Source organism: Aeromonas sp. R7-2, from assembly GCF_040908105.1.
GTDB lineage: Bacteria > Pseudomonadota > Gammaproteobacteria > Enterobacterales > Aeromonadaceae > Aeromonas > Aeromonas caviae.
The window spans coordinates 57,540-112,879 of the sequence record NZ_JBFODC010000015.1; the positions used below are offsets into that span (position 1 = coordinate 57,540).

The 55,340-nt window shown below is 61.5% G+C and carries 56 protein-coding genes (2 of these 56 cut by a window edge); 32 read left to right on the top strand and 24 right to left on the bottom strand.

Annotated features, from left to right (window positions below; translation table 11 throughout):
• From AB5Y47_RS03345 to hdfR, 5 genes are all read left to right on the top strand, one after another.
• On the top strand, positions 1–1,061 hold the 3' portion of the coding sequence (locus AB5Y47_RS03345) for a DUF1566 domain-containing protein (RefSeq protein ID WP_368219828.1). The gene continues 307 nt to the left of window position 1, outside the view; 1,061 of the gene's 1,368 nt are visible here — the last part of the coding sequence; its start codon lies off the left edge, out of view; the stop codon is at positions 1,059–1,061.
• Positions 1,058–1,615, top strand: coding sequence for a DUF1566 domain-containing protein (locus AB5Y47_RS03350; protein ID WP_010674241.1), 558 nt, complete (start codon positions 1,058–1,060; stop codon positions 1,613–1,615). Before AB5Y47_RS03345 ends, AB5Y47_RS03350 begins: the two co-directional genes overlap by 4 nt.
• A gap of 194 nt (positions 1,616–1,809) precedes the next feature.
• Positions 1,810–2,292 carry a serine protease inhibitor ecotin gene (eco, locus tag AB5Y47_RS03355; protein ID WP_010674240.1) on the top strand — a complete coding sequence of 161 codons (483 nt, stop codon included), beginning with the start codon at positions 1,810–1,812 and terminating at the stop codon, positions 2,290–2,292.
• A 291-nt stretch (positions 2,293–2,583) separates the two neighbouring features.
• Positions 2,584–2,940, top strand: coding sequence for a DUF413 domain-containing protein (locus tag AB5Y47_RS03360; protein ID WP_319891742.1), 357 nt, complete (start codon positions 2,584–2,586; stop codon positions 2,938–2,940).
• On the top strand, positions 2,940–3,815 hold the full coding sequence (hdfR, locus tag AB5Y47_RS03365) for an HTH-type transcriptional regulator HdfR (protein WP_039038620.1): 876 nt from the start codon (positions 2,940–2,942) through the stop codon (positions 3,813–3,815). The genes AB5Y47_RS03360 and hdfR overlap by 1 nt, the downstream gene beginning before the upstream one ends.
• A 114-nt stretch (positions 3,816–3,929) precedes the next feature.
• Here the strand turns inward: hdfR and tyrA are convergent, their stop codons facing one another.
• From tyrA to glpT, 6 genes are all read right to left on the bottom strand, one after another.
• Positions 3,930–5,069 carry a bifunctional chorismate mutase/prephenate dehydrogenase gene (tyrA, locus tag AB5Y47_RS03370; RefSeq protein ID WP_201894853.1) on the bottom strand — a complete coding sequence of 380 codons (1,140 nt, stop codon included), beginning with the start codon at positions 5,067–5,069 and terminating at the stop codon, positions 3,930–3,932.
• A gap of 118 nt (positions 5,070–5,187) precedes the next feature.
• Complete coding sequence (locus tag AB5Y47_RS03375) at positions 5,188–6,261, bottom strand: 3-deoxy-7-phosphoheptulonate synthase (RefSeq protein ID WP_010674236.1); 1,074 nt, start codon at positions 6,259–6,261, stop codon at positions 5,188–5,190.
• Between the two features lie 371 nt (positions 6,262–6,632).
• Complete coding sequence (gene glpQ, locus AB5Y47_RS03380; protein ID WP_041215472.1) at positions 6,633–7,712, bottom strand: glycerophosphodiester phosphodiesterase; 1,080 nt, start codon at positions 7,710–7,712, stop codon at positions 6,633–6,635.
• A gap of 102 nt (positions 7,713–7,814) precedes the next feature.
• Positions 7,815–9,302 carry a glycerol-3-phosphate dehydrogenase gene (gene glpD, locus AB5Y47_RS03385; protein ID WP_368219829.1) on the bottom strand — a complete coding sequence of 496 codons (1,488 nt, stop codon included), beginning with the start codon at positions 9,300–9,302 and terminating at the stop codon, positions 7,815–7,817.
• Between the two features lie 450 nt (positions 9,303–9,752).
• Positions 9,753–10,511 carry a DeoR/GlpR family transcriptional regulator gene (locus tag AB5Y47_RS03390; RefSeq protein ID WP_010674233.1) on the bottom strand — a complete coding sequence of 253 codons (759 nt, stop codon included), beginning with the start codon at positions 10,509–10,511 and terminating at the stop codon, positions 9,753–9,755.
• 101 nt (positions 10,512–10,612) lie between these two features.
• A complete protein-coding gene (gene glpT, locus AB5Y47_RS03395; protein WP_041212777.1) occupies positions 10,613–11,968 on the bottom strand; it encodes a glycerol-3-phosphate transporter in 1,356 nt (451 codons plus the stop codon).
• Positions 11,969–12,457: 489 nt separating this feature from the next.
• On the opposite strand from glpT, the gene AB5Y47_RS03400 reads away from it, so the two are divergent.
• Positions 12,458–13,306, top strand: a complete 849-nt coding sequence (locus AB5Y47_RS03400; protein WP_042880435.1) for an MIP/aquaporin family protein — start codon at positions 12,458–12,460, stop codon at positions 13,304–13,306.
• A gap of 54 nt (positions 13,307–13,360) precedes the next feature.
• Positions 13,361–14,863 carry a glycerol kinase GlpK gene (gene glpK, locus AB5Y47_RS03405; protein ID WP_010674229.1) on the top strand — a complete coding sequence of 501 codons (1,503 nt, stop codon included), beginning with the start codon at positions 13,361–13,363 and terminating at the stop codon, positions 14,861–14,863.
• Between the two features lie 195 nt (positions 14,864–15,058).
• Here glpK and AB5Y47_RS03410 read toward each other — a convergent pair whose 3' ends face one another.
• Entirely contained in the window at positions 15,059–15,961 is a 903-nt protein-coding gene (locus AB5Y47_RS03410; protein WP_041212776.1) for a LysR family transcriptional regulator, read from the bottom strand.
• A gap of 168 nt (positions 15,962–16,129) precedes the next feature.
• Here AB5Y47_RS03410 and AB5Y47_RS03415 point away from each other — a divergent pair, with 168 nt between their 5' ends.
• The 5 genes from AB5Y47_RS03415 (at position 16,130) to AB5Y47_RS03435 (ending at position 19,810) form a co-directional block, all read left to right on the top strand.
• The gene (locus AB5Y47_RS03415) at positions 16,130–16,516 is read left to right on the top strand and encodes a DUF6404 family protein (protein ID WP_010674227.1); all 387 of its coding nucleotides are present in this window, start codon (positions 16,130–16,132) and stop codon (positions 16,514–16,516) included.
• A gap of 26 nt (positions 16,517–16,542) precedes the next feature.
• On the top strand, positions 16,543–16,908 hold the full coding sequence (locus tag AB5Y47_RS03420; RefSeq protein WP_151028589.1) for a VOC family protein: 366 nt from the start codon (positions 16,543–16,545) through the stop codon (positions 16,906–16,908).
• A gap of 153 nt (positions 16,909–17,061) precedes the next feature.
• Entirely contained in the window at positions 17,062–17,352 is a 291-nt protein-coding gene (locus AB5Y47_RS03425; protein ID WP_342040813.1) for a putative quinol monooxygenase, read from the top strand.
• Between the two features lie 90 nt (positions 17,353–17,442).
• Positions 17,443–18,246 (top strand): 2,5-didehydrogluconate reductase DkgB, encoded by an 804-nt coding sequence (dkgB, locus tag AB5Y47_RS03430; protein ID WP_268451978.1) that lies wholly within the window; start codon positions 17,443–17,445, stop codon positions 18,244–18,246.
• 394 nt (positions 18,247–18,640) lie between these two features.
• Positions 18,641–19,810, top strand: a complete 1,170-nt coding sequence (locus tag AB5Y47_RS03435) for an MFS transporter (protein WP_139737150.1) — start codon at positions 18,641–18,643, stop codon at positions 19,808–19,810.
• 64 nt (positions 19,811–19,874) lie between these two features.
• Here AB5Y47_RS03435 and AB5Y47_RS03440 read toward each other — a convergent pair whose 3' ends face one another.
• Genes AB5Y47_RS03440 through AB5Y47_RS03450 form a run of 3 tightly spaced genes read right to left on the bottom strand, consistent with a single transcriptional unit; the run spans position 19,875 to position 22,715 of the window.
• A complete protein-coding gene (locus tag AB5Y47_RS03440) occupies positions 19,875–19,988 on the bottom strand; it encodes a CydX/CbdX family cytochrome bd oxidase small subunit (RefSeq protein WP_010674207.1) in 114 nt (37 codons plus the stop codon).
• A gap of 28 nt (positions 19,989–20,016) precedes the next feature.
• Positions 20,017–21,144 (bottom strand): cytochrome d ubiquinol oxidase subunit II, encoded by a 1,128-nt coding sequence (cydB, locus tag AB5Y47_RS03445; protein ID WP_368219832.1) that lies wholly within the window; start codon positions 21,142–21,144, stop codon positions 20,017–20,019.
• Positions 21,144–22,715 (bottom strand): cytochrome ubiquinol oxidase subunit I, encoded by a 1,572-nt coding sequence (locus AB5Y47_RS03450; protein WP_368219833.1) that lies wholly within the window; start codon positions 22,713–22,715, stop codon positions 21,144–21,146. The genes cydB and AB5Y47_RS03450 overlap by 1 nt, the downstream gene beginning before the upstream one ends.
• Positions 22,716–22,835: 120 nt before the next feature.
• On the opposite strand from AB5Y47_RS03450, the gene AB5Y47_RS03455 reads away from it, so the two are divergent.
• Positions 22,836–24,284 carry a PLP-dependent aminotransferase family protein gene (locus AB5Y47_RS03455; protein ID WP_268451969.1) on the top strand — a complete coding sequence of 483 codons (1,449 nt, stop codon included), beginning with the start codon at positions 22,836–22,838 and terminating at the stop codon, positions 24,282–24,284.
• A gap of 26 nt (positions 24,285–24,310) precedes the next feature.
• Here the strand turns inward: AB5Y47_RS03455 and AB5Y47_RS03460 are convergent, their stop codons facing one another.
• Positions 24,311–24,769, bottom strand: coding sequence for a GNAT family N-acetyltransferase (locus AB5Y47_RS03460; RefSeq protein WP_323908723.1), 459 nt, complete (start codon positions 24,767–24,769; stop codon positions 24,311–24,313).
• A 154-nt stretch (positions 24,770–24,923) separates the two neighbouring features.
• A complete protein-coding gene (locus AB5Y47_RS03465) occupies positions 24,924–25,574 on the bottom strand; it encodes a tellurite resistance TerB family protein (RefSeq protein ID WP_323908724.1) in 651 nt (216 codons plus the stop codon).
• A 173-nt stretch (positions 25,575–25,747) separates the two neighbouring features.
• Between AB5Y47_RS03465 and AB5Y47_RS03470 the strand changes: the two genes are divergently transcribed.
• The 3 genes from AB5Y47_RS03470 to AB5Y47_RS03480 all read left to right on the top strand — a co-directional run bounded on the left by AB5Y47_RS03470 (position 25,748) and on the right by AB5Y47_RS03480 (position 26,943).
• Complete coding sequence (locus AB5Y47_RS03470; RefSeq protein ID WP_010674201.1) at positions 25,748–26,215, top strand: acyl-CoA thioesterase; 468 nt, start codon at positions 25,748–25,750, stop codon at positions 26,213–26,215.
• Between the two features lie 84 nt (positions 26,216–26,299).
• On the top strand, positions 26,300–26,455 hold the full coding sequence (gene rsmS, locus AB5Y47_RS03475) for a pleiotropic regulatory protein RsmS (RefSeq protein ID WP_010674200.1): 156 nt from the start codon (positions 26,300–26,302) through the stop codon (positions 26,453–26,455).
• A 20-nt stretch (positions 26,456–26,475) separates the two neighbouring features.
• Positions 26,476–26,943: a GyrI-like domain-containing protein gene (locus AB5Y47_RS03480; protein WP_368219836.1), complete on the top strand. Its 468-nt coding sequence runs from the start codon at positions 26,476–26,478 to the stop codon at positions 26,941–26,943.
• 16 nt (positions 26,944–26,959) lie between these two features.
• Here AB5Y47_RS03480 and AB5Y47_RS03485 read toward each other — a convergent pair whose 3' ends face one another.
• Positions 26,960–27,802, bottom strand: coding sequence for a LysR family transcriptional regulator (locus AB5Y47_RS03485; protein ID WP_124245432.1), 843 nt, complete (start codon positions 27,800–27,802; stop codon positions 26,960–26,962).
• 116 nt (positions 27,803–27,918) lie between these two features.
• On the opposite strand from AB5Y47_RS03485, the gene AB5Y47_RS03490 reads away from it, so the two are divergent.
• From AB5Y47_RS03490 to AB5Y47_RS03500, 3 genes are all read left to right on the top strand, one after another.
• A complete protein-coding gene (locus AB5Y47_RS03490) occupies positions 27,919–28,428 on the top strand; it encodes a nucleoside deaminase (RefSeq protein ID WP_171865588.1) in 510 nt (169 codons plus the stop codon).
• Positions 28,421–29,503: a CynX/NimT family MFS transporter gene (locus AB5Y47_RS03495; RefSeq protein ID WP_368219837.1), complete on the top strand. Its 1,083-nt coding sequence runs from the start codon at positions 28,421–28,423 to the stop codon at positions 29,501–29,503. Before AB5Y47_RS03490 ends, AB5Y47_RS03495 begins: the two co-directional genes overlap by 8 nt.
• The gene (locus AB5Y47_RS03500; protein ID WP_368219839.1) at positions 29,448–29,654 is read left to right on the top strand and encodes a hypothetical protein; all 207 of its coding nucleotides are present in this window, start codon (positions 29,448–29,450) and stop codon (positions 29,652–29,654) included. The genes AB5Y47_RS03495 and AB5Y47_RS03500 overlap by 56 nt, the downstream gene beginning before the upstream one ends.
• Before the next feature lie 87 nt (positions 29,655–29,741).
• Here the strand turns inward: AB5Y47_RS03500 and rluF are convergent, their stop codons facing one another.
• Positions 29,742–30,755, bottom strand: coding sequence for a 23S rRNA pseudouridine(2604) synthase RluF (rluF, locus tag AB5Y47_RS03505; RefSeq protein WP_111896514.1), 1,014 nt, complete (start codon positions 30,753–30,755; stop codon positions 29,742–29,744).
• 571 nt (positions 30,756–31,326) lie between these two features.
• Here rluF and gdhA point away from each other — a divergent pair.
• The 3 genes from gdhA (at position 31,327) to AB5Y47_RS03520 (ending at position 33,689) form a co-directional block, all read left to right on the top strand.
• Positions 31,327–32,670, top strand: coding sequence for an NADP-specific glutamate dehydrogenase (gene gdhA / locus AB5Y47_RS03510; protein WP_043156589.1), 1,344 nt, complete (start codon positions 31,327–31,329; stop codon positions 32,668–32,670).
• Between the two features lie 274 nt (positions 32,671–32,944).
• Positions 32,945–33,352, top strand: a complete 408-nt coding sequence (locus tag AB5Y47_RS03515; protein ID WP_225315808.1) for a hypothetical protein — start codon at positions 32,945–32,947, stop codon at positions 33,350–33,352.
• A 133-nt stretch (positions 33,353–33,485) separates the two neighbouring features.
• Positions 33,486–33,689, top strand: a complete 204-nt coding sequence (locus tag AB5Y47_RS03520) for a DUF3955 domain-containing protein (RefSeq protein ID WP_043156523.1) — start codon at positions 33,486–33,488, stop codon at positions 33,687–33,689.
• A gap of 24 nt (positions 33,690–33,713) precedes the next feature.
• Here AB5Y47_RS03520 and AB5Y47_RS03525 read toward each other — a convergent pair whose 3' ends face one another.
• Entirely contained in the window at positions 33,714–34,082 is a 369-nt protein-coding gene (locus tag AB5Y47_RS03525) for a VOC family protein (RefSeq protein WP_043156525.1), read from the bottom strand.
• Positions 34,083–34,772: 690 nt separating this feature from the next.
• On the opposite strand from AB5Y47_RS03525, the gene AB5Y47_RS03530 reads away from it, so the two are divergent.
• From AB5Y47_RS03530 to AB5Y47_RS03540, 3 genes are read left to right on the top strand one after another with little or no spacing between them, the layout of a single operon-like run.
• The gene (locus AB5Y47_RS03530) at positions 34,773–36,674 is read left to right on the top strand and encodes a hypothetical protein (protein ID WP_368219840.1); all 1,902 of its coding nucleotides are present in this window, start codon (positions 34,773–34,775) and stop codon (positions 36,672–36,674) included.
• Positions 36,671–37,498 (top strand): hypothetical protein, encoded by an 828-nt coding sequence (locus tag AB5Y47_RS03535; protein WP_125117161.1) that lies wholly within the window; start codon positions 36,671–36,673, stop codon positions 37,496–37,498. Before AB5Y47_RS03530 ends, AB5Y47_RS03535 begins: the two co-directional genes overlap by 4 nt.
• A gap of 4 nt (positions 37,499–37,502) precedes the next feature.
• Positions 37,503–38,261, top strand: a complete 759-nt coding sequence (locus AB5Y47_RS03540; protein ID WP_081844146.1) for a DUF6339 family protein — start codon at positions 37,503–37,505, stop codon at positions 38,259–38,261.
• 116 nt (positions 38,262–38,377) lie between these two features.
• Here AB5Y47_RS03540 and AB5Y47_RS03545 read toward each other — a convergent pair whose 3' ends face one another.
• A complete protein-coding gene (locus AB5Y47_RS03545; protein WP_368219841.1) occupies positions 38,378–39,958 on the bottom strand; it encodes a DNA cytosine methyltransferase in 1,581 nt (526 codons plus the stop codon).
• A gap of 68 nt (positions 39,959–40,026) precedes the next feature.
• Between AB5Y47_RS03545 and AB5Y47_RS03550 the strand changes: the two genes are divergently transcribed.
• Positions 40,027–40,485, top strand: a complete 459-nt coding sequence (locus AB5Y47_RS03550; RefSeq protein WP_125117160.1) for a very short patch repair endonuclease — start codon at positions 40,027–40,029, stop codon at positions 40,483–40,485.
• A gap of 84 nt (positions 40,486–40,569) precedes the next feature.
• Here the strand turns inward: AB5Y47_RS03550 and AB5Y47_RS03555 are convergent, their stop codons facing one another.
• Positions 40,570–41,157, bottom strand: coding sequence for a histidine phosphatase family protein (locus tag AB5Y47_RS03555; RefSeq protein WP_069784867.1), 588 nt, complete (start codon positions 41,155–41,157; stop codon positions 40,570–40,572).
• Positions 41,158–41,607: 450 nt separating this feature from the next.
• Here AB5Y47_RS03555 and AB5Y47_RS03560 point away from each other — a divergent pair, with 450 nt between their 5' ends.
• Positions 41,608–43,716, top strand: a complete 2,109-nt coding sequence (locus tag AB5Y47_RS03560; RefSeq protein WP_368219843.1) for a putative bifunctional diguanylate cyclase/phosphodiesterase — start codon at positions 41,608–41,610, stop codon at positions 43,714–43,716.
• Positions 43,717–43,880: 164 nt separating this feature from the next.
• Positions 43,881–44,168, top strand: a complete 288-nt coding sequence (locus tag AB5Y47_RS03565) for a hypothetical protein (RefSeq protein WP_368219845.1) — start codon at positions 43,881–43,883, stop codon at positions 44,166–44,168.
• 45 nt (positions 44,169–44,213) lie between these two features.
• On the opposite strand, the gene AB5Y47_RS03570 is transcribed toward AB5Y47_RS03565, so the two are convergent.
• Together AB5Y47_RS03570 and speA are read right to left on the bottom strand one after the other, a co-directional pair.
• Positions 44,214–44,402 (bottom strand): hypothetical protein, encoded by a 189-nt coding sequence (locus AB5Y47_RS03570; protein WP_043154249.1) that lies wholly within the window; start codon positions 44,400–44,402, stop codon positions 44,214–44,216.
• 256 nt (positions 44,403–44,658) lie between these two features.
• Positions 44,659–46,560 (bottom strand): biosynthetic arginine decarboxylase, encoded by a 1,902-nt coding sequence (gene speA / locus AB5Y47_RS03575; RefSeq protein WP_041212753.1) that lies wholly within the window; start codon positions 46,558–46,560, stop codon positions 44,659–44,661.
• 1,025 nt (positions 46,561–47,585) lie between these two features.
• Here speA and pepT point away from each other — a divergent pair.
• Positions 47,586–48,812, top strand: coding sequence for a peptidase T (gene pepT / locus AB5Y47_RS03580; protein WP_253584630.1), 1,227 nt, complete (start codon positions 47,586–47,588; stop codon positions 48,810–48,812).
• A 105-nt stretch (positions 48,813–48,917) separates the two neighbouring features.
• Positions 48,918–50,642: a lysophospholipid acyltransferase family protein gene (locus tag AB5Y47_RS03585; RefSeq protein WP_043154245.1), complete on the top strand. Its 1,725-nt coding sequence runs from the start codon at positions 48,918–48,920 to the stop codon at positions 50,640–50,642.
• A 63-nt stretch (positions 50,643–50,705) separates the two neighbouring features.
• Here AB5Y47_RS03585 and AB5Y47_RS03590 read toward each other — a convergent pair whose 3' ends face one another.
• From AB5Y47_RS03590 to AB5Y47_RS03605, 4 genes are all read right to left on the bottom strand, one after another.
• Positions 50,706–51,017: a SelT/SelW/SelH family protein gene (locus AB5Y47_RS03590; protein ID WP_010674179.1), complete on the bottom strand. Its 312-nt coding sequence runs from the start codon at positions 51,015–51,017 to the stop codon at positions 50,706–50,708.
• Entirely contained in the window at positions 51,014–52,135 is a 1,122-nt protein-coding gene (locus AB5Y47_RS03595; RefSeq protein ID WP_042882543.1) for an adenosylhomocysteinase, read from the bottom strand. The genes AB5Y47_RS03590 and AB5Y47_RS03595 overlap by 4 nt, the downstream gene beginning before the upstream one ends.
• Before the next feature lie 185 nt (positions 52,136–52,320).
• Entirely contained in the window at positions 52,321–53,055 is a 735-nt protein-coding gene (locus tag AB5Y47_RS03600; RefSeq protein WP_043154244.1) for a hypothetical protein, read from the bottom strand.
• Positions 53,055–53,615: a YceI family protein gene (locus tag AB5Y47_RS03605; protein ID WP_010674176.1), complete on the bottom strand. Its 561-nt coding sequence runs from the start codon at positions 53,613–53,615 to the stop codon at positions 53,055–53,057. Before AB5Y47_RS03605 ends, AB5Y47_RS03600 begins: the two co-directional genes overlap by 1 nt.
• A gap of 109 nt (positions 53,616–53,724) precedes the next feature.
• Here AB5Y47_RS03605 and AB5Y47_RS03610 point away from each other — a divergent pair, with 109 nt between their 5' ends.
• Positions 53,725–54,627: a LysR family transcriptional regulator gene (locus AB5Y47_RS03610; RefSeq protein WP_039038856.1), complete on the top strand. Its 903-nt coding sequence runs from the start codon at positions 53,725–53,727 to the stop codon at positions 54,625–54,627.
• An 8-nt stretch (positions 54,628–54,635) separates the two neighbouring features.
• Here AB5Y47_RS03610 and AB5Y47_RS03615 read toward each other — a convergent pair whose 3' ends face one another.
• Positions 54,636–55,037 (bottom strand): hypothetical protein, encoded by a 402-nt coding sequence (locus tag AB5Y47_RS03615; protein WP_010674174.1) that lies wholly within the window; start codon positions 55,035–55,037, stop codon positions 54,636–54,638.
• 66 nt (positions 55,038–55,103) lie between these two features.
• Here AB5Y47_RS03615 and AB5Y47_RS03620 point away from each other — a divergent pair, with 66 nt between their 5' ends.
• Positions 55,104–55,340 carry the 5' end (the start) of a formate--tetrahydrofolate ligase gene (locus AB5Y47_RS03620; protein ID WP_368219847.1) on the top strand. The gene runs 1,497 nt beyond the window's last position, so 237 of the gene's 1,734 nt are visible here — the first part of the coding sequence; its start codon is at positions 55,104–55,106; the stop codon falls past the right edge of the window.

Below are 55,340 nucleotides of genomic sequence, written 5' to 3' on the forward strand. Positions count from 1 at the left end.
ACAACCAGCACCTCACCCCCAGCCCCCTCAGCACCCTGCTGCAGACGCGTATCTCGGACGGGCTGCCACCGGCTCAGGCCCTGACGGACGTCCTGCTCGCCCTGGCGCCCCTTCACCCCGGCCCAGATCTGGCGGCACTGGCGCAGCTGGGCGACTTCAACCGCGCCCTCGCCGAGCTGGCCCTCGCCGCCTTAGATGACAAGGCCACCCTGCCCGCCTTTGCCACCAGCGAGCGCCGCCTGCAGATCTGGCAGGGGCTGGTCACCCTGCTGCCCGAGCTCGCCCAGCACTTTGCCGCCAGCCCCGAGCTACTGAGCCAGCAGGCCAGACTCGCCGCCGTGCTGATGCAGCAGCAACCCCGGGCGTTGGTGACCGCAGGTGGCGTCACCACCTACACGGACGGGGTGGATTACCTGCTGACCCAGGAGCCTGCGGATCACCCGGGCCAGGAGGCGAGCCTGGGCCTGGCGCCCCTGCGCTATCGCAAGCTGGACGGCAAGGGGCAGCCCCTGGCGGACAATGCAGTCGAGTGGGAGTGCGTGGAGGATCTCAACACCGGCCTCGTCTGGGAGAAGAAGCTGGCGGATCCGGACAGTCCGAGGGATCTGCACCGCACCTTCGCCTGGGAGTTCGACGACTATCACCCGACCCAGGAGGAGCGGGATTACGCCTGCCCCGAGGGGGAGGCCATCTGCACTACGGAGCAGTACCGTCAGTGGCTCAATGCACAGCAACTGTGCGGCATCACCCACTGGCGCCTGCCCCACGCCCGTGAGCTGATGAGTTTGCAGCACTACGGCTCCCTTGCCCGCCAGGATGGCCAGCTCGTCACCCTGGATGTGCGCTACTTCCCCGATGTCGGCACCGGACTCAATGGCTTCGATGGCTATTACTGGAGCCAGACCCTGACCCCGTCCCGTCGGCTGGAGAGCGCGCCTCTGAGCGCCATCGCCCACATCTTCCTCGGCGAGGACGCCGGTGCCGACTATCCCACCCCAGTTCAAAACAGCAATGACGCCAACGGTCTGCAACTGCGCCTGGTGGCCGAGGTAACCCGATGAACAAGTATCTTCTGACCCTGCTGCTCACCCTGTGCAGCCCCCTGGCACTGGCCATCGCCATCTGCGACGACGCCCTGCCCCGTACCAGCCCCACCGCCCGTTTCCAGGATCACGGCAACGGCACCGTCACCGACAGGGGCACCGGTCTGACCTGGATGCGCTGCCAGCTCGGCCAGACCTGGCGCAACCAGAGCTGCGAGGGGGAACCCACCCGCCTCTACTGGCAACAGGCACTGCAGACGGCGGAACGGATCCGCACCGAACCGAGCCATGCCCTGTATGGCTTTGGTGGTCATCACGACTGGCGCCTGCCCACCATCAAGGAGCTCGCCAGCATTCTGGAGTCCGCCTGTTACAAACCGGCATTGAACGAAACCATCTTCCCCCGCGCCATGGCCGGGGATGGCAAGGAGGTGAACGACGGCTATGTCTATCTCTGGTCTTCCACCCCGGTGCCGGCCCTTCAGGGCGTCGCCTACCTGGACATCACCAGCGGCTCCGTCGCCCAGCGCGCCCCCCGCTCTTGGGCGAAACAGGTTCTGCTGGTGAGGTGACAGCCTGGCCATGGGGGTCACCCGGCCCCCTGTTTGACACGAGGCAAGAAGCGGCAGGGTGACCCTGGCCGTCAAAAAAGCATCAAATTGCGTCATGTGATGCCTGTTCAGGGCGGTTTTGCACGCCGCAGCGCTGGCGTGAAACCGGCAGAGCGGTTAGTCTAGCGGCGTTGAACCAATCCCAAGAGGTACAGATGAAAACCGTGTTGCGTTTTAGCCTGCTGGGCGCCTTGTTATTGGGTGGCCATGCCTTCGCCGCCGAACCGAAAAAATTTGATATCAGCATGTTCCCCGCCGCCGAAGTGAACCAGGAACGTGTCGTGATCCGTCTGCCGGAAGTCGAGAACGAAGCCGACATGATGGTCGAGCTGCAAGTCGGCAAGAAGATGCTGGTCGACTGCAACCTGCCCCGCTTCGCGGGCAATCTGGAACAGCACAGCGTCAAGGGCTGGGGTTACAACTACCTGACTCTGGGCCAGGTCACCGGCCCCGTCAGCACCCTGATGGCCTGCCCGGACGGCCAGAAGAAGGAGAGTTTCGTCCAGATCTACGGTCAGGGCTTCTTCGTGAACTACAACTCCAAGCTGCCCTTCGTCATCTATGTGCCCCAGGAGTACGAGGTGCGCTATCGTCTGTGGCGTGCCGACAACCTGGCACAGCCAGCCATGATTGAGTGAGTGCCGCGCACTCGGGTTCAGCTCAGTCATGATGACAAAAAGGCGCCATACGGCGCCTTGCTTTTAGCTTCCGAGCCCGTTTTTGAGCGGTTTTTCCTGTACAAAATCTGACATAACTCCACTATTTTTCAGGCTTTTTTGTGCAGCGCACCGCAAAATGCCCCCTCGGGATGCGACAAACTCTGTTCGATAAAAGATATTTATTAACATAGTAAGAAAATTGATTTTGCACTCTGCGACGGCCTGATGATACTTGCCCGCAAAGGTCAAACTAACCAGAACAAGAGCACTATGAGCTTCGAATCAGACAAGCGTTTCAACGACTTCAAACATTTTCCCCGTGGCCTGCGTCGCAGTGGCGAATTCACCGTGGCCGAAGCGGACAGTCTGGAAAAATATGGCACCGTGATGCTGGCGCTCTATCAGGGCAACCTGGCCCCGCGCGATGACGTAGAAAGTGCCTTTATCGAACAGGTCAAATCCGGCGCAGCCGGCAACAATCCCCACGCCAAGGTGTGGTTCAAATACCTGAAGGTGATTGGTCCCAAGCGCGTGCACCGTCTGTGCACCGTCGCAGGCGGCGCCAATGAAGATACTGGTGGCAGCTTTGAAGGCGGCGGTGGCGGCAGCGACGAGTCCCTCGATTAATGGATACCGAGCTGCTTCGGACCTTCATCGAGGTCAGCAAGACCAGGCACTTTGGCCGGGCGGCTGAAAATCTCTACCTGACCCAGTCGGCGGTGAGCTTCCGGATCCGCCAGCTCGAGCAGCAACTCGGGGTCAGCCTGTTTGCCCGTCATCGCAACAACATCCGCCTGACTGCCTCCGGTGAGCGTCTGCTGCCCTACGCAGACGCCATTCTGCATACTTTGGGGCGCGCCAAGCAGGACGTGGCCCTCTCCCCCGGTTTCAGCCAGCAGCTTGCCATCGGTGCCCCCGCCGTCTTCTGGGAGCTCGACTTCAACGACTGGCTCAACCATGTCTATGCCCTGGCCCCCGGCCTCGCGGTGCGCCTCGAAACGGCCTCCCGCGAGCACCTCTGTCGCCAGTTGCTGGAGCGCTCCCTCGATCTGGCCCTGCTCTCCGAGCCGACCAAGATCGACGAGATTGCCCTGCACCCCATCGGCGAGCTGGTGTTCGAACTGGTGAGCCGGGAGCCGGCCGCAAACGCCGACAGCCTGATGCAGATGCCCCACATTCATCTCGACTGGGGCACCAGCTTCGAACCGCCATCGAGCCGATTGCAGAGCCTGCAGAAGACCCCAGTTCTGCATTCAAGCTCCGCCAGCATGGCCCTGCAATTCGTGCTGGCCAACGGCGGCGCCGCCTACCTGCCAAGGCGCATGGTGAGCCCCTTCCTGGAGCAGGGGCAGCTTCATCTGGTGGAAGGGGGCCAATCCCTTAGCCGCCCGCTCTACCTCGCCTATCTGGAGAAATCCGACCGCCGGGAGCTGATCGATCAGCTGCTCACCCTGCCGCTGGGCTGGCATGACGCCGACTTGCGTCAACCGCCTGCCGAATGAAACAGGGCGATTTCACGCCCAGACCTGTGTTTTCATCTACCCTGGTTATCGGTGCAGTACAAACAACATGAAAAAGGGGCCATCAGGCCCCTTTTGTATGGATGTCTTTGTGCATCAGCCGTGATGGCGACGGTCGTTGGCCTGGGCCAGCAGGGTACGGCTCTCGCGCAGGAACTCCTCCGCCCGCTCGCCGAAGAAGCCGGAAACCTGGCTGAAGGCCTCGATGAAGCCCTCTCTGTCGCCCCGCTCCAGCAACCCAAGCGCCTCGCCGAAGTTCTGGTAGTAGCGGCGGATCATCGCCAGGTTCTGGGGCGACGACAGTATGATGTCGGCGTAGAGATGGGGATCCTGGGCAAACAGCCGTCCCACCATGGCCAGCTCCAGCCGGTAGATAGGAGAGCTTAAGGCAAGCAGGCGGTCGATGTTGGCCTGCTCCCGGGAGAGATGCCAGCCGTAGGCGAAGGTGGCGAAGTGGCGCAGCGCCTGAATGAAGGTCATTGCCTCGTCGTGGGCCCTGGCCTCCACCTGCTGCAAACGCGCCCCCCAGATGGTCATCTGTTCCAGCAGCCACTGGCTGGCGGCGGGATCGCGTCCCTGACAGCAGACGATCACCTGCTTGGCGAGGCTCGCCACATCCGGCCCGAACATGGGGTGCAGCCCCAGTACCGGCCCCTGGTGTACCGCCAGCATATGGGCAAGCGGTTCACTCTTGACGCTGGTCACGTCCACCAGCAGGCAGTCCGCCGGCAGGTTGCCGAGCCGGTCGATCACCTCGCAGGTGACGTCGATGGGCACCGCCACCATCACCAGCCCGGCGCCGTGCAGGATCTCGTCGGCGCGCGGCCAATCGGCCTGCCCCAGGGTTTCGACCCGGTAGCCCGAGAGGCTGAACAGGTTGCCGAACAGGCGGCCAAGCTGCCCCTGGCCACCGATGATCACCACCTTGCCGAGCTCAGGCTTCATGCACTTGAAGTGGTGCTCCTTGTCGCTGGCGGACTCCAGAATATAGGACTCGCGCATCACCCGGCGCAGCACATCCTCGATAAGGTCCCCCGGCACCCCCAGTGCCTCGGCCTCGGCGCGGCGGCGGGCCAGCATGCTCGCCTCCCGATCCGGTGCATAGATGGGCAGGCCGTGCCGGCTCTTCACTTCCCCCACTTCCCCCACCAGGGCGAGACGGGCAGCCAGCAGATCAATCAGCTGCTTGTCCACCGCATCGATTTTGTCCCTGAGGGCATTCAACTCTTCCGCCATGTCCAGTCCCTGCTGGCGCCGCCCGCAGCGACGCCCTGTCATTCAAGAGGCAACAAGGTATCACTGCGTGGGCAGTGATACCTCGATGGTTCAATCAGTTACAACAAGATACCACGGCTTATGCCGATGTTCTGGCCAAAAGTGGTGCCGCCAGCTGACTGTGGCAGCGGGCCAGCAGCGCATCCGTGGTCTCCCAGTCGATGCAGGCATCGGTGATGGAGACACCGTAGCGCATCTCGCACTTGGGCTGCTCGCTGGACTGGTTGCCTTCGAACAGGTTGGATTCGAGCATCACCCCGATGATGGAGCGGTTGCCCTCCTGGATCTGGTGAATGACGTTGTCAGCCACCTTGGGCTGCAGCCGGTGATCCTTGCTGGAGTTGCCATGGCTGCAATCCACCACCAGACCGGGCAGCAGACCCGCCTTCTCCAGCGCCTCTTCCGCCAGCGACACATTGACGGAATCGTAATTCGGGTGCTTGCCGCCGCGCAGGATCACATGGCCATCCGGGTTGCCCTGGGTCTGCAGCAGCGCGACCTGACCCTGCTGGTTGATCCCCATGAAGGCGTGGGGGCTGGAAGCGGCCTGCAGCGCATTGATGGCGGTGCCCAGGTTGCCGTCGGTGCCGTTCTTGAAGCCAACCGGCATGGAGAGGCCGGAGGCCATCTCCCTGTGGGTCTGGGATTCGGTGGTGCGGGCACCGATGGCAGACCAGGAGAAGAGCTCCGCCAGGTATTGCGGGCTGATGGGGTCGAGCGCCTCGGTCGCCAGCGGCAACTCCAGCTCGGCCAGCCAGCAGAGCAGCTCGCGGGCGCGGTGCAGACCCAGCTCCACGTCAAAGGTGCCGTCCAGGTTCGGATCGTTGATAAAGCCCTTCCAGCCGACCGTGGTGCGCGGCTTCTCAAAGTAGACCCGCATGACGATGTAGAGAGAGTCCTGATAGGCGTCATGCAGCGCTTTGAGTCTGGTTGCGTACTCTTTGGCAGCGTCCATGTCGTGGATGGAGCAGGGACCACAGATCACCAGCAAGCGGTGATCGCGACGGTGGATGATGTCGGCGATGGTATTGCGGGCCCCTTGCACGAATGCCAGCGCGCGATCGGAGATGGGCAGTTTCTCCTTGAGCTGGGCAGGCGTGATCATCACTTGTTCGGACTGGATATGGATGTTGTTCAGGGGATCTCTTTGCATCTTCTCATTCTCTCTACTGTTTCAAGCCAAGGGCACTGACCGTTCATTTTTGTTTACGCAAGTCAGCACTTTGTTACGCAACCGCCCCCACCTTACCAAGGAAAAACAAACAATCAAGTGAAACTAGCGTATTTGCACGCTGACAGATGGATAAATGACCAAGAATGCAGAGTGAAACAACTCAAAAGTAGCGACTCGCGAGGCCAAACCAGCTCCAAATCGTAAAGATTTAATTACACGCATCCATTTCAATATCATCTCTCTGCCCCCTCTCATGGCCCCTTATCCGGCCCCTCATCCCGGCGATAATGCCGGGCACAAAAAAGCGGGGCACCTGGCCCCGCTTGCATTCCCGTGTTGCTCTTCTTTTATTATTTGCCGTGGGCCTTGATAGCCTCGACCGCCTTGTCGGGGAAGTCGCTGAATACCCCATCCACATCGGCCTGGTAGAGGAAGATGTTGAGCAGGTCGGTGAAGTCTTTCGCATAGGCCGGGATCTGCCCCTCATCCTGACGGAAGGTATAAGGATGCACCTTGAGACCGGCCGCGTGGGCCTCTTTCACCATGCCGGTGAAGACCGGCTTGCCGGGAGTGCCCGGCTCGGTCACCACCATGGGTTTCCAGGGACCTATCCCCTCGGCATAGGTGGCGATGGTCTTCATGGCCCCCGGCTTGAACATCCAGTCGTAGTCATAGGGGGTCGCCTTGCCCTTGGCGTCATAGACCATGGTCTCGTTCCAGTCGGTCTCGGCCATCAGCTGCACCAACTTCAAGTCCATACCCATGGCGGGCATCAGTTCGCCGTTGATGCGCTTGAGCTCGTTGGCATCGAAACACTGCAGATAGACCTTGTCGTTCTTGCTGGTGTAGCCGTACTCCTTCAGTACCTTGAGCACCGCCCTGGAGATGTCCTTGCCCTCGTGGCGGAACAGCCAGGGAGCTTTTATCTCCGGGTAGATGCCGATGTGCTTGCCGGTGCTCTTGTTGAGCCCCTGGATCATCTCGATCTCTTCCTGGAAGGTATGGATCCTGAAGCTCGACTTCCACAGCGGGAAGCGCGCCGGATAGACCGGCACCTGCTTGCCGTCCACCAGCTGGAACGGCTCGGTCATGCGCAGGGAGCGCACCTCGTCCAGGGTGAAATCCACCACATAGTAGCGACCGTCCGGGCGGGCCCGGCCGGGGAAGCGCTCGGCCACGTCCGTGATGCCATCAAGGAAGTGATCGTGCATCACCACCAGCTGGTCATCCTTGGTCATCACCAGGTCCTGCTCCAGATAGTCGGCGCCCATGCCATAGGCCAGGGCCTTGGATTCCAGGGTGTGTTCCGGCAGGTAACCGGAAGCACCACGGTGGGCGATCACGATTTTGCCTTCGTCGGCCGCCAGTGCAGGCAGCGCCAGGGCAGCCCCGAGGCCAAGGGCTATCAGGGTACGGTGAGGTTGCTTCATCAAGAGATCTCGTTGTTATGGTGTGTAGGATGCAGGTAATTGTTATAGCAGGGGTTTATTGCAGTTTGACGGCGGACGGCAAAGGCCGCCCGCCGTGGGTCATCAGCTGGCCTTGGGCAGGGCGTGGTGGTGTTCGAGCAGCCAGGCACCGAGCTGCTGCTGTTCGGATTCCGACAGGCGCAGCCCCAGCTTGCTGCGGCGCCACAGGATGTCCTCCAGGGAGTGGGCCCATTCGCGCGCGATGAGATAGCGCACTTCGGATTCATACAGTCCGGCGCCAAAGTGCTGGCCGCGCTCCTCCTTCAGCCAGAGGCGGGCATGAGCGCCATAGGATTCGGCGATGCGCAGGGCGCTGCGATCGTCGAGCCAGTCGAATTCCAGCGCAAAGGCTCGCGCCAGTTCACGCACCGAGCAGTCGAATTCGCCACCGGGCAGCCGGCTGTTGGCGGTCCAGTCCTCTCCCATCTGGCTGAACCAGGGCTTGAGCTTGTTGCAGGCGGCCTGGGCCAGCTTGCGGTAGGTGGTGAGCTTGCCGCCAAACACCGACAACAGCGGCGCGCCATCGGATTCACCACTGAGCTCGAGCGTGTAGTCCCGGGTCACCGCCTGGGGTGAATCGGACTCGTCGTCACACAGGGGGCGCACCCCGGCATAGGTCCACACCACGTCTGCCGGGCTTATCTGCCTTGTGAAGTGGGTATTGACCACCTTGCACAGGTAGTTGATCTCGGCATCGCTGATCTTGGCTTCGCGCGGGCTGCCTTTGTGCTCCACGTCCGTGGTGCCAATGAGGGAATAGTCCTGCTGGTAGGGGATGACGAAGACGATGCGGTTGTCCTCGTTTTGCAGGATGTAGGCCTCTTCGCGCTCATGGATGCGCGGCACTATCATGTGGCTCCCCTTGATGAGGCGAATGCCGCGGGGGGATTTCTCGCTCAGGCTCTCGTCATAGAAGGTCTTGACCCAGGGGCCCGCCGCATTGACCAGACCACGGCAGCTGACGGTGAACTGCTCGCCCCCTTCCCGCTCCAGCGTCAGGGTCCAGTGCTTGGATCCGCGCACCGCCTTGACGCAGCGGGTACGGGTCTGCACGTCAGCGCCCTTGTCCCGCGCCAGCATGGCATTGAGCACCACCAGCCGGGCGTCGTCGACCCAGGCGTCCGAGTATTCAAAGCCCTTGTTGATGCCGCTCTTGAGACCGTCCTGCGGCAGGAAGCGCAGACCGCAACTCCCCTTGAGCTTGTCCCGCTTGGCCAGGTTGTCATAAAGGAAGAGACCGGCTCGGATCATCCAGGCCGGACGCAGGTGCGGGCGATGGGGCAGACGAAAACGCATGGGACGGGCGATGTGGGGAGCCATGCCGAGCAGGACCTCCCGCTCCGCCAGCGCCTCTTTCACCAGCCGGAATTCGTAATGTTCGAGGTAGCGCAGGCCGCCGTGGATCAGCTTGCTGGAGTTGGACGAGGTGGCAGAGGCGAGATCGCTCGCCTCGAACAGCGCCACCTTCAGCCCCCGCCCCGCCGCATCTGCCGCGATGCCGACCCCGTTGATGCCGCCGCCGACGACGACCAGATCATAATGTTCGCTCATGTTCACCTACTTTCTTATTTTGTGTTTGCCATGACAGCAATGTTTGATTTCGCTCATATTAGAACATGAAAAACCAATAAACGAACATTTCGTGAGAGAAATGTGATCGCGATTGTTTTCACAATGCTAAAAATGCTGCCAGTCGGTGACGGCCTGGTAAGGCTAAGGTCTGCCGGAAACAGCCATTTCGGGCAGGGAGGAGAACAAAGAGTCCCGGATGGGGGCGCCCATGAAGCAAGGTGATGAACGCGATGGCGTGAATCCCTCACAGGCGCCTAGCGTCGGTGCAAACCTGGCGCCCGAGTGCGGGGGCAACATCAGGGGGTCAAAGAAGGAGTGTCAGCGCCAGGAACTGGCCTCTTAGGCGCCGCAAGGGAGACGCCGCAGGCCGGGAGGGGGCAGGAAAAAAAGCGGCCGCCCCGAGGCGGCCTGATGCCTGTGCGGGGAAGCTCAGCAGATATGGCAGGCGATCTGATGCTGGGACATCAGTCGCATCAGCTTCTCCGGCGGCTCCTGATCCGTGAACAGGGCGTGGATCTGGTTGAGGTTGCCGAGGTTGACCATGGCGTTGCGGCCAAACTTGGTGTGGTCGGCGGCCAGGAACACCTGGCGGGAGTGGGCGATGATGGCCTGGGCGATCTTCACCTCGTGATAGTCGAAATCGAGCAGGGAGCCGTCGCTGTCGATGCCCGAGATGCCGATGACGCCGTAGTCCATGCGAAACTGGCCGATGAAGTCGCGGGTCGCCTCCCCGACAATGCCGCCATCCCGGTTGCGAATTTCGCCGCCGGCGATGATGACGGTGAAGTCATCCTTGGCGGTCAGGATGCTGGCGACGTTCAGGTTGTTGGTGACCACGCGCAGCTCCCGGTGGTCGAGCAGGGCACGGGCGATGGCCTCGGTGGTGGTGCCGATGTCGATAAAGAGCGACGAGCCGTCGGGGATGTTGGCGGCCACTTCCCGGGCGATGCGCTCCTTCTCCTTGAGCTGCATCACCTTGCGGGCGCTGTAGGCGGTGTTGACGGTGCTCGAATGCAGTGAGGCCCCGCCGTGATGGCGCCGGATCTTGTTCTGTTCGGCGAGATCGTTGAGATCCCGGCGAATGGTCTGGGGGCTGACGTCAAAATGGGTCACCAGATCGTCGGTCGAGACGAAACCCTGCCGGGTCAGGACGTCCAGGATCTCCAGATGTCGTTGGGTTTGCTTCACGCTTGCACTCCGCAGATGAGACGAAAAAAGGCCCCGGCAGGTGCGGGGCCTTTGGCAGTGTACCTGATCCCTTTTCCAATCGATAAGGGCAGGATCACGTTTTATGCCTTATGGGCAGCCGCCTTGGCGGCAATCGACTCGTTCTCGTGCTTGAGGGTCATGGCCAGCAGGATGATGGAGAGCACGCAGGAGACGGTGAGCACCATGAAGCCGCCGTCCCAGCCGAAGTGGTCAACGGTATAGCCCAGCATGGCGTTGGCCGCGACCGCGCCACCCAGATAACCGAACAGGCCGGTGAAGCCCGCCGCGGTACCGGCCGCCTTCTTGGGCGCCAGCTCCAGGGCGTAGAGGCCGATCAGCATGACGGGGCCATAGATGAGGAAGCCGATGGCGACCAGGGCCATCATGTCGATGGTCGGGTTGCCCGCCGGGTTGAACCAGTAGACCAGCACGGAAAGGGTCACCAGCACCATGAACAGGATGCCTGCCGGGGCGCGGCGGCCCTTGAACATCTTGTCGGAGATCCAGCCGCACAGCAGGGTGCCCGGGATCCCCGCCCACTCATAGAGGAAGTAGGCCCAGGAGGAGTGATCCACGCTGAAGTCCTTGGCCTCTTTCAGATAGGTGGGCGCCCAGTCCAGCACGCCGTAACGGATGAGGTAGACGAAGGCGTTGGCGATGGCGATGTACCAGAGCAGCTTGTTGTGCAGCACGTACTTCATGAAGATCTCCTTGGCGGAGAACTCCTGCTCGTGGCTTTCGTTGTAATCCTTCGGGTAGTCGTTCTTGTACTCCTCAATGGGGGGAAGACCGACCGATTGCGGGGTATCGCGCATCACGAAGAAGGCGATCACCGCGATGGCCGCCGCCGCCGCCGCAGGCACATAGAAGGCGCTGCGCCAGTCGTTGAACCAGCCCATGCCGAGGATGAACAGGGGGCCAATCATGCCGCCGCCCACGTTGTGGGCCACGTTCCAGACCGAGACGATCTCACCCCGCTCCTTCTGCGACCACCAGTGCACCATGGTACGGCCGCAGGGGGGCCAGCCCATGCCCTGTGCCCAGCCGTTCAGGAACAGGAGCACGAACATGATGCCAATGCTGGAGGTAGCCCAATGCATGGTCCCCATCATGAACATGATGCCTGCCGAGAGCAGCAGACCGGCGGAGAGGAAGTAGCGCGCGTTGGATCTGTCCGACACGTTCCCCATCAGGAATTTGGAGAGACCGTAGGCGATGGAGACGCCGGAGAGGGCCAGACCCAGATCCCCGCGGGAGAAGCCTTGCTCGATGAGGTAGGGCATCGCCAGACTGAAGTTTTTCCGTACCAGGTAGTAACCCGCATACCCGAAGAAGATCCCGAAGAACACCTGCCAACGCATGCGTTTGTAGAAGGGATCCACCTTGTCGGCCGGCAGCCGGTCAATATGGGGTGCAGGCCTGAAGAGACTAAGCATGTTCTGCTTCCTTTTATTGTTGTTCTGGGCGGTTGAGGACGCCCCGCTCATGCCGCGATCAGACGCGTCTTGATTCGCAAGCGAGCCTATTGTGCTCATTTGTGAACATTTAATCTGTGATGAGCGCTAAATTATTGCAGTTTTATTACAAAAATTGTGACGCAGTGAGTGAACGCGCATCCAGGGTCAGCCCACGCATGGCGTGGCTTTTGGCTACTCACTAAGGAGTAATATGGCCGACAACTGTTGCTTTTCGTCACATTTTCTTAGCAATGAATGGGATCTTGCCCACATTTCCGGTGGCAGGGGTATGGTGAATTGACGCAGAAGGTTTATTTTCTCTCTCGTCCAAGAACGAGCGCAAACGAGCATAACGTTTGCGCAAGCTCAAAAAACAAGAAGAAACGTTTTCGGGCGCAATGAATGGGAATGAAAGATAACAAAACGGAACATCAAACCTACTGTGGGTGGATATAAGGAATAACAACTATGAGCATACAAAGACCCAATACCCTGCTTGGCGAGTGCCTCGCCGAGTTTATCGGCACCGGCCTGCTGATCTTCTTCGGCGTCGGCTGCGTGGCTGCCCTGGTGCTGGCTGGCGCCAACTTCGGGCAATGGGAAATCTCCATTACCTGGGGCCTGGGTGTCGCCATCGCCATCTATGTCACCGGTGGCATCTCCGGTGCCCACCTCAACCCTGCCGTGACCCTGGCGCTGATGACCTTCTGCGGCTTTGACAAGCGCAAGGTGGTGCCCTTCATCATCGCCCAGATAGCCGGGGCATTCGCCTCCGCCGCCCTGGTCTACGCCCTCTACAGCAACCTGTTCACCCAGTGGGAGCTGACCCACAACGTGGTGCGCGGCAGCGTCGAGAGCCTCGGCACCGCAGGCATCTTCTCCACCTACCCCAATGCCCTGCTCTCCAACATGCAGGCTTTCGCGGTCGAGATGGTGATCACCGCCGTCCTGATGCTGGGCATCATGGCACTGGGTGACAACAACAACGGCGCCCCCAAAGGCTTCGCCGCCGCCCTGCTCATCGGCATCCTGATCGCGGTGATCGGCGCCTCCCTCGGCCCCTTGACCGGCTTTGCCATGAACCCGGCCCGTGATTTTGGCCCCAAACTGTTCGCCTTCGTGGCTGGCTGGGGTGACGTGGCCCTGACCGGTGGTCGTGACAACCCCTACTTCTGGGTCCCCATCCTTGGCCCCATCGTCGGCGCCCAGATCGGTACCGCCCTCTATGTGAAAGTGCTGGCTCCCTGCGTCCCGGGCAACCGCGTCGCCACCGAAGAAGCCTCCAAGCTGTCTAACAAAGAAGAGGCCGCCGCCTGAGAGCGGCCCTCCCCAACGTGTAACAACGTGGAAAATAAAAACGTGGAGAACATCATGTCTGCTGAAAAGAAATTTGTCGTTGCGCTGGACCAGGGCACCACCTCCTCCCGTGCCATTGTCTTCGATCAGGACGCCAACATCGTCGCGACCTCCCAGCGCGAATTCACCCAGCACTACCCGAAAGCGGGCTGGGTCGAGCACGACCCCATGGAGATCTGGGCGACCCAGTCCTCCGTCTTCACCGAAGTGCTGGCCAAGAGCGGCCTGCACAGCGAGCAGATCGCCGCCATCGGCATCACCAACCAGCGTGAAACCACAGTGGTATGGGAAAAGGCCACCGGCAAACCCATCTACAACGCCATCGTCTGGCAGTGCCGCCGCACCGCGGCCATCTGCGAAGAGCTCAAGGCCCGGGGCCTTGAAGAGTACGTTCGCGAAAACACCGGCCTGGTGCTGGATGCCTACTTCTCCGGTACCAAGGTGAAGTGGATCCTGGACAACGTGGAAGGGGCCCGCGAGAAGGCAATGAACGGCGAGCTGCTGTTCGGCACCATCGACACCTGGCTGGTGTGGAAGATGACCAACGGCGAGGTGCACGTCACCGACCCGACCAACGCCTCGCGCACCATGCTCTACAACATCCGCGACCTGAAGTGGGATGAGCGCATGCTGGACGAGCTGGGCATCCCCGCCTCCATGCTGCCGCAAGTCAAACCCTCCTCCGAGGTCTATGGCTACACCACCCGTGGCGGCGGCGCCCGCATCCCCATCGCCGGTATCGCCGGTGACCAGCAGTCCGCCCTGTTCGGCCAGCTCTGCTTCGAAAAAGGGATGGCCAAGAACACCTACGGTACCGGCTGCTTCATGCTGATGAACACCGGCACCGAGCCGGTTCGCTCCAGCAACGGCCTGCTGACCACGGTCGCCATCGGCCCGAAAGGGGAAGTGAATTATGCCCTCGAGGGTGCGGTATTTATGGGCGGCGCCACCATCCAGTGGCTGCGCGATGAGCTCAAGATCATCCACGACGCCCGCGATACCGACTACTTCGCGAGCAAGGTGGGCGACACCAACGGCGTCTACCTGGTGCCGGCCTTCGTGGGCCTGGGCGCCCCCTACTGGGATCCGTATGCTCGCGGCACCATGGTCGGCCTGACCCGTGGCGCCAACCGCAACCACATCATCCGTGCGGCGCTCGAATCCATCGCCTACCAGAGCCGCGACGTGCTGGATGCCATGCAGCAGGACTCCGGCATCAAGCTGGCAGCCCTGAAGGTGGATGGCGGCGCCGTGGCCAACGACTTCCTGATGCAGTTCCAGGCTGACATGATGCACACCCCTGTGGTGCGTCCGACCCGCATCGAGACCACCGCCATGGGCGCAGCCTTCCTGGCCGGCCTCGCCGTGGGCTTCTGGAAGAGCTCCGAAGAGCTGGAAGACAAGTTCAGCGTGGACCGCGAGTTCATCCCGCAGATGGACCGCGACGATCGCGCCAAGCGCTACAGCGGCTGGAAGAAGGCGGTGGAACGCTCACGCCGCTGGGCCGAAGAGGAGTGATGGGGTAACCGACGCGTCCTTGAGATGAAAAAAGCAAAGAGGCCGACAGCGATGTCGGCCTCTTTTTATTGGCGAGCACGACTGTTCTGACCGCCCCCTACCCCAACCCTTCCCTTGCCAAGGGGTGGGAGAAAATGCCCCCTCCCCCTCATGGAGGGGGAGGCCGGGTGGGGGTTGGAACTGTCGGCATACCCTCTACAACGCTTCAGCGCCGAGCTGCTCTTTCAGGAAATCGAGCCAGACCCGCAGCCGGATGTCCCGCTGGGCATCGGAGTAGAAGACCGCATGGATGGGGCGCGAGGCACCGCTGTTGCTGCGGGCCAGCACCTCCACCAGGGCGCCGCTCGCCCTGTCATCCCCCGTCATGAAGTCCGACAGGCAGACGATCCCCTGCCCCGCCAGCGCCAGCTGACGCAAGGTTTCCCCGCTGCTGGCCCGCAGGGTCGGGGTGATGGCGAACCTGTCCCCCTGCTCCTCGCTCAATAGGGGCCAATGATTGAGGTGATCGGGGTGCAAAAAACCGAGCAGCTCGTGGCCAGCCAGCAAGTCAGCCGGCTGGCGCGGGGTACCGCGTGCCTTCAGATAGTCGGGGGAGGCCAGCAGCCGCAGCCTGGAGCGGCCCAGCGGCAGGGCCCGCAGGGAGGAGTCCGTCAGCTCGCCGATGCGAATGGCCATGTCCACCCGCCGCTCCATCAGGTTGATGAAGCCCTCGGAGCTGTGCAGTTGCAGCTCGATGGCGGGGTAGCGGCGGCGAAACTCACCGATGATGGGCACCAATCTATGCAGGATGAAGGGGGTGGCGGCGTCCACCCGCAATATGCCCTCCGGCTGCTCCCGGCGCATCAGCAGCAACCCTTCCGCCTCGCTCATCTCGGTCAGGATCTTCACCGCCCGCTGATAGAACCAGCTCCCCTCCTCGGTCAGGCTGACCCGGCGGGTGGTGCGGTTGAGGAGCACGGTGGCGAGCTTCTCTTCGAGACGCTTGATGCCGCGGCTCACCACGGAATTATCCATGCCGAGATTCTCCGCCGCCTGGCGAAAGCTGCCCGCCTCCACCACCGCCACAAACAGGGTCAATTCATCGGAATGGGTCTTCATTGTTGTCATCCTGGCAAGAGTAATGGGTCTTTATAGGTGCAATGGCCGGGAGTTGGCAAGACAGGCGTCGCTTCGTATCGTGACGCACCACCTGTTTTATCTGCACCCTTGCCAGTACAATGCCGCCAACCGGCACCGTATGGCGCCACACTATGACAGGGACGATCCATGACATTCGACAACAGGCTGGCCGCCGCCCATCGAGAGCTGGCCGAGAAGGGCGTGCAAACGCTCAACTACAACCCGCCGATCATCTGGCTGCTGCGAAAGGCGGGGTTCACCATCAGGCCGCCCCACTACGAACGCTTTCTGATCAACGTTCTTGCCCTGGGACTCCCCATCGGCGCTATCTGGGGGGTGTTGATGTGGTGCCTCGGCTGGCAGGATGAGGTGAGCCCGGGGTTTGCCCTGCGCCAGAGCCTGCTGTTTGGCATCGGGCTCGGTCTGCTGATGGGGACCTGGTTCTGGTTTAGGCGCAAGCAGCTCAAGCTGACCCCCTGGGACGCCTTGCCGCACTCCACGAGCCCCACGCAAAAGCGCTGGCAACCGAAATAACCACCGATATCGACAAGGAAACCCTTATGACCAGGGCCCATGAAAAACTGAACTATGTGGAATTTGCGGCCAGGGATCTTGCCGCCACCAAAGCCTTCTTCACCGCCGCCTTTGGCTGGCAGTTTGCCGACTACGGCCCCGATTATTGCGCCTTCGAAGGGGAAGGGCTGGATGGCGGCTTCTACCGCACCGAACTGTGCAGCCAGAGTGCTCAGGGCGGGGCGCTCCTGGTGTTCTACAGCGCCGATATCGAGGCGACCCAGAGCAAGGTAGCCGGTGCAGGGGGCACCATAGTGCGCCCCCTGTTCGATTTTCCCGGTGGCCGCCGCTTTCACTTTGTCGAGCCCAGCGGCAATGAATTTGCGGTCTGGTCCGAACAGGCCAGCGCCTGATAATACTCCGCCCTCCCCTGGCCCACCTGCACCACGACCAGCCATGGGGAGGCCACATTGCTGCACTCACCTCAATAGTGTTTTGCAACTGCTGCCCTGTATCCCCCAGTCTGGGGCGGGCATACTGACTCCCGTCTTAACGAGGAGGTTCAGATGCCATCCCCCCTGATTGTGATTGCCCAGCTTGACGCCAAACCCGAATTCACCGCCCAGTTTCGCGCTGCCCTCGAGCCACTGATCGCCGCTACCCTGCAAGAGCCGGGGTGCCTTCGCTACCAGTTGCACCAGAGCCTGGAGAGCCCCCACAGCTGGATGCTGTACGAGGAGTGGGAGAGTGAAGCAGCCCTCAGCGCCCACCAGCAGCAGCCCCATTTTCTCGCCTTCGTGGCCGACACCCAGGAGTGGTTTGCCAGCAGCCTGGTGCGCCGCTATCACAGGGTCTGAGGCTGCCGGCGCCCTCCCCGCCGGATCTGCATCGCAGGCCCGGCAAACAGACAAAGCATTGAGCGTAGAAACAATAACTTGAGGAATTTGATGATGAAGATGCCCAACCTGGGTCTTGGAACCTTCCGCCTGAAAGATCAGCCCCTTCGCGACTCCCTGCTCCAGGGGCTGGAACTTGGCTACCGCCATATCGATACCGCCCAGATCTATGACAACGAGGCCGAAGTCGGCCAGTTGATGAGCGAGAGTGGCGTGCCCCGCCAGGATATTTACCTGACCACCAAGGTGTGGACCAGCGAGTTCGGTCCGGGCAAGGTGATCCCGAGCCTGGAAGTGAGCCTGGAAAAACTCGGCACCAACTATCTGGATCTGGCGCTCATTCACTGGCCCTCCCCCCAGGATGAGGTGCCGATGGCGGTCTATCTGGAGCAGCTCGCCGAGGCCAAAGCCCGGGGCCTGACCCGGGAGATCGGGGTCTCCAACTTCACCGTGGCCCAGCTTAAAGAAGCCATCGAGATTTTGGGGCCGGGCGCCATCGCCCACCAGCAGGTGGAGATCCACCCCCTGCTGCAAAACCGCAAGGTGGTCGAATTCTGCCAGGCCCACGGTATCGCCATCACCGCCTACATGCCGCTCGCCTATGGCAAGGTGCTCGCCGAGCCGCTCTTGATGGAGATCGGCCAGCGCCACGGCGTCTCGGCGGCCCAGGTGTCGCTGGCCTGGCTGCTGGCCCAGGGCATGACGGTGATCCCGAGCTCTACCAAACGGGAGAATCTGGCCGCCAACCTGGCCGCGCTGAAGGTACGGCTCAGCAGCGACGAGATGGCCGCCATTGCCACCCTGGATCGGGGTGAGCGCTGCGCCAACCCGGACTTTGCGCCGGATTGGGATTGATCCCCCTCATCCCCAGCCCTTCTCCCGCCAGGGGAGAAGGGAGCAAATAAGGCTCAATGACATTCTTCAGCACCAGCGGGAGGCACAATGCCTCCCGCTTTTTTTGTCCCCAATACCGCGCGTCACTGCCACCCGCGCCGCTGGCCCCCTCCCCTGCATCCTTCCGCTGCCCTTCCCTCTTTATTCCCAGTTCGGTCTGTACGCTTTGCCTCTGCATTCAACTCGCGCTGTACGGCCCACTCTTGTCTCTGCAACCTCAGCCACTCCCACTTTCACGGCCCCATTGCTGCTGATTTGGCAAAAGTAATTTGACGTTACCGTCATTTTTACCAACAAACACCCTCGGCATACTGGCGCCATTCTCCCGTCGGGAGTCCCAATCCAAGGAGTTGTTATGCCACTGGCGTTATTTGCCCTCACCTTAAGTGCCTTTGCCATAGGCACCACCGAATTCGTGATCGTGGGGCTCATCCCCACCATCGCCGAGCAGCTCAATGTCTCGCTCCCCTCGGCAGGCCTCCTGGTCAGCCTCTATGCCCTTGGGGTGGCCATCGGCGCCCCCGTGCTCACGGCGCTCACCGGCAAGCTGCCGCGCAAGTGGTTGCTGGTGGGACTGATGGCCCTCTTCACTGTCGGCAACCTGCTGGCCTGGCAGGCCCCCGGGTACGAGAGCCTGATTGTGGCCCGCATCCTCACCGGGCTGGCCCACGGGGTCTTCTTCTCGGTAGGCAGCACCATCGCCACGGGTCTCGTGGCCAAAGAGAAGGCGGCCAGCGCCATCGCCATCATGTTCAGCGGCCTCACGGTCGCCCTGGTGACCGGCGTCCCACTTGGCACCTGGATTGGTCAGGTCTTTGGCTGGCGCGAAACCTTCCTGGTGGTGAGCCTGCTCGGCCTCGTCGCCATGGTGGGCAGCATGCTGCTGGTACCGGGGAACCTGCCGAAGGGGGCCGCCTCCAGCGTTCGCGAGCAGCTCGCCGTGCTCACCAGGAAGCCCTTGCTGCTGGTCTACGCCAAGACGGCGCTCGGTTACGGCGGTGCCTTCACGGCGTTTACCTTCCTCGCCCCCATCCTGCAACAGGTGAGCGGCTTTAGCGCCGGCGCGGTGAGCCTCATTCTGCTGGTGTACGGGGTATCGGTCGCCGTCGGCAATATCTGGGGCGGCAAGCTCGCCGACCGGATGGGCCCATTGCCTGCGCTGAAGCTGCTGTTTGCAGGTCTCGCCCTAGTGCTGCTGGTGCTCACCTTCACCGCACCGCACCCGGTGCTGGCGGTACTGACCGTGCTGGTGTGGGGCGCCTTCGCCTTTGGCAACGTACCGGGTCTTCAGGTACTGGTGGTGAAACAGGCCGAGCGCCACACCCCCAATGCCGTGGATGTGGCCTCCGGTCTCAACATCGCCGCCTTCAACGTCGGCATTGCGCTGGGCTCCGTGGTCGGCGGTTTCGTGGTGGAGCACCTCGGCCTGATGCACACCCCCTGGATTGGCGCCCTCATCGTGCTGCTGGCCTACGGCCTCACCCATGTCAGCGAAGCGGGCGAGCGCCGCGCCGCCCTTGCCTGACCCCCGGGCAAGCAAAAGGCCGACACCCTGTGTCGGCCTTTTTTTCATGGGCAAGATGCGAGGCTCAGGGCTCCTTGAGATCCTCATCGGCAGCCCAGCGCGCCTCCAGCCAGAGCAGGTTGACCAGCCCGCAGAGCAAGGCGAACCCCAGCCCCAGCAACCAGGTGAAATACCACATATCGCGTTGATCCTTGTGTTGAAGCGGATTAGTAGAGGCTGTGGCCGTGCTGGCGCACCTGCTCGGCGCTGACCCTGCCGCGCACCACCCGGTATACCCAGAGGGTGTAGCCGATGTTGACCGGCATCAGTACCCCGACAATCCCCAGCATGATAAGCAGGGTGCGCTCGCTGGAGGTGCTGTCCCACAGGGTCAGGCTGCTGGCCGGATCCAGGGACGAGGGCAGCACGAAGGGGAAGAGCGCGATGGCCACGGTCAGCATCATGGCGGCGCAGGCACCGCCGCTGGCAACGAGCGCCAGCCCGGACTTGCCGAGGCGGCTTGCCAGCGCGCACACCAGGGGCAGCAGGAGCCCGAGCACAGGCACGGCCCAGAGCACCGGATGGGCGACAAAGTTGCCAAACCAGCCCGCCGGCACCGCCACCACCTCTTTCATCAGCGGAGTGAGGGCGCCGTTGAGATCGCCGATGGCCGTGATGCGATACCCCGCCATCTCCCCAAGCCAGACGCCGCCAAGGGCAAAGAGGGCGCTCGCCAGGGGGCCGAGCCAGAGGGCGAGGCGGGCGCTGCGCGCCGCTATGGCCCCCTGGGTCTTGCACTGCAGGAAGCTGGCACCGTGCAGCAAGAGCAGCGCCAGCGCCGTCCCCATGGCGGTCAACAGCAGCGGCCAGTGGAACGCAAAGGCGCCATAGTGGATGCGAAGGGCCGCATCGAAGCGAAACGGCAGCCCTTGCAGCACGAGGCCAAGGGTGGCACCAAACACCAGGGTCGGCAGCAGGCCGCCCACCACCAGGGCGCGGTCCCACCAGCGGCGCCAGACCGGGTCCGGCAGCTTGCTGCGATAGTCAAAGCCCACCGGGCGCAAAAAGAGGCCGAACAGCAGGAACATGAAGGGCACGTAAAGCGCCGAGAAGGCGGCGGCATAGACCAGGGGCCAGGCGGCAAACAGGGTGCCGGCACCGGCGATGAGCCACACCTGGTTGCCCTCCCACACCGGCCCCACGCTGTTGAGCAGCACCCGCCGCTCGTCATCCGTCTTGCCGACCACGGGCAACAGCATGCCGACCCCTAGATCGAAGCCATCCATCACCACGAAGCCGACCAGCAGGAAGAGCACCAGCCCCCACCAGATCACTTTCAGGGTTTCGTAATCCATCAGGCAGGACTCCCGTTTTGCAACACTTCACCTTGATAACGACCCGTCTGCAGGCTGGCAGGCCCTTTGCGGATCACATGACGCAACAAGAACAACTCCACCACCAGCAGGCTGCTGTAGATGAGGAAGATGGCGATGAGGCTGAACCAGAGCTGCCCCGGTTGCAGCAGGGAGACGGAGGCCGACACCGGCAGCACGTCGCTGATGGTCCAGGGCTGGCGACCGAACTCCGCCACGAACCAGCCCGCCTCGATGGCAATCCAGGGCAGAGGAATAGACCAGAGCAGGGCCCTGAGCAGCCGCGGGGATTGCACCAGCCTGCCCCGGCACAGCTGCAGGAAGGCGACGGCAAAGAGCGCCAGCAGCGCCACGCCGATGCCCACCATCAGGCGAAAGCTCCAGAACAGCGGCGCCACCTGGGGGATGGAGTCCTCCACCGCCTTGGCGATGGCCCCCTCGTCCGCCTTGCCAATCTCCTTGGCATAGGGGGTGAGCAAGAGGCCGTAGCCCAGATCGCTGCGGTGGCGCTCGAAGGTGGCTCGCGCCGCCTGGTTGCTGCCATCTGCCCGCATCGCTTCGAGCGCCTCGTGGGCCAGCATGCCGCTGCGAATGCGCGCCTCGTGCTGCGCTTTCAGATCTTTGAGGCCCGTCACCTGCTCATCCAGGGAGCGGGTGGCGATGATGCCCATCAGATAGGGGATCTTGATGGCCGCGTGGGTGGTCTCGGCACGCTGATCCGGCAGGCCGAACAGGGTGAAGGAAGCCGGGGCGGACTCCGTCTCCCACTCCGCCTCGATGGCGGCGAGCTTGACCTTCTGCACCTCCCCCGAGCGATAGCCCGACTCGTCCCCGAGCACGATGACAGAAAGGATGGCCGCGAGGCCAAAACCCGAGGCGATGGCAAAGGATCGCAGGGCGAAGCGCACCTCCATGCCGCGCAGCAGATACCAGCTGCTCACCCCCATCACGAACAGGGAGGCCGCCACATAGCCCGCCGCCACCGTGTGGACGAACTTGACCTGTGCCACCGGGTTGAAGATGACCGCGGCCACGTCCACCAGCTCCATGCGCATGGTCATGGGATTGAACTCGGCGCCGACCGGGTTTTGCATCCAGCCGTTGGCGATGAGGATCCAGAGGGCGGAGAGGTTGGAGCCGAGCGCCACCAACATGGTCACCAGCAGGTGCTGACCGCGGGAGAGCTTGTCCCAGCCGAAGAAGAAGAGGCCCACCAATGTGGACTCGAGGAAGAAGGCCATCAGCCCCTCCACCGCCAGCGGCGTGCCGAAGATATCGCCGACATAGTGGGAGTAATAGGCCCAGTTGGTCCCGAACTGGAACTCCAGGGTGATCCCGGTGGTCACCCCCATCACGAAGTTGATGCCAAACAGCTTGCCCCAGAAGCGGGTGATGTCCTTGTAAATCACCTTGCCGGTCATCACGTAGGCTGACTCGGCGATCACCAGGATCCAGGACAGCCCCAGGGTGAGGGGCACAAACAGAAAGTGGAACATCGCCGTCGCCCCGAACTGTATTCGGGAGAGGCTGACCACATCATCCAGGCTTATCATGCATGACTCTCTATGTTGCATTTAACGGACAGGTTTTCGCCCGCCAAGTACACCATGGTCCATGACACCTATAACAGATGCAGTTATAGTGAAAAATACCTATAACAGTTTGGGCCCACCATGTCCCGCTACGGCCAGTTGGCAGACCAGCTGCAACAGCAGATCACGAGCGGCCTCTGGCAGCCGGGGGAGCGCATCCCCTCCATCCGCCAGAGCTGCAAGACCCATGGCCTCAGCCCCATGACGGTGCTCCAGGCCTATCAGTTGCTCGAAAGCCGGGGCCTCATCCTGGCGCGGCCCCAGTCCGGCTACTACGTCAAGGCCGCGAGCACGGCCCGGCGGGAGAGTCAGCCCCAGCAGGCCCGCTACAGCGGCTCGGTGGACATCAACGATCTGGTGTTCGAGGTGCTGCAGGCGAGCAAGTCACGGGAGCTGGTGCCCCTTGGCATGGCGGTGGCGGACCCGACCCTCTTCCCCCACCCCCAGCTCGGTCGGGCCCTCGGCAGTTGCATGCGCCGCCTCGATCCCTTCAGCACGGTGGCAGATCTGCCCCCCGGCAACGAGGCACTGCGCCGCGCCATCGCCCGGCGCTACGCCAGCGAGGGGATGGCGGTGGATCCCCAGCAGATCATCATCACCACGGGGGCCATGGAGGCGCTCTCCCTCAGTCTTCAGGTGCTGACCGAGCCCGGCGACTGGGTGGTGGTGGAGTCCCCCACCTTCTACGGCGCCCTGCAGGCCATCGAGCGGCTCAAGCTCAAGGTGGTTGAGATCCCGGTGATCCCCGGGGTGGGCATCGATCTCGCCCTGCTGGAGGAGGCCCTCGCCCAGCGCCCCGTCAAGGCGTGCTGGCTGATGGGCAATGTGCAGCACCCCCTCGGCCACACCATGCCGGATGAGCACAAGCAGGCGCTGATGGGGCTGCTCAACCGCCACCGGGTCCCCCTGGTGGAGGATGACGTCTACGCGGAGCTCTATGTCGGGCGCGAGCGGCCAAGGCCCATCACCCATTGGGATGCGCGGGGAGAGAGCCTGCTGTGCGGCTCCTGGACCAAGTGCCTGGCGCCGGGCTTTCGGGTCGGCTGGGTGGTGGCCAAGCGCCACGCCGAGCGCATCCAGCGGCTGCAACTGATGTCGACCCTGTCGACCAATGTGCCCAGTCAGCTGGCGCTGGCCGACATGTTGCGCCAGGGCGGGGTGGACGCCCACTTTCGCCGCCTGCGCCACACCCTGGCCCAGCGCCAGCAGCAGATGCGGGCAGCCCTGATGCGCCTCTTCCCCGAGGCGCGTATCTCCTCCCCCGACGGGGGCTACTTTCTCTGGCTCGAATTTGACGCCCGCCTCGATGGCCGGGCGCTCTATGCCAGCGCCATCGAACAGGGGGTCTCCATCGCCCCCGGGGCCCTCTTCTCCAGCCAGGGCCAGCACAACCACTGCCTGCGCCTCAACAGCTCCCATCCCTGGAGCCCGCAACTGGACGCGGCGCTCAACCGGCTTGCGGGCCTCATCGCCCGGCAACGGGAAACCTGGCAGAGCCCCCCTGACGCCTCATACGACAAGGGCCCGTAACGGGCCCTTTTGCAAGCGAGTGCGCCTTATCTGGCCATGGTCTGTGACTGGGCCTTGAAGCCCAGTTGCTCGTAGAGGGCCCTGGCCCGCTCGTTGAAAGCCATCACCTCCAGGCGCAACTGGCTTGCGCCCCGCGCCTTGCCCCACTGGTCCCCGTAGGCGATCAGCGCCCGGCCGATACCCCGGGAGCGGAGCCCCTCATCCACCACCACGGTCGTGATGCGGCAGACGGGCAGCTTGCTGAGAAAGGGGACGCTCTCGTTGAGGTCGATGCGGGCGGTGAGAAAACCCGCCACCTCCCCCGCCACCACCGCCACGCAGAAAAGACGTGCCTCGTCGGCAATGGCGCCGAGCAAGAAGGCCCTGTCCTCCGGGGACGGGGGGCAGAACACCTCGGGCACCTGCTCGAAGTGGAGCTGACCTATCTGCCGGTTCAGGGCCAGAATGGCGTCGATATCCTGTTCAGTTGCCTTGCGAATGTCCACCTGATGCTCCTTGCAGTGAGGGTCGCCAGCGAGGAAAGAGGCTTGGCGGTCACCCTTTGGAACCCGCATCTTATCGGCTCGTCACGGCAATCAACAGCCCCCGGCAACGACAAGGCCCCATGACGGGGCCTTGTGCATCCGCTGACTCCCGGGCTCAGCCCGACGCCCCCAGCTGGGCCACCTGGCGCTCTATGCTTCCCTTGAGGTTGTCATCCAGCTTCAAGGCGCGCGCCAGCTCGTCCAGATAGCCGCGCTCCATGAAGTGATCCACCTCAATGGTGAGCAGGGAGGCGAGGTAGACCTCGGTCGCCAGCTCCATGTCGGTCACTTCTCGCGCCAGGACATGGGGGTCGAGGGGGCGGGAGAGCTCGGCGTCAATCCAGCGGGCCGCATCCCGCTCCCCCTGTTCGGTCAGGTACTCCTGGATCTTCTGGCGCTCGGCGGCATCGATGTGGCCGTCGGCCCGGGCCGCCGCCACCATGGCACGCACCAGCAGGTTGGCGCGGGCATCCAGGGCCTTGCCCTCCAGGGTGTCGAGGGGCTGGGTCGGCTGGGCCGGGGTGGACTGCTGGGTCTGCCAGTCCTGATAGAGTTTGTAGGCCAGCCCCCCGAGGGCTGCCGCCCCCCCCACCGCCGCCACCTTGGTGCCATATTTGCGCATCTTCTTGTTGCCAAGCAGCAGCGCCATGGCCCCGGCGGCCAATCCCCCCTGCGCCATGCCCTTCATCTGGGCCTTGCGCGTGTCACCACCGTCGTTGAGCCAGCCCTTGCCAGCTCCCATCAATTGCTCCAGCATCTGTTTCATGGGGCCTCCTCGCTCGCGTGATGAGTCATGCTGGGCCGCCTGCGCTGAACTCAAGGTGAATGACGGCGCAGACAAGAGGAGGCGCTGGTTGGATCAGTGTCGGCCCCGCCCGCTGCTATTGTCCCCGGGGGACAGCCAAGGAGTCCCCCCTTGCCTCGACATAAGGAAGTACCATGAGCGCCCGTGAACTGACCCTGCAATTTCTCGCCGAACCCGCCGACGTCAACTTTGGCGGCAAAGTCCATGGCGGCATGGTGATGAAGTGGATTGACCAGGCCGGCTACGCCTGCGCCGCCGGTTGGTGTGGCGGCTATGCCGTCACCGTCTATGTGGGGGGCATCCGCTTCTTGCGCCCCATCCAGATAGGCCAACTGGTGGAGGTGCACGCCAAGGTGATCCACACCGGTACCACCAGCATGCACCTGGCGGTGGATGTCTACAGCCGCCACCCCACCGACCCGGAGCGGCGCAAGACCACCCACTGCATCATCATCTTCGTGGCCATGGACGAGCATGGCAAACCCACCCCGGTGCCCCAGTGGCAGCCGGTGAGCGAGAGCGATCTGCAGTTGCAGCAGTACGCCAAAAAGCTGATGGCCCTGCGCGAGGAGCTGGACAAGGAGATGCGCCAGCACATGTGACCCGTCCCGCCCCGGGCAGCCGGGGCGTGTCTTCGCGCCGCCGGGCGCTATAATGGCGACCCCCCTTGCTTTTGAGAACCCAAGATGTCCCTGGAAAATGCCCCCCCCGAGGTCCAGCTCGCGGTGGATCTGATTGAACTGCTGGAAACCAACCACATCGCCCCCGCGCTGGCCCTGGCGGCACTCGCCATCGTTCGCCGGGATTATGAGCGCAAGCTCGAGGAAGGTCGGGAGGCCTGAGCGCCCCCGCAGGAGGCACCATGTCAGCCCCCATTCGCATCGAACAAGGCCGCGCCATGCTCCTCGGGGGGCTGCGCCGTCACCACCCCTTCGAGCAGGGGGACTTCGCCGGCCAGTGGCGCGACCTCAGCGCCCTGCTTCCCCTGCCGGGGCAGCTCGGGGAGCACGCCTATGGCGTCATCTGCGCCGCCACCGACACCCACTGCGAATACCTCTGCGGGGTGGAGGTCGCCGCCCTGGAGGTGCTGCCTCCCGGGCTTGGCCGCATGCGCATCGCCCCCCAGACCTACGCCATCTTCTTGCATCAGGGGCATGTCGCGACCCTGCCGCACACCTGGCGCCAGGCCCTGGCTTGGCTCGCGCAATCGGACTATCAATCTGCCCAGCAGCCGGATTTCGAGCGCTACGGCGCCCGCTTTGACGCCGCCACCGGCAGCGGCGAAGTGGAAATCTGGCTCGCCATGGTACCCAAACAGGCCCTGGCCTGACCCCTGGCCGCCCGGGCTACCTCGGCCCCATCACCTCGTCACAGAGCGCGATCAGCGCCTCCCCCAGCCGGGCGAGGGGCTCGCTCGTGCCCGGCCCCTGGTGCAGAGCCAGCTCCACCGAGCGCACCGCAGGCCAGTGGGCCAGCACCACCTGATCCGGTTGCAGCAGGCGCGCCGGCAGCAGGCTGACCCCGATCCCCGCGCTCACCGCCCCTTGCAGGCTGGCGAGACTGCCGCTCACGTAGGCGATGCGCCAGGGGATCCCCTCGGCATCCAGGGCGTCGGTCATCTGGCGCCGGTAGAGCCCCTCACTTGGAAACACCACCAGAGGCAGGGGGTCGCGCCCGGCGGCGGGCCACTCCCGGCTGTCAACCCAGGCCAGGGGCTCGCGCCAGCGGGCGATGGGCTCCCCCTGGCCGCGCCCCTGCTTGATGAGGGCCAGATCCAGCTCTCCCCCTTCGAATGCCTGCCACAGGGCATGGCTGAGATCGCTTTGTACCTCCAGCCGCACCTGAGGGTGCGTGCGGGCGAAGGCGGCCAGCACCGGGGTCATGGCCCCCGCGGCAAAATCCTCCGGCACCCCGAGGCGCAGGGGATGGCTCGCCTCGCTCACCCGCTCCCCCGCCCGGGCCAGCAGCCCCAGGATGCGGCGCGCCAGCCCGAGCAGGGTCTCCCCCTGGGCCGTGGTCACCACCTGGCGGCCGGATCGGTCGAGCAGGGTGCAACCCAGCTGCTGCTCCAGGCGGCGCATCTGCTGGCTCAGGGTGGACTGGGTGAGGTGGATACGCTCGGCAGCGCGGGTAAAGCTGCCGGTTTCGACGATGGCGACGAAGCTCTGCAGCAATTGGGGGTCCAGCAGGGGGCGCTCCATGGGCAATCTCCATTTATAAAACCACTGGAAGTCATTTTATCATTTAATTTCCAAATGATGCGGCGACCCTCTAGGCTGCTGTCCTCCCCCTTCTTTGCCAGGATATGACCATGCCACCCCCTTCCCAGTCCGGTGCCCGCCTCCTCAACTCCCTCACCGCCGCCTCGGCCCCCAGCCATCAGGAGTGGCTGGAGCAGGCCCTGCACCTGGCCCTGACCCATCGCCAGCAAGGGGGGCGCCCCTTCGCCGCCCTGCTGGTGAGGGAGAACCGGCTGGTGGCGAGCGCCGTCAACCGCATGCTGGAGGCGGGGGACCCCACCCGTCACGCGGAGCTGGAAGCGCTGCGGGAAGGGAGTCGCCAGGGGCCGCTGGCCGGGGCCATCGTCTATGCCAGCGGGCACCCCTGCCCCATGTGCCTGTCGGCCCTGGTGATGAACGGCATCCAGGCGGTCTACTACGCCTTTGACAACGACGATGCCGCCTCCTTCGGCTATGACAGCCGCGCGGCCTACGCGGCCCTGCGACTGCCCCTGTGCCCGCCGCCCCTGCCCCTCATCAAGCTGGCGAGCCCCATCGCGGCCGAAACCCTCTACGGTCCCCTGCCCCATGCATAAGCGCCTCCTCCCCCCGGGCAGCGGCGCCTTGCTGGTGCTGGTGATCCTCATCGCCCTCAACCTGCGCCCCTTCCTCACCGCCATCGGCCCCCTGGCCCCTCGCATCGACGCGAGGCTGGCCCTCGGGGTGGATACCCTGGCCTGGGTCACCCTGCTGCCCCTCTGGCTTATCGGGGTCGGCGTGCTGCTCACCCCGGCGCTCCTGGGTCGCACGGGCCCGCGCCCCCTGCTCGGGGCGGCCCTGCTGCTGCTCGCCCTTGGCAGCGCCCTGCGCGTCGATCTGGCGAGCGGCGCCCTGCTCATCGCCAGCGCCGCCCTGTGCGGGCTGGGCTCAGCCCTGGTGCAGGGGGTGCTGCCCGGCCTCATCAAGGAGGGGTTCGCCCAAAAGGTGCCCCTGGTGATGGGGATCTTCTCCGCCTGCATGATGGGGGGCGGGGCGCTCGGGGCCGTGCTCACCCCGCGCCTTGCCGAGTATCTGGACTGGTCTCGGGCGCTGGCGCTCTGGGGCCTGCCGGTGCTGCTGGCCCTCGGCTGGCTGGCCTGGCGGGTGCCCCTGCCCGCCNCCGGCCAGCACGCCCGCCCCCACCGGGGAGCAGCGGCTGCTCCCCCTGCCCCGCACCTGGCTGCTCATCGCCTGTTTTGGCATCATCAACAGCGGCTACGGCATCGTCGTGGCCTGGCTGGCCCCAGCCTACATGGCGGCGGGCTGGAGCGCCCAGCAAGGGGGCGAGCTGGTGGCCTGGCTCGCCCTGGCCCAGACCGCGAGCGGCCTTGGCCTGCCCCTGCTGGCAGCCGGTCGGCTGGACCGCCGCCCCTGGATGGCGCTGGCCATCGCCATGCAGCTGGCGGGCTTTGGCGGCCTCTGGCTCGCTCCCCAGACCGCCCCCCTGCTCTGGTGTTTGCTGTGCGGCGCCGGGCTTGGGGGGAGCTTCTCCCTCATCATGGTGATTGCGCTGGATCACCTGCCCGACCCACGCCGGGCGGGCGCCCTCTGCGCCCTGATGCAGGGGGTCGGCTTCATGGTGGCGGCTACCGGCCCCTGGGTGGCGGCCCGCCTGCACCATGCAAGCGGTGACTTCGCCGCCGCCTGGCAGTGGCAGCTCGGCGCCCTGGTCCTGATGAGCCTGCTGGTGGTGCGTCTCAACCCGCGCCACTACCCAGGGGCCATGGGCCTGCCCCCGGAGCAGGCCATGGCTGTGCAGACGGCAGGCCACAAGCCTGCCTGATCCGGCGAGCACCGGCCTTGGGGGCCAGAAAGCACAACACCGGCCTTGGCCGGTGTTGTGCTTTCTGGGTGCGGGAAGGCCTGGCGCTCAGCGCCCCTTCTTCTGGCGCCCGCCCTGCCCTGGCCGCGGTTTGCCCGGGGCGGGTTTGCCCCCCTTGCCGGGCGCGCTTTTACCTGCCCCCCCTTTGCTGGCAGCCCCTTTGCCCGCCCCGCCCTTGCCTGCGGGGCTCTTCTTCTCGAAGGCCTCGGGACCCGGCACATTGGGGCGCCCGCCAATCTCGTGATCGTCGCTGCGCCGCGGCTTCTTGCCCTGGGCCGGGGTGCCGGCCGCAGCCGCCTTGGGCTTGGCAACCTGAGCCCCCTTGGCCGGTTTCGCCTCGGAGGAGGAGTCCTCAATGAGCTTGAACAGCTCGATCAGCTCGTCGTCGGTGAGATCGCGCCACTCCCCCACCGGCAGCCCCTTGAGGCTGACGTTCATGATGCGGATGCGCTCGAGCTTGGTCACCTCGAAGCCGAAGTGCTCGCACATGCGGCGGATCTGGCGGTTGAGCCCCTGCACCAGGGTGATGCGAAACACGAAGGGCGCCTCTCGCTTCACCTTGCACTTCTTGGTGACGGCGCCGAGGATGGGCACCCCGGCCGCCATGCCGCGGACGAACTCGTCGGTCACCGGCTTGTCCACGGTCACCAGGTACTCTTTCTCGTGATCGTTGCCCGCCCGCAGGATCTTGTTCACCAGATCCCCGTGGTTGGTGAGGAAGATGAGCCCCTGGGAGTCCTTGTCGAGGCGACCGATGGGGAAGATGCGAGTGCTGTGGTTGACGAAGTCGACGATGTTGTCCTTCTCCCCCGCCTCCGTGGTGCTGACGATGCCCACTGGCTTGTTGAGGGCGATGAAGACCAGGCTGTCGGCTTCGCGCGGCTCGATCACCTGGCCGTTGACCTTGACCAGATCCCCGGCAAACACCTGATCCCCCACCCCGGCCCGCTTGCCGTTGATGAAGACGTTGCCCTGCTCGATGAAACGATCGGCCTCACGACGGGAGCAGATGCCGCTCTCGCTGATGTATTTGTTCAGGCGCATGGATTCATCGGCCAGCATGGGTCACCTCCCCGGTCGGATGGGCCTTGAGAATGGCTGGCTGGATCAGCCGCGCTGTGGTCGGGTTCGTCTGCATACAACTCCATGAAATAAGGGCCTGCGCCCTGCATGTTCGGCAAAAAACGCCGCTACAGTAGCACATTGCACGGGCCCGCGCCCGGCCCCGTCGCACCCTGGCTGCTGGCTCACAGGGGGGGCTGCCCCTGATGCAGCAGCAGGCCCCCCATTATCCAGTGTGCGGTGACGCCGCGGCCCTGATTGGGCTGCACCGCGCACTCCCCGCCACTTTTCACTTCATGGTGCTCACTTCATGGGCCGGGCCCCCGCCGCCGAAGATAGGGTGCGGCCTTCGGCAGATAGCCAGATGATCTAACGCTTGATATTTATCCAGCAAAAATGCATAAAAAGATTTTGGTCATCGCGAATTATCTGCTCTGACCCGCCGACGACGGGAAATGACACCCCCATCGGGGCGCAACAACGGGCCCCTTGAGCCCCGCGAACCCTGAAGACGGGCATGATCCCCTCTCTGGCAGGACGCCACTTTCATCATTCACGACAGGAGTTAAAGATGAGTCATTCCCTCTCCCAGGAGGCCTTCCTGGCCCAGGTCGCCAGCCGCAACCCTCACCAGCCCGAGTTCATCCAGGCCGTGAGCGAGGTGATCGCCTCCATCTGGCCCTATGTGGAGCGCCACCCCCGCTACCTGCAACACGGCCTGCTGGAGCGATTGGTGGAACCCGAGCGCCTGGTGCAGTTTCGGGTGAGCTGGGTGGATGACCAGGGTCGGGTGCAGGTGAACCGCGGCTACCGGGTGCAGCACAGCTCCGCCATCGGCCCCTTCAAGGGCGGCATGCGCTTCCACCCCTCGGTGGATCTCTCGGTGCTGAAATTCCTCGCCTTCGAGCAGACCTTCAAGAACGCCCTCACCACCCTGCCCATGGGCGGCGGCAAGGGGGGCAGCGATTTCGATCCCAAGGGCAAGAGCGAAGGAGAAGTGATGCGCTTCTGCCAGGCCCTGATGCTGGAGCTCTATCGCCACCTGGGGGCCAACACCGACGTGCCGGCGGGCGACATCGGGGTGGGCGGGCGCGAGGTGAGCTACATGGCGGGCATGATGAAGAAGCTCACCAACAGCGCCGAGTGCGTCTTCACCGGCAAGGGACTCTCCTTTGGCGGCAGCCTCATTCGTCCGGAAGCCACCGGCTACGGCCTGCTCTACTTTGTCGACGCCATGCTGGCCCATCGCGGCCAGTCCCTCGATGGCCTGCGGGTCTCGGTGTCGGGCTCGGGCAACGTGGCCCAGTACGCCATCGAGAAGGCGATGGCCCTCGGCGCCCGGGTCATCACCGCCTCCGACTCCGGCGGCACCGTCTATGATCCGGACGGCTTCACCCCCGAGAAACTGGCCCGCCTGATGGCGCTTAAAAACGAGCAGCGCAAGCGGGTCGCCGATTACGCCCATGAGCTCGGGCTCGAGTTCTTCAGCGGCCGCACCCCCTGGCACCTGGCGACCGACGTCGCCCTCCCCTGCGCCACCCAGAACGAGCTGGATGCCGAAGATGCGGTGCAGCTTATCGCGAGCGGCGTGCAGCTGGTAGCGGAGGGGGCCAACATGCCCTCCAGCGCCGCCGCCATCCGCCTCTTCCACGAGGCCCGGGTGCTGTTTGCCCCAGGCAAGGCCGCCAACGCCGGCGGGGTTGCCACCTCGGGCCTCGAGATGAGCCAGAATGCCCAGCGCCTCTCCTGGACCCGGGAGGAGGTGGACGCCCGCCTCAAGGGGATCATGACCAGCATCCACGCCACCTGTGTGCGCTACGGTCAGGATGCTGACCATGTGAACTACGAGAGCGGCGCCAATATTGCAGGCTTCGTCAAGGTGGCCGACGCCATGCTGGCGCAAGGGGTCTGCTGAGCGCCTTGGCCCGGGGCTTCCCCCTCAACACAACGGCAGCCCTCGGGCTGCCGTTGTGTTTTGTGCGTGCCGTCGATACAAGAACGATGGACGAATGGGGTTACTCTCGGCTTGATGTAAATGAATTTCGTACATCTATTCGAAAAGATTAAAAACAAAGATTAAATGAGTAAAAATTCAATCAACCACCACTTAATGTGACCAATATCAAAAAATGGCACTGGGTCTTGACTATATTTCATGCTCCAATCTTATTTTACAGATGATAATAACTATGAAGTTTTTAACAGTTGCGGTGCTGGCGACAACGCTTTCAGGATGTTCGGTTTACATGGCTACACAACAACCAGATAAAAAAGATCTCTCCTTGTTACAGATGGGCACACCCAGAAGCACCCTGTTAGGTGAGCTTGGGTATCCACAAGCACAGACTGAGCATGATGGGAAAAAATGGGACATATGGCGTTTTAAGCAAGGGTATTCTGGAGGCGCCAAGGTCGGCAGAGCGGCAGGTCATGCCGCAATGGATGTAATGACCCTTGGTATTTGGGAAGTCGTAGGTACGCCCGTTGAGGCTGCTGCCGATGGTACTATGGTCGCCTATGAGGTGTCGTATGACGACTCAAATAATGTCTCCGCTGTTGTTCCACTCAACTTAAAAAGTGGTGAATCACTGAAGTAATTGAAGCGAACATACCAATAATACGGCAGCCCTTGGGCTGCCGTTGTGTTTGGTGCCTAGCGCGACTTCACACTCTCTTCACCCAGGCATGAAAATCTCCCATCCGTTCCATCTCGCTGACGAGGATAACAAGATGACGATGAAAATAGGTGCCCTGCTGATCCTGGCCGGGCTCGGCTGTTTTGTGGCATTCAACCTGCTGGGCTCCACCCTCGATGCCCAGGGCTTCCTGCACGAGCCCTTTGCCCTGCTGCCCCTGGGCTATCTGCTGCTCTTCACCGGCATGGTGCTCACCGTGATCCCTCTGCTGCGCAAGGGGCGCACCAGGGAACAATGACACAAACCGCAAGGTGCCAGGAGCTCAGCAATAACGGCTGATCTCGATGAGGTTCCGATCCGGGTCCAGACAATAGACCGACTCGATGGGGCCACAGGCACCGCTTTTCATCACAGGCCCCTCCACTATCTCGACCCCCTGGCTCGCCAGCTGGGCCATCACCTGATCCAGGGGCCAGCGGGTGATGAGGCAGAGATCCCCCGACCCCACCTGCGCCCGGTTGCGCGCCTCCTCCCCCAGCAACTGCAAATTGATCTTCTGGTTGCCAAAGCTCAGCGCCCGGCGCCCCGCTCCGAAGGTAATGGGCTCCATCTTGAAGGCGCCGCTGTAAAACGCCACCGCCCGCTCAATGTCACTGACCGTCAATACCAGATGGTCGATATGGCTGATCATGGTTACCTCTTGGTGAGAAGACAGCATCCTTGCCGGTTGCAAGAACAGAGTTGACTGCAAACTCGGCCGGCCCGTCTATGACTGTGGTCTGGCGTGCAAAAAGCATTATTAAAAAACCCACATTTTGCTTGCAGATAGGGCGCTTTCTACTTCACGTCAAGCAAACGATAACATCGTTAGCAGGTAGCCGTATGGTGATGGGAATGGAGGTCGGTGAGCAACTTGTAAGCATATGCTTGAATTAGTTTATGTAACGTTGCAGCTTACTCATACACTTCCCGATGGCCTCAGTTGGAAAATCTCAAAGTGTCTAGGAAAGCAGAGCACTTCACCTTGCCTTTGCAAAAATCCCCGGATACCATCCAAGTATTTTCTAAATATCTCAGAGATCTTCCTTTTATATTTGTGATCTATCTCAGAATTTCTGAGGAACGGATGGAAGAACACGGATTTTTGTGCAGCTTACCAAGTCGCGCGAAAATCGTGTGCTTAACGTTATCTGGCTGATTGGGTAGCAATTCAATCGTTGTGCTGACCGCTTCACCAAGACGACGTGCAGAAAATATTTAAAGCGCGAAAAAATGAGCGGGACTAAGAAAAGACTAGTTTCAGCGAAACTGAGCATGCATCTGGTCGTGACTTCAAACAGTAGGTCGCTCTCACCTCAAAATCCTTGGAGGTATCCTATAAATGACCATTCCAGAACTTGAATTCCTGAAAAACGAAGCTGGTGAGGAAGAAGGGCTTTCCGACGCTGGCATAGAAACCTTCCGCGATGACCCATATGCGAGCTGCGCGAGGGAAGCGGGCCAAAACTCCCGAGATGCAGGCCTTGAAAATGATAAGCCAGTCCGTATGACGTTCGACCTGATGCAGGAAGATCGCGTAAACCTCCCTTTCCACGCATCGCTTGCGAGGACTTTGGATTGTTGCCTAAACCAAGCTCATGCAGAGAAAGAAAAGGAATTCTTCAAGAACGCATGTGAAGTGATTTCCAAAGAGAGACTGCCGATCCTGAGGATATCCGACTTCAATACCAAGGGGCTGATAGGACCTCCGGAAACGAGTGGTACAGTATTTCACTCACTGCTTAAGTCATCTGGCGTCAGCAAGAAAGATAGCGAAACCTCGGGTGGTTCTTACGGAATCGGTAAGAACGCAAATTTTGCAGTTTCCGACCTGCAAACAGTGATGTATTCGACACTCTACCTTGGGGAGTTTGATGAACATGTTTTCGCAGCTCAAGGCAAGGTGAAACTGGTATCTCATCAGGATAAGAATAAAGATTATCGCCGGGCGACGGGGTACTGGGGATTCCCAGATGGCTTCCGTGCAATTACCAATGAGTCGCAAGTTCCAGAATGGATGCGGCGTTCGGAGATCGGAACCTCAATATTCTGTGTCGGATTTCGTGAGTCAAAAGACTGGGCAGAGCGAATGACATTCTCTCTTGTGTCCAATTTTTTTGTGGCTATTCAGAATGAAGATATGGAATTCGAGGTGGATTCGGGAAGAATAAAAATCAACAGCAATACACTTGAGGGACTGTGGTCACATCCGAAAATAGAGGAAACGGCAGAGAGATCGGGGCATTCTTCCGAATTGGAGTTTGCACGCCAATTGCACCGGTGCTTGGTTTCCGAAGCTGCAACAGAAGAGATAATTGATATCACTGATCTAGGAAAGATAAAGGTCCGAATTCTGATGGAGGTTGGCATGCCGCGCCGAGTTGGATTCGTACGAAATGGCATGCTTATTACCGACAATCTGAGAAACTTTGGCCATGCTTTTGCGAGGTTCAATGGCTCAGATTTCATCGCGTTGGTACAGCCGTGTGATAATGCAGCTGGCAAAGTCCTGAAAAAATTGGAGAATCCTGCACACAATGCTTTTTCTGCCGAGCGTATCGCCGATCCGACAGGACGTCGTGTCGCTGAAAAAGCAATGCGTAGCTTGGGCACTAAATTGCGCGAGATGATTAAAGTATTTACGAGTGTTCCGGAGAAGGATTCACTAACGTTGGACGAACTAGGAAAACACTTCGCCTACAGAGGTAAACCTGATTCAATGCCTGATCCAACGAACGAGAGTGATCCTGAGACGTACACATACTCGGCAGCACGTGTACAGACCAAAAAGACCAGCGCTTCCGGCAGAAATGGCAATGAAGATGAGCAGACCGGTAGACACAAGGGCAGGCATAGAGCCAAGCCTAGTGGCGGAGGTAGCAATCAACCGGAGGATAGAAAAGCTGGAGATGCAGGAGCTTCAGATATACGAACCTCTGTCGATTTGTCGGATATACGAAACCGCATAATCCTAGATAGTCGAGGCACAGCCAAGGCAAGAACTTTGTACTTTAGTTCTCCTGTTACAGGACGCATCGAATTGACATTACAAGCAACTGGCGTAAATACCCCGGAGAACTTGTATCCCGTAAAAGCAGATGGAGCATCCATCAAGAACAACAGGATCTTGCTCGATGTCAAAGAGGGGGAACGAAATTTGCTCTTAGTTGAGTTTGATGAACCCTATGATGGCCCGATTGAGGTAAACGCTAACAAGCTACGTTGCGGGGAGATGATGGAATGAGAATCTCTGAGAATACAAGATTTCCGCACCCAGTACTTGGACTTGATACTGGTGATTTTATCGTTGGTGAATTTAACCTAGAAATAGAAGTCAAAGAGAATCGTTCCACTAATAACGTGGCCTTAGAGCATACAATAACTCTTACCGAGCCAGGAATTCGCAACCTGATTGAGAACAATCAGGCGTCAGTTGGGTGCATAATAAAGTGCGTCGATACTTTTTTCAGCGATCTCCGGCAAATGGCTTGGCCGACCGGAAAAACAGATTTTTCTCCTGGGCAACTATTGAATCGAGTTTCGCTTCGTCCGATTGTTTGGTTGAAAACAAACCTGAGTGATTGGGATCCCGGAACTATTCATCCTGAGTTCGAACCTCCTGTATCTCTAAATAATGGAGACATCATTGCCGTTGGCGAGGAGCTGATAATCAGTGTCGGGCAGGCGAAGCTCACGCCTATTGAGAGCATCTTCAAGCTTGTGAAGCAGGAAACTGTTCCCGATGGAGAGTTACAGGTTGATGTAACGGGGAACCACATTGCCCTGCTAGTCTCTGAAAAAACATTTCAAGCTCTCAGTGAGCTTAGACTTCAGTCTAGCTGGCAGGAAATATTAATGAGTTCAATATATATGCCCGCGGTAATGGAAGTGCTCGACGTTCTCCGTAGTGATAGTAAGGAGCATGAGTCTTCACGTTGGTATCAGCCGTTTCTTGCCAAGTGCGATGCGAAGGGGGTTCGCATAGAGCCGAATATGTCAATCCTTGAGGCTGCGCAGATTATTTTAGAACATCCGATTACTCACTTTAGTAAGCTAATGGGAGAATAGAGAAATGTCTTATATACCTCTTAAATACTTGTCACAAGATGTTGTAAATGATCTTCGTGATAAGGTCACACTCAATCGAGATAGATACTCTAGCGGTAACTTTTTAGACCTTGCTAAAGAGAATGGATGGGAAATAGAAAGTAATACGGTCCAGATTGACTTGGATATGCTGGAAAGTTTGGATGGTACAGATCGAACGGCTGAGGCAGATATAAAAAACTCCTTGATCGTTCATAAATCGCTCCAAGGCATGACCCCTGCATTGGCAAGAGAAGAACGTATATGGTTGAGACTAACTCATGTTGAGTGCTTGGAATATAGCCGTGACAGATGGATAAAAAAAGCTGAAGGCGATAGCCTAGACAAAGCTGTTCTGGACCATTTTTTTGCTGAAGGACGTACCGGAATTCGCGATGATAACGCTATTTCTAGGTTATGGTGGAATATGCACGTTGCAACTATTGCAGATCCAGAAGATCCGGTGGATGCACTTCACTATATACTCAAAACTGCCGATATTCGTCAAGCTATTGTTGAGCGCCCAAATATTGCATCACGACAACCCCTTACACGGGCAATAGTGCGCGCAATGCGATCTATTCCATGGATCACTTCCTCTGAAAATGCTTTTCGTGAGTTTATAAAAGAAATGAATAGAGATGCCGGCGGGATTTTATTTGAAGCAATTTCTGATTATGATGTAGATTGTATTCTTAGTAGATACGCCGAAAAGGCTAGAATGATCTCGATAGACTCAAGATGATTTAGGAATTGAGATTACGCATATATTTTAAAATCGAAGCAAGCATTATAATTCACTCTTGCTTCGATTTTATAAAGTCATATTGGTTATGTGATTTTATTTATAAAAAATAAAGTTCAAGTGGATAATAAAATATTAAAGACCAGTTTTGCTATTTTCTTTGCAAGCAAAGGGGGGACCGCATTCCCGACCTGATGATACTGCTGTGTTCTTCCTCCATGGAAGAAGTAGTTGTCAGGGAATGTCTGCAAACGTGCGGCTTCTCTTACTGTCAAGCTGCGGCACTGTTTTGGATCGTAATGGATGAAATAATGCCCATCTTTCGCAATATGACTGGTTATGGTAGTAGACGGAGCATCCGCCAGTTGCACCCTGAACCTGTCAGAGAACTGGCCTGATTCCCAGTTTTTGTGATCCGGAGCAAGCCCTGGTAGGCAAAAATCAGTATGGCCTTTGGGTGAACGGGAATACTCTTCTGAAAAACATGCCGCATATCCATAACGCCCCAGATCATCGATTCGATGTCCCCTCGTTTCATGATTCAACCAGATATCAAGATTGGGATCAGAATACCAACTGTCTAACTCACTAATTCCAGTGCAACCTTCTAGCTCATCAGATTTAGTCCAGCGCAGTCCACCTGTTTCTTGTGCATTCAAATGCTCTGCTGCTGCAATCAATCTTGCTGAAAGAGGCATTATATCCTTCGGTCCCATTTGTGCAGACACGCTAAGCGACATCAGCTCTTCTCTGACCGAAGATTCCCAATTCAGGTATGAATCACTCTGCTTGCTGAGCTTGCTTCGCAATGCAGGCATATTCCCGATGACCTGTTTGACCGTTACTGTATCTGACTTTGACAGCTTTGGCAGTTCTCGAAGCTCAGCACGATCACTGCGAATGCCCAGAAGTATCACACGGTGACGGGCCTGCGGAATTCCATACTCTTCGGCCTGAATGATGAACTTCTTGGCATCGAGCAATTTGGGGTCATCACCATCCTGGAATACTTCGTCATTTACCAAGGAGACTATTTTGTATCTGAGACCGTCATCAGGCATATCCAAGGCCACATTGGGACTGGCCAAGTCACGGAGAATTTGATGAAAAATAAAGTCTCCATTTATCTTTGAGGACAATATCCCCTTGACATTCTCCATGACAAAAATATCTGGGCGATTCTTCTGGATAATCCGCAGATACTCTTTATAGAGGAAATGACGATGATCCTCTTCCGGCTTGTAATCCAATTTGCCTTTGTTCCTTGAACGTCCGGCAATGGAATAGGCCTGACAGGGAGGGCCGCCAATCAACACCCAGGGCAGTGATTCACTCTTGTTTTCAAAAGCCTTGGCTATCGCCTGATCAAGCCTTTGGTTGCCTTCTTCGCTGCCGATCTCCAGACACAGCGCCTCTTCCTCCGCTTTTGCCCAGAGATCGATGGTGTTTTCCGTGAACGGATTATCTGCATCACCATTGCAGAACTGGTAATAGTCCTGAATGAACTCGGGCCTGTGATTCTTGAGCAACCGGTAGAATGCACGAAGTTTCAATGTCTGATGGGCGACAGGATCCCTCTCTGCAGAAACCTGGATCTCGAATGCCTTGCCATCATTGAGAGAGGAGAAGCCCTCACCCAACCCGCCTGGACCGGCAAAAAGGTCGACGACGGGGATGGGTGGTGAAAAAATGTTCATGTCGAATTACTGTGTTTTTGATCAGGCCGTAAAGATACCAGGAAGCATGACTTCTAGGAAGCGAAAGCATGGATGTTGTTGATGCATCAACCCGTTCCGTGATGATGTCAGGCATCAGGGGCAAGAATACCCGCCCCGAAGTTCTGCTGCGCAAATACCTCCACGCCCGGGGTTTTCGTTTCAGATTGCACGTGAAAGATCTTCCCGGCACGCCAGACATCGTTCTGCCACGCTATCGACTCTGTATTTTCGTTCATGGCTGCTTCTGGCATCGTCACCTCAATTGTTCATATGCCGCCACTCCAAAGAGCAACACCGTATTCTGGCTGCAGAAGTTTACGGCCAACACGATTCGCGATGAAAAAGTGGAATACATGCTGAGCCAGGCAGGTTGGAGAGTATTCCAGATATGGGAATGCGGCTTGAAAGGAATGGATGAGACCACTCTGGAGTGGCTGCCGCCCATCATCAGGGGGACTACAACATCATTGAGCTGGCCTGACGATCCAAACGAAAGAGTTGTCTGACAGGATGCATCAAGCCCCTTATCAGCTTCTCGAAAATCTCCTTGCGCTCAAAAGCGGCCCCCACGGCGGGCCGCCTTCGTGTGGTCAGCAGGCAATCCGTTCTATGCGGCCACCGCTCAGTTTGAAGAAGGCATCCTGCGGCAGCTCCTGAAGCCAGGTGGTGGTGTAGTCCAGATCCACATAGGCACCGCGCAGCATGGCGCCAAAGAGACCGTGAGAAACCACGATGGCCTGCTCGGCAATGTGCTCGTCCTCAAGCCATTGCCGGGCCCGGCGCTGAATGCTCTCAAAACTCTCACCATGGGGAGCCCGCAGATACCAGTCCGGCTCCTCCAGATCCAGCTCGGGGTGGGCCGCCAGCAGCTCGGGCACCCGGCGACTCTCCCACTCCCCCATCCCTAGCTCCACCAGCCGCTCGTCCCAGATGATGCGCTCCTGGTCCAAGCCAAGCTGCTGACACACCCGCTCCGCCGTCTGCCGTGCCCGGCCGAGGGGGCTGGCGTAGATCGTCCAGTCGGTGGGCTCGGTCAGGAGCTTGGCCAGACGGGCCCCCATGGCGAGGGCCTGGGCTTCTCCCCTGGGGGTCAGCTCGGAGTTGCAACGCCCCTGCAACCGCAATTCGGCGTTGTAACGGGTCTGGCCATGGCGCAGCAAATAGAGGGTTCGAGACATGGTTTCTCCAGCAGAGTCAATGAGATAAGAAAAACAGGGGGAAGATGATAACAGATGTACCGGGTCAACCAAGACCCGGAGGATGCAGGCTTGTGCTGACTCCTTGAGCGCATGGCCTGCGGCTATACGTGAAAGGGCAACAGGGGCTGCGCGCCTTTATCGCACAGGCGCCTTGTGCGCATACCACACGCCTTCGCCTCGGGCCCGCCAGCGCCGTGGCAAGCGCCCCATGCTCCCCTATCTTGTTGTTCAGACGGAATAAAATGGGGATGTGCCGGTTTATCGGTCACAGGATGGCGGCCAAAGCCAGAAAAGACAGAGTTTTTGCTCTGATCCGGGGGCCATTTTGGTACGTATCTCTGGCTCACGACATGGACGCCTGGTGTACAATCTGCCACCCGATTTCCCCTGACCCGGCCCAGGCTCAGGCCCTGATGTACCCCAGAGTAAATGAACGTGACCCCAACCCACCCCATGCTCGACAGTTATTACAGCCAGGATCTGGTGTTCTTCTCCATCCTGGTGGCGGTGCTCGCCTCCTACACGGCGCTGACCATGACCAGCCGGGTGAGCCAGAGCCGGGGACGGGCCGCCGTGCTCTGGCTAGCGGGGGGAGCCTTCGCCATGGGGCTCGGCATCTGGTCCATGCATTTTATCGGCATGCTCGCCTTCAACCTGCCCATCGCGCTGGGATACGACCTGACCCTCACCGGTCTCTCCCTGGTGGCGGCCATCGGCTCCTCGGCTTTTGCGCTCTGGCTGGTGAGTCGCCCCCAGCTCCCCTGGCACCAGATCCTGTTCGGGGCCGTGCTGATGGGGGCCGGCATCGCCACCATGCACTACATCGGCATGGCGGCCATGAAGATAGCGCCCGGCATCCACTACCAGCCTGGGCTTTTCATCCTCTCCATCCTCATCGCGGTATTCGCCTCGGGTGCCGCGCTCTGGATAGCGTTTCGCCTGCGCAACAGCTCGCCCCGCGCCTTCTTCAGCAAGGCCCTCGCCTCCCTGGTGATGGGGGCGGCCATCATCGGCATGCACTACACCGGCATGGCGGCGGCCCAGTTCCCCGCAGAGAGCCTGTGCGGGGCCCTCTACACCGGTCTCAATACCCAGTGGCTGGCAACCGTGGTCATCATCGTGACCCTGGCGGTGTTCGCCATCGCCTTCGTGCTCTCCATGCTGGATGCCCACGCCGCCAGGCTCTCCACCTCCCTGCACCAGGCCCACGACGAGCTGCTCAAGCTGGCGCTCCATGACAGCCTGACCCGGCTGCCGAACCGGCTGCTGTTTGCCGACCGGCTGGAGCAGCGCATCCAGGAGTGCCAGCACAGCCAGCGCAGCTTCTCCCTGCTGTTTCTCGATCTCGACGGCTTCAAGATCATCAACGATGCCCACGGCCACCACACCGGGGATCTGCTGCTGGCCGAGGTGGCCCAGCGCATCACCGGCCTGCTCGGAGCCAGCGACACCGCCTCGCGCTTTGGCGGGGACGAGTTCGTGCTGGCACTGGCGCCGGGGGATGTGAGCCAGACCACGGCCTTTGCCGAGCGGCTGCTGGCCACCCTGGCCCAGCCCTATGAGTGGGAGCACCACAGCCTGCACATCACCGCCAGCATCGGCATTGCCGTCTATCCCCAGGATGGTACCAGCCTGCACGAGCTGACCCTCAACGCCGATGCCGCCATGTATTACGCCAAGGAGCAGGGGCGCAACGACTACTACTACTTCGACAGCGCCATGAACGCCAACGCCCACCAGCAGTTCCTGCTGCACAAGGAGCTGCAACATGCCCTGGAGCGGGGGGAGCTGGCCCTGCACTACCAGCCCAAATACTGTGCCCGCAGCGGCCAGGTGGTCGGCGCCGAGGCCCTGCTGCGCTGGCAGCACCCGGAGCATGGTGCCGTCTCGCCGGCCAGCTTCCTGCCGCTGGCGGAGAAGAGCCGGCTCATCATCCCCATCGGCAACTGGGTCATCGACGAGGCGTGCCGCCAGATGAGCGCCTGGCGGGCGGCGGGTCATCACGACTGGAGCGTGGCGGTCAATCTCTCCACCATCCAGCTCGCCAGCCCCGGGTTGCTGGAGGAGGTGCAGGGCGCCCTCGCCCGCCATCGGCTCGAGGCCCGTCACCTGACCCTGGAGATCACCGAATCCACCGCCATGCAGAAGGCCGAGGAGAGCCTCGCCATCCTCAACCGTCTGGCCGAGCTCGGCCTTGGCATCTCCATCGACGACTTCGGCACCGGCTACTCCAGCCTGCTCTACCTCAAGCGCTTCCCCGCCAACGAGCTCAAGATTGACCGGGGCTTTGTCACTACCCTGGAGCGGGGAGGCGACGATGCCACCATCATCGCCGCCATCATCGCCCTGGGTCAGGCCCTGGAGATGCGCATCGTGGCAGAGGGGGTGGAAACCCCGGAGCAGCGCGACCTGCTGACCGAGCTGGGCTGCGACACCTTGCAGGGCTACCTGCTCGGGCGCCCCATGACCGGGGAGCAACTGCTTGTCCACTGCGCTCCCGAGACTCCCCAACAGGTGCTGGAAGGTGTGCTTGCCTGACAAGCAGGTGAGGCGCTGCGCCCATGTCGCCAGGGTCATCACCAGCCCGATTGCGTCCCTTCACGACTCAAGGTAGTCTGCTGCAAGACTCGAATGCCCCTTTATCTTACCGAGTGCATCGAGCGACCCCCATGGCAGATCACCCGTTCAGAGGAGCCACATCCATGGCCATATACCAGTTCTTCAGCGTCCCCGCCTCCCGCCGTCAGCAATATACCTATGTCGACATGGCCTCCCCCACTTTCCTCACGGAGAAGGAGGCGCTGCTGACGCAAGGGTTCGAGGTGGAAGAGGATTTCATCGACGCGGCCACTCCCCGCGAGGCGGTGGAGAAGTACAGATCCGGCTTTCTCTACGTGGCGGACGAGATAGGCAAGTCAGACGAGGCCTATGCGGCGGCAACGGCCTTGCTGGAGATGGGCAAGAAGATCCTGGGCCGCAAGGCGGGCTGAGCAAGGCGGGCCGCCGGGGCGATACCCCCGATGGCCCGCAGGCAGTCAGCGTTGGGGGTGCTGGCGGAGCATCTCCACCAGCTCCTCTTCACTGCCGGGTTCATGGGCAAGCTGCAGGCTGGGGGCGGCGCCCCCCATCAGCATATAAACGTGAGTGCTGCAGTGATCGTAGTGATACCACTTACCGTCGATACAGACGTCGGTATAGCATCTCGGGTCCTTCTTGAGCTCCATACGCACATCCTTATGTGTCATTCACCAACATCACCCTTGACCGTAAAATAAGCGGCCCGAGTCCCCCTTGACCTGGATCAAGGGAGGTGGCGGGCAGAAGCGGGCAGTGGCCGGATCTGGCCGGGGCCGGATGTCGCCAGCCCGGATGACAGAGCCCACCAACCGGCCCCAGCCAGGCAACAGCGCAACAAAAACGGCGCCCGAAGGCGCCGTTTTTCATGTCCGTCATTTGACCGACGGGGAACAAGCCGCTGGCTTATTCGTCTTCCAGGTAGGCGTAGCCTTGCAGACCCAGCTCCAGCTCGTCGAGCAGGGCCTTGCGGGTCTCGTCGTCCAGCGCCGGGTGGGAGACGATGCGCTGGTAGTTCTCGCGGATCACGGACGGGTCGATGTTGACGTAACGCAGCAGCTGGTCGACGGTGTCGCCACGCACCACGTTGCGGATGTCCATCTTGCCTTCTTCATCCAGCCACACTTCCGCGCAGTGGGTGTCACCAAACAGGTTGTGCAGATCCCCCAGGATCTCCTGATAGGCACCCACCAGGAAGAAGCCGACGTGGCACTCTTCGTCTTCACCGTAGACCGGCATCGGCAGGGTGCTCTCGACCCCCAGACCGTCGACGTAGTGCTCCACCTGACCGTCGGAGTCGCAGGTGATGTCCATCAGGATGCCGCGGCGGGTGAGCGGACGCTCGAGGCCGGCCAGCGGCATCACCGGAAACACCTGACCGATACCCCAGGCATCCGGCAGGGACTGGAACAGGGAGAAGTTGGCAAAGCACTTGTCCGCCAGTTTCTCGGAGAGCTCGTCGGCCAGGGCGCGGTGGTTGCGGTTGACCGGGTTGAGCAGCTCCTTGAGCGCCAGACAGGTGTTCTGGTGCAGCATCTCGGCCCAGGCACGTTGCTCCAGGTTCAAGAGGCCCATGGTGTACTGGGCGTTGACGTCACCGAGATCCGCCACGGAGTCGTGGAAGATCTCCAGCAGAGAGGGATCTTCCCCGCGCAGGTCCAGCCACCCTTTCCACATGTTCTGCAAGATGGTGGGCGCGTCCTCGTCCGGGGCGCTGATGTCGTTCACCTCCACCCCTTCGGCACCAATGATATTGGTGACCAGCACGGCGTGGTGCGCAGTCAGGGCACGGCCGGACTCGCTGATGATGGTCGGGTGCGGCAGGTCGAACTCGCGGCACACATCGCCGATGCCCCAGACCACGTTGTTGGCGTACTCGGAGAGGCTGTAGTTCGCGGAGCAGTGGCTCTGGGAACGGGTGCCCTCATAGTCCACCCCGAGGCCGCCGCCCACGTCCACCACCTCGACCTTGGCGCCAAGACGGCACAGCTCGGCGTAGAAGCGGCCGCACTCGCGGATGCCGCCCTGGATGTCGCGGATGTTGGCGATCTGGGAACCCAGATGGAAGTGCAGCAGTTGCAGGCAGTCCAGCTTGCCGAGGCTGCGCAGACGCTCCACCAGCGCCAGGATCTGGGAGGCAGAGAGACCGAACTTGGACATGGAACCGCCGCTCGATTCCCACATGCCGGAGCCGGTGGACGCCAGACGGGCGCGCACCCCGATGTTGGGCTTGATGTTGAGACGAGCGGACTCGTCGAGCACCATTTCCAGCTCGGAGGGCTTCTCCACCACGATGTAGACCTTGTGGCCCATCAGGTTGCCCAGGAGGGCGTGGCGGATGTATTCGCGGTCCTTGTAACCGTTGCAGACGATCACGGACCCTTGCTCATGATGATGGGACAGCACGGCCAGCAACTCGGGCTTGGAGCCCGCTTCCAGCCCAAGCCTCGGCTTGTCGCTGTAGGACTGACTGATGGTCTCGATGACGCGGCGCTGCTGGTTTACCTTGATCGGGTAAACGCACAGGTAATCCCCTTCATAGCCTGACTTTTCGATGGCCTGACCGAAGGCGTTGAACAGCGCATCGACCCGGCTCTTGAGGATGTCGGGGAAACGCAGCAACACCGGCGTGGTCAGCCCGGACTGGCGCAGTTGCTCGATGGCCTCGGACAGCACGATCTGAGCCTCGGGGCGAGACTTGTCGGGAGAGACGGTCACATGACCGGCGTCATTGATATTGAAAAAACCCGCACCCCAGTAGGGAACGTTGTAGACCTTCAAGGAGTCCTTGCTGGACCAGTTAGTCATGGGCTATGCCTCGCAAATGAGCGGCCGTGGGCCGCCTTCGTTACCCTCAATCACATCCAGACCATTGATTGCAAAATGCGGCAAGCCAGAGCGGCCTGCTGACGTTGGACCCGCAACGGAGCATGCTCCGCCACATCCTGTTCATTGCACATCGCGGCAAGCCAAGGCTGCCTGGTGGATCTTGGGAAGTAACGAGTCTTGATGTGGGGCTGGTGGCTTTACATCAAGCTCAACGGTATGCGGTAACACCTTGCCGGCGTACCGCGGTACTTTGATGACAATCGGCATCAGCCACGCCGTTTGTTCATCATTCGGCAGCCATCCCGACGGACAGGAGAGGGTTTCAAGGAAGAGAAGGGAAGACGTCAGCACGCATCGTGTTGATGGACGACAACCACTACGACCCGCTCAACACCAGTGACCGCCCATGACAAGGGAGATGATGAGCCCGAAGCCCACTCGGTCAGCTGAAAGATGAGAGTCCGTTGTTCTCCCTGATACCGGAGCCTAACCGGTATTAAAGAAACCATTCCCCAGCAGTGTCTGTCGTTTCTGCGTGCCTCGCCCTATAGGCGTCATGATCCTGCGGGTCTGGCGGACGCGGCCTGCGCAGGGTTGCCCTTGGATCGGCGCGGAGTGTACACACTTACCGCAGCCAGTGACAATAAAAAATCGTGTTAAAAAACGGGTTTTCATCGGGGGGCAAAATCTCGCTGCCAGCAAGGCGGGCTCTGGGATGGCGGGGGATGAGAGTGCGTGGGCGAGGCGATGAAAATAACCAACACGTCACGCTTTTTGGGTCACCCCTTGCCAGCGCTGGGCCGAGGGGAAATTCAGCTTTTTCGCAATTGCTTAACCAGTTTTTATTTTGGAATTTTTATGCAAACTGCCGAGCAATGATCCCCGCCCCTCCCCTTCGATGACCCTCCTCTCCCCCACAAAGTCATCAAAAACTGCGCTGACGCAATAAGCGGCGCCGCCGTCTTGGCCACAATGACTCCTCTTTCGTGACCCGAGGCTTGCCCATGAACACCCTGCTTTCGCGCTTTCTCCACTACCTCACCTTTCATACCCGCTCCGATGCGACCAATCCTGCCTGCCCCAGCAGCGAGGGACAGCGCCTCTTCGCCCGGGCCCTGCGCGATGAAATGACGCAGATGGGGCTGAGCCAGGTCACCCTGGACGAGCATGGCTACCTCACCGCCTGCCTGCCGGGCAACCAGCCGGATGCCCCCGCCATCGGGCTCATCGCCCACATGGACACCGCCGATTACGAGGCCGAGTGCGTCGTTCCCCAGATAGTCGAGAACTATCAGGGGGGCGATATCTGCCTTGGCAAAGGGGACGAGGTGCTGGCCATCCGCCAGTACCGCTTTCTGAAAAACTACCTGGGGCAGGATCTCATCACCACCGACGGCACCACCCTGCTGGGGGCCGACGACAAGGCGGGCATCGCCGAGATCCTCACCGCCGTGGAATACCTGCAGGCTCACCCCGAGATCCCCCGTGGCGATGTCTGGGTCGGCTTTACTCCGGACGAGGAGATAGGGCGCGGTGCCGACCGCTTCCCGCTTGACCGCTTCCCGGCCAAGTGGGCCTACACGGTGGATGGCGGCGAACTCGGCGAGCTCGAATGCGAGAACTTCAACGCCGCCAGCGCCACGGTGCGCATCACAGGCAACAACGTCCACCCCGGCACCGCCAAAGGCAGCATGATCAACAGCCAGACTCTGGCCGCCCGCTTCCATGCCGCCATGCCCGCCGAGCAGACCCCGGAGTGCACCCAGGGGTATGAGGGCTTCTTCCACCTGGCCCGGATGGAAGGCACGGTGGAGGAGACCACCCTGCACTACCTCATCCGCGACTTCGACGATGACTGCTTCGCCGCCCGCAAGGCCCAGCTAAAGGAGCGGGTCGCCTCCCTGCAACTGGACGCCCCCAGGGCGCGCATCACCCTGGAAATAGCTGACAACTACCGCAACATGCGCAGCCAGATAGCGCCCCATCCCCACATCGTCGAGCTGGCCAAAGCCGCCATGGAGGCCGCCGACGTGGTGCCCAAGATCAAACCCATTCGCGGCGGCACCGACGGCGCCCGGCTCTCCTTCATGGGGCTGCCCTGCCCGAACCTGTTCACCGGCGGCCACAACTTCCACGGCAAGCACGAGTTCATCCCCCTGCAATCCATGGAAAAAGCGGTCGCCACCCTGGTGGCGCTGGTGCGCCTCACCTCTGCCTGGCGGGCAGAGTAAGGGGGCAAGGACGGGGCTCGCCCCGTCATCAAACCGTCACCCAACCGACACACGAAAGGCACGCAGGGGCGTCAAGCTGGGGCAAAGTTCAGCGGAGCCTTGCCCATGTTCGACGTCGATACCCTGCTGGGGCAGCACCTGCCCCGCCTCGCCAGCCAGCCCCTCCTCCGTCCCCTGATGAGGCAGGGGCTGAGCTGGTTGCTGCACGAGGAGGCCTTCACCCGCTTTGCCGCGCGCCATCCCCACCTGCGCGGTCTGGACTTCGTCGAGCAGGCCCTCACCGAGCTCCACTTCGACTACCGGGTGAGCGAGGCCGAGCTCGAGCACATTCCCGCCAGCGGCCGGGTCATCATCGTCGCCAATCACCCCATCGGCTCCCTGGACGGGCTGGCCCTGCTGCGCCTCATCGGGCGCATCCGCCCCGACGTCAAGATAGTGGCCAATCAGGTGCTGGCCCAGCTCGCGCCGCTGCGCCCTTTGCTGCTGCCGGTGGACAACCTGGGGGGCAAGACCGACAGGCAGGCCATCCTCGCCATGAATGAACACCTCGCCGCCGACGGGGCCCTGGTTATCTTCCCCGCAGGCGAGGTCTCCCGCCTCGGCCCCAAGGGGGTGAAGGATGGCCCCTGGCAGGCCGGCTTCATCAAGCTGGCCCAGCGCAGCCGAACGCCCCTGGTGCCCATTCACCTGGGAGGGCGCAACAGCCTCTGGTTCTATCTCGCCTCCTGGCTCAACAAGCCCGCCTCCGCCCTGCTGCTGGTGCGCCAGCTGTTTCGCCAGCAGGGGCGGACGCTGCCGGTGACCATAGGGGCGCGCATTCCCCTCGCCAGTTTTCAGGAGTTGCCGGCCAAGACGGCAGCCCGGCTGGTGCGCGGCCACCTCTACCGAATCGCTCGGGGCAAGGCGGGACGGTTGCAGACCGAGGCCCCCATCGCCCTGCCGGAGGATCGCCGCCTGCTGAAACAGGCCATCGACGGGTGCGAGCTGCTAGGCCAGACCCCGGACGGCCAGCGCATCCTGCTCTATCGCCGCCACGAGCAGAGCCACTCGGTGATCCTGCGTGAGCTGGGGCGCCTGCGGGAGATTGCCTTTCGGGCGGTGGGGGAAGGCTCGGGCAAGCGGCGGGATCTCGATGCCTTCGACGATGATTATCACCACCTCATCCTCTGGGATCCCGCCCGCCTCGACATCATCGGCGCCTACCGTTTCGCCCCGGTGGCCGAACGGCTGGCCAGCAAGGGGCTGGATGGCCTCTACAGCCACACCCTGTTCGGCTTCGAAGAGAAGCTGATGCCCCGGCTGGAACAGGCCATCGAGCTTGGCCGCAGCTTCATCCAGCCCGCCTACTGGGGCAAGCGGGGGCTCGATTACCTCTGGTTCGGCATCGGGGCCTATCTGGCCCGCTATCCCCAATACCGCTACCTGTTCGGGCCCGTCACCCTCTCCGGCAGCCTGCCGCCGGCGGCCAAGGATCTGCTGGTGAGCTTCTATCGCCAGCACTTCGCCCCCACCCTTGCCCTCGCCCCTTCCCGCCGCCCCTATCCCGCCACGCCGACGCTGTTCGAGGGGCGCGATTACGGGGACGACCTCAAGGTGCTCAAGGCCGGGCTCGACAACCTGGGCTGTGCCATTCCCACCCTCTACAAGCAGTACGCCGAGCTGTGCGAGCCGGGGGGCGTGCAGTTCATGGACTTTGGCATCGACCCGGACTTCAACCACTGCATCGACGGCCTGGTGTGGGTGGACGTGAGCCGCATCAAGCCCCACAAGCGGGCCCGCTATATCGGCCTCCCCGCCGGGGAAGGGCTGGCCACCTCTGGCGACCGTTGACCGGGGGCCGCAACGAAAGAGGGAGGCCTGCGCCTCCCTCTTTCACATCATGGGTGATGCCGCCTACTCGGCTGCGGGTTTGCGATCCGCATGGCCGAGATCCCGCTCCGGGGCGATGACATCCCGCACCCGCTGCTTGATCTCCTTGGCCTCGGGGAAGCCCTCGTCGGCCACCCTGTCCCACACCAGCACCCCGTCCACCAGGATGCGAAACTCCCCCTTGCTGGCGGGCACCAGGGCCACCTCTCCCAGTTCGCCGTCGAAGGTGGAGAGCAGCTCCTGGGCGAGCCAGGCGGCCCGCAGCATCCAGCGGCAGAGGGTGCAGTAACGGATTTCGATGCGCGGTTTCGCGAGGGGCAAATGGGTGTCTGTCATGGGGTGACTCCGTGAAAATCGGTCAACCAGTGGCGAGCGATGCGCTGCATGGTGGCCTGGGGCAGTTCGTGAAGGCCCGGGGTGGATGCCTGATGGGCCAGTTGGTGCACCCCTTCGATGATCTCCGCCAGCACCAGGTAGACATATTCGCCGATGACGGCACCGTGGACGAAGTTGACCGCCTCCCCCCGGTTGAGCAAAAAGATGGTGCTGCCGTCCGGCCGGGTCAGGGCCAGCACATGGGGACACACCTCCTCGCTCGGCCAGGGCAGCTGGGCGAGGCTGAAGGCGAATTCGTCGTCGGCGGAGGTGACCGAGGCCAGCATGGCGCCGGGGCGCAGGGCCTGCAGATCGGTGATGTCGAGGGAGCCGTTGCCGGTGGAGCAGATCACCAGCTCGGCGCGGCCCAGGGCTTCGGCCTTGTTCACCAGCTTGAAGCCGTGGGAGAGCGCCTCCACCTGGCGCAGGGCATCCGTCTCCACCAGCTCCAGATGCAGGTTGCGACAGCGCAGTTCCCGGGCGATGCTGCGCCCCACCTTGCCATAGCCGAACAGGGCGGCCTGGCAGACATTGAAGGTACGCCTCAGGGTACGCGCGAGGGACTCCGCGGAGTAGACCACGCTCAGGCCGATCTGGATATCTTCCGCCTGCTTGAGGGGGCTGCGGGCCACCGAGATGACGGGGGCCGCCAGGGACTCCTGTTCGTAGCGCTGATGGCCGTTCTCGGTCATCTCCACCACCCCGATGAAACGGGCGCCAAAGTGCTCGGCCAGTACCGCCTGGCTCTTGGCGAAGTAGCCGCCGATGTCGAGGATGATGAGCCGCTCGTGGGACATCACCAGGGGGGCAATCTGGGCGATCACCTCACCGGGATCCGAGGTCCAGTGGCGATTGAGGGGCAGCACGGGGTAGTGCTGCTGGGCCCAGGCCAGCGTCGGCCCGTGCACGGACTTGGGTTTGGGCAGGATGGCACCGACCCGGCCCACCCGATCGAGCACCTGGATGAAGTCGGGTCTGTCGGGAAGCAGGTGGGTCACCAGCAGGATGCAGAGATCCCCAAGACATCCCTGTTCGGTGAAATGGCGAAAAAACAGATGCTCAGATCCCTGACTGCGCAACTGTGGCCTCCTTAGCGTGCCGCGGGAAAGCAGGCAAACAGAACCCGGCATAGCCGGGTTCTGTGTGTATCCAGATAATTGAAAATCCTTTTTATCCGAAAGCACCATGGGTCTCAATCTTTATCTGTCCAGACTTTGACAAGCCCATCAATTTCTAAGGTAATAGCCTGTTTTTCATGCAGAAATCAGTAAAGCGACGCCTCTGGCCATACCCACCACAGACTCACTCCGGCACCGACGGCCGCCACCAGGATCAAGACCCCCCAGCGAGAGAGTCCCGGGCGCCCGTGCAGGGCACGTTCCAGCAGCGGCAACAGCCAGACCGGCAGCAGCACCAGCAGGGGCACTTCCACGTACTGCCAGGCGAGCATCTGCACGAAGGCGAGTGAAAGCCCCAGGGCGGCCGGGGTCACCTTGACCCCTGCAAAGGCGCCGAGCAGGGCACGGAATCCGGCAAACGCGGCCAGGGCACCCGTCAGCTGGGCGATGAGCAGGCTGCCATCGATGCCGATGACCAGCGCCAGCCAGATGAAGGCCAGGGCGAAGCCGAGCCCCTCCTCGCTGTCACCACGCCAGCTCGTCCAGCCAGACCAGAGGATGGCGGGCAGCAGGGCCAGCCAGATCCCGGGCTCGCTCGCCAGCGCGGAGGCCAGCCCCTGCCACCACACCAAGGCGCCCAGCACCCCGAACAGCGCGAGGGCGACCCCCTTGCTGGTACCCTGGGTCAGGGCGGGCACCAGCAGGGTCAGCGGCAGCCACTGCCACGCCTTGACCGGCAGGCCATAGGCACCGCCCAGCAGGCAACCCACCAGCCAGATCCCCAGGGCGCCCCACAGATAGCCCAGCCGCGGCCAGCGCCACGACAGCAAAGCGGCCCCTAAAGGAGCCGCCAGGGTTTGAAGCAGGAGTGCTGCGCCCATTACTTGCGCACGCCTTCAACGAACAGGTTGATGGTCATCTCGTCAGGGATGTTCGGCACCATGTAGTTCACGCCGAACTCGCTGCGCTTGATGGTGGTGGTGGCGTTGAAGCCGCTGCGGTAGCCGCCCCAGGGATCCTTGCCTTCCCCGATGTGGACCAGGTCGAAGGCCACGTCCTTGGACACGCCGTGCAGGGTCAGGGTGCCCTTGAGTACGCCTTTGTCCTTGGTGCCTTCATAGCCGGTGCTGACGAAGGTCATCTTGGGGTACTGCTTCACGTCCAGGAAGTCGGGGCTGCGCAGGTGCTTGTCGCGGGCCTCGTGGTTGGAATCCACGCTGGCGGCATCGATTTCGAAGCTCGCCTTGGCCGCCGCCGGGTTGGCGTCGTCCATGCTGAAGGTGCCACTGAAGGTGTTGAACCGGCCGACCAGTTCGGAGAAGCCGAGGTGGCCCACCTTGAACTGGACTGTGGTGTGCGCTGCATCGACATCGTAATCGGCAGCCATCAGGGGAGCCGCCATAAACAGGCAAGAGGCCAGCAGGGCCTTGGTCATTTTCATTCCGATCGTTCCTTCATTGGGGGTTCACAACGGTGTCTAAAATGCTAACCTCCTATCGAGAATAGATAATCATCGATTTATTAAAATAATTATCAACCGAGAGTGGAATATGGATCAGATAGCCGCCATGCGCACCTTCATCAAGGTGGTGGAGTGCCAGAGCTTCACCAAGGCCGCCCATCAGCTCGGGATCTCGGTCGCCATGACCTCCAAGCTGATGCAGCAGCTCGAGGAGTCCCTCTCCACCCGGCTGCTGTCGCGCACCACCCGCCAAGTCAATCCCACCGAGGCGGGCCAGTTCTACTACCAGCGCTCCCTGGCCCTGCTGGCGGAGCTGGAAGAGACCCACAGCCAGCTCACCCACAACAACCAGCAGCCCCAGGGCACCCTCAAGCTCTCGGTGCCCATGGATTTCGGCTACCTGCACCTCTCCCCCGCCCTGCCCCTGTTTCGCGAGCGCTACCCGGACTTGAAGCTCGAGATTGAGTACAGCGACCGGCGGGTGGCCCTGGTGGAGGAGGGGTTCGATCTGGCCCTGCGCATCGGCAACCTGCCGGACTCCTCCCTGGTGGCCAAGCCGCTCGCCATGATGAAGATGGTGGTGTGCGCCAGCCCCGACTACCTGGCCCGCCGGGGCAGGCCGAAGACCCCGGAGGATCTCAAGCAGCACGACTGCCTCATCTACACCCTGACCCAGCCGGACTGGGTCTTCAAACGGGATGGGGAGGAGCACAGCATCCGTCCCCAGGGGCCACTTCGCGCCAACAACGGGGTGGCCCTGACCCGGGCCGCCTGCGACCACCAGGGCATCATCTTGCAGCCCACCTTCATCGTGGGGGATGCGCTGCGCTCGGGGGCGCTGGTCCCCTTGTTGCTGGAGTGGGAGAAGGGGCAGGTGGGGCTCTATGCCCTCTATCCGCACCGCCGTTTCGTGTCGGCCAAGGTGCGCTGCTTCATCGAATTCGTGCAGGAGCGCTATCTGGCGCCCCACTACTGGGACAGGGAGACCTGAGCCCGGGCTCAGGGGGTGGGCATCAGCTCGGCCACCAGCAGGTGATCCTGCTGGCTCATCTGCCAGCGTGGCAGACGCTGGCGCAAGGCGGCGAGCTCGGCCTCCCCCAGCGCATAGGGCAGGGTGACGTGCAGGCAGTGGCAATCCAGCATGGCCGCCAACTGCATCATCAGGGCGAGGTTTGCCTCGTCGCTCTTGTGCTTGTTGATGCGCTTGCCGAGCTCGTGGCGAAAGTGGGTCTCGGGATCCTGAGTCATCGCCTGCCAGCCGTAACCAAAGAGCGGGATGAAGGCGCTGACGATGCCAAGGGCGGTGAGGGGCCGTTTGGGCGGATGATAGAGGGCGTTGAGATCCAGCAGGATGGGGCTTTGATGGGGTTCACGACTGCCGGATAAAATAGTATTGCTCATTGGATTACCCTGTTGATTCCTCTAGACTTCGCCGCATATTTGACCTGACATGCCAACGAGGTGCTGATGCTAAGCGATATCGAGATCTCCCGCCAGTCCCCCCGCCTGCCCATCGCCGAGGTGGCAGCACAGCTCGGCATAGCGGCCGCCCATCTCCACCCCCACGGCCATTACAAGGGCAAACTCGACCTCGCGCTGCTCCATCACGCCCCCGCCCGCGAGCCCGGCAAGCTGGTGCTGGTGAGCGCCATCACGCCCACCCCCCTTGGGGAGGGCAAGACGGTCACCACGATCGGCCTCTCC

Bases quoted from the DNA above. Each gene is read 5' to 3' on its own strand.
- AB5Y47_RS03350 (WP_010674241.1), top strand. From the start codon at position 1,058: ATGAACAAGTATCTTCTGACCCTGCTGCTCACCCTGTGCAGCCCCCTG.
- eco (WP_010674240.1), top strand. From the start codon at position 1,810: ATGAAAACCGTGTTGCGTTTTAGCCTGCTGGGCGCCTTGTTATTGGGT.
- AB5Y47_RS03360 (WP_319891742.1), top strand. From the start codon at position 2,584: ATGAGCTTCGAATCAGACAAGCGTTTCAACGACTTCAAACATTTTCCC.
- hdfR (WP_039038620.1), top strand. From the start codon at position 2,940: ATGGATACCGAGCTGCTTCGGACCTTCATCGAGGTCAGCAAGACCAGG.
- tyrA (WP_201894853.1), bottom strand. From the start codon at position 5,069: ATGGCGGAAGAGTTGAATGCCCTCAGGGACAAAATCGATGCGGTGGAC.
- AB5Y47_RS03375 (WP_010674236.1), bottom strand. From the start codon at position 6,261: ATGCAAAGAGATCCCCTGAACAACATCCATATCCAGTCCGAACAAGTG.
- glpQ (WP_041215472.1), bottom strand. From the start codon at position 7,712: ATGAAGCAACCTCACCGTACCCTGATAGCCCTTGGCCTCGGGGCTGCC.
- glpD (WP_368219829.1), bottom strand. From the start codon at position 9,302: ATGAGCGAACATTATGATCTGGTCGTCGTCGGCGGCGGCATCAACGGG.
- glpT (WP_041212777.1), bottom strand. From the start codon at position 11,968: ATGCTTAGTCTCTTCAGGCCTGCACCCCATATTGACCGGCTGCCGGCC.
- AB5Y47_RS03400 (WP_042880435.1), top strand. From the start codon at position 12,458: ATGAGCATACAAAGACCCAATACCCTGCTTGGCGAGTGCCTCGCCGAG.
- glpK (WP_010674229.1), top strand. From the start codon at position 13,361: ATGTCTGCTGAAAAGAAATTTGTCGTTGCGCTGGACCAGGGCACCACC.
- AB5Y47_RS03410 (WP_041212776.1), bottom strand. From the start codon at position 15,961: ATGAAGACCCATTCCGATGAATTGACCCTGTTTGTGGCGGTGGTGGAG.
- AB5Y47_RS03415 (WP_010674227.1), top strand. From the start codon at position 16,130: ATGACATTCGACAACAGGCTGGCCGCCGCCCATCGAGAGCTGGCCGAG.
- AB5Y47_RS03420 (WP_151028589.1), top strand. From the start codon at position 16,543: ATGACCAGGGCCCATGAAAAACTGAACTATGTGGAATTTGCGGCCAGG.
- AB5Y47_RS03425 (WP_342040813.1), top strand. From the start codon at position 17,062: ATGCCATCCCCCCTGATTGTGATTGCCCAGCTTGACGCCAAACCCGAA.
- dkgB (WP_268451978.1), top strand. From the start codon at position 17,443: ATGATGAAGATGCCCAACCTGGGTCTTGGAACCTTCCGCCTGAAAGAT.
- AB5Y47_RS03435 (WP_139737150.1), top strand. From the start codon at position 18,641: ATGCCACTGGCGTTATTTGCCCTCACCTTAAGTGCCTTTGCCATAGGC.
- AB5Y47_RS03440 (WP_010674207.1), bottom strand. From the start codon at position 19,988: ATGTGGTATTTCACCTGGTTGCTGGGGCTGGGGTTCGCCTTGCTCTGC.
- cydB (WP_368219832.1), bottom strand. From the start codon at position 21,144: ATGGATTACGAAACCCTGAAAGTGATCTGGTGGGGGCTGGTGCTCTTC.
- AB5Y47_RS03450 (WP_368219833.1), bottom strand. From the start codon at position 22,715: ATGATAAGCCTGGATGATGTGGTCAGCCTCTCCCGAATACAGTTCGGG.
- AB5Y47_RS03455 (WP_268451969.1), top strand. From the start codon at position 22,836: ATGTCCCGCTACGGCCAGTTGGCAGACCAGCTGCAACAGCAGATCACG.
- AB5Y47_RS03465 (WP_323908724.1), bottom strand. From the start codon at position 25,574: ATGAAACAGATGCTGGAGCAATTGATGGGAGCTGGCAAGGGCTGGCTC.
- AB5Y47_RS03470 (WP_010674201.1), top strand. From the start codon at position 25,748: ATGAGCGCCCGTGAACTGACCCTGCAATTTCTCGCCGAACCCGCCGAC.
- rsmS (WP_010674200.1), top strand. From the start codon at position 26,300: ATGTCCCTGGAAAATGCCCCCCCCGAGGTCCAGCTCGCGGTGGATCTG.
- AB5Y47_RS03480 (WP_368219836.1), top strand. From the start codon at position 26,476: ATGTCAGCCCCCATTCGCATCGAACAAGGCCGCGCCATGCTCCTCGGG.
- AB5Y47_RS03490 (WP_171865588.1), top strand. From the start codon at position 27,919: ATGACCATGCCACCCCCTTCCCAGTCCGGTGCCCGCCTCCTCAACTCC.
- AB5Y47_RS03500 (WP_368219839.1), top strand. From the start codon at position 29,448: ATGGTGGCGGCTACCGGCCCCTGGGTGGCGGCCCGCCTGCACCATGCA.
- rluF (WP_111896514.1), bottom strand. From the start codon at position 30,755: ATGCTGGCCGATGAATCCATGCGCCTGAACAAATACATCAGCGAGAGC.
- gdhA (WP_043156589.1), top strand. From the start codon at position 31,327: ATGAGTCATTCCCTCTCCCAGGAGGCCTTCCTGGCCCAGGTCGCCAGC.
- AB5Y47_RS03515 (WP_225315808.1), top strand. From the start codon at position 32,945: ATGAAGTTTTTAACAGTTGCGGTGCTGGCGACAACGCTTTCAGGATGT.
- AB5Y47_RS03520 (WP_043156523.1), top strand. From the start codon at position 33,486: ATGACGATGAAAATAGGTGCCCTGCTGATCCTGGCCGGGCTCGGCTGT.
- AB5Y47_RS03525 (WP_043156525.1), bottom strand. From the start codon at position 34,082: ATGATCAGCCATATCGACCATCTGGTATTGACGGTCAGTGACATTGAG.
- AB5Y47_RS03530 (WP_368219840.1), top strand. From the start codon at position 34,773: ATGACCATTCCAGAACTTGAATTCCTGAAAAACGAAGCTGGTGAGGAA.
- AB5Y47_RS03535 (WP_125117161.1), top strand. From the start codon at position 36,671: ATGAGAATCTCTGAGAATACAAGATTTCCGCACCCAGTACTTGGACTT.
- AB5Y47_RS03540 (WP_081844146.1), top strand. From the start codon at position 37,503: ATGTCTTATATACCTCTTAAATACTTGTCACAAGATGTTGTAAATGAT.
- AB5Y47_RS03545 (WP_368219841.1), bottom strand. From the start codon at position 39,958: ATGAACATTTTTTCACCACCCATCCCCGTCGTCGACCTTTTTGCCGGT.
- AB5Y47_RS03550 (WP_125117160.1), top strand. From the start codon at position 40,027: ATGGATGTTGTTGATGCATCAACCCGTTCCGTGATGATGTCAGGCATC.
- AB5Y47_RS03555 (WP_069784867.1), bottom strand. From the start codon at position 41,157: ATGTCTCGAACCCTCTATTTGCTGCGCCATGGCCAGACCCGTTACAAC.
- AB5Y47_RS03560 (WP_368219843.1), top strand. From the start codon at position 41,608: ATGAACGTGACCCCAACCCACCCCATGCTCGACAGTTATTACAGCCAG.
- AB5Y47_RS03565 (WP_368219845.1), top strand. From the start codon at position 43,881: ATGGCCATATACCAGTTCTTCAGCGTCCCCGCCTCCCGCCGTCAGCAA.
- AB5Y47_RS03570 (WP_043154249.1), bottom strand. From the start codon at position 44,402: ATGGAGCTCAAGAAGGACCCGAGATGCTATACCGACGTCTGTATCGAC.
- speA (WP_041212753.1), bottom strand. From the start codon at position 46,560: ATGACTAACTGGTCCAGCAAGGACTCCTTGAAGGTCTACAACGTTCCC.
- pepT (WP_253584630.1), top strand. From the start codon at position 47,586: ATGAACACCCTGCTTTCGCGCTTTCTCCACTACCTCACCTTTCATACC.
- AB5Y47_RS03585 (WP_043154245.1), top strand. From the start codon at position 48,918: ATGTTCGACGTCGATACCCTGCTGGGGCAGCACCTGCCCCGCCTCGCC.
- AB5Y47_RS03590 (WP_010674179.1), bottom strand. From the start codon at position 51,017: ATGACAGACACCCATTTGCCCCTCGCGAAACCGCGCATCGAAATCCGT.
- AB5Y47_RS03600 (WP_043154244.1), bottom strand. From the start codon at position 53,055: ATGGGCGCAGCACTCCTGCTTCAAACCCTGGCGGCTCCTTTAGGGGCC.
- AB5Y47_RS03605 (WP_010674176.1), bottom strand. From the start codon at position 53,615: ATGAAAATGACCAAGGCCCTGCTGGCCTCTTGCCTGTTTATGGCGGCT.
- AB5Y47_RS03610 (WP_039038856.1), top strand. From the start codon at position 53,725: ATGGATCAGATAGCCGCCATGCGCACCTTCATCAAGGTGGTGGAGTGC.
- AB5Y47_RS03615 (WP_010674174.1), bottom strand. From the start codon at position 55,037: ATGAGCAATACTATTTTATCCGGCAGTCGTGAACCCCATCAAAGCCCC.